At 73.8% G+C, this 56914-nt stretch carries 53 protein-coding genes and 1 pseudogene (1 of these 54 cut by a window edge); 28 read left to right on the top strand and 26 right to left on the bottom strand.

Going from position 1 to position 56914, the window contains the following annotated elements:
* Nucleotides 1–12: 12 nt before the first annotated feature.
* A complete protein-coding gene (locus ACZ6O2_RS19875) occupies nt 13–132 on the top strand; it encodes a zinc ribbon domain-containing protein (RefSeq protein ID WP_466023911.1) in 120 nt (39 codons plus the stop codon).
* Between the two features lie 119 nt (nt 133–251).
* On the opposite strand, the pseudogene ACZ6O2_RS19880 reads toward ACZ6O2_RS19875, so the two are convergent.
* Nucleotides 252–509 (bottom strand): annotated as a pseudogene (locus ACZ6O2_RS19880) (DUF4185 domain-containing protein); the annotation flags it as partial.
* A 427-nt stretch (nt 510–936) separates the two neighbouring features.
* Here ACZ6O2_RS19880 and ACZ6O2_RS19885 point away from each other — a divergent pair.
* Nucleotides 937–2421 (top strand): peptidoglycan DD-metalloendopeptidase family protein, encoded by a 1485-nt coding sequence (locus tag ACZ6O2_RS19885; RefSeq protein ID WP_466023912.1) that lies wholly within the window; start codon nt 937–939, stop codon nt 2419–2421.
* A gap of 42 nt (nt 2422–2463) precedes the next feature.
* On the opposite strand, the gene ACZ6O2_RS19890 is transcribed toward ACZ6O2_RS19885, so the two are convergent.
* From ACZ6O2_RS19890 to ACZ6O2_RS19900, 3 genes are all read right to left on the bottom strand, one after another.
* Nucleotides 2464–2751: a DUF1905 domain-containing protein gene (locus tag ACZ6O2_RS19890; RefSeq protein WP_466023852.1), complete on the bottom strand. Its 288-nt coding sequence runs from the start codon at nt 2749–2751 to the stop codon at nt 2464–2466.
* A gap of 107 nt (nt 2752–2858) precedes the next feature.
* Nucleotides 2859–4040, bottom strand: a complete 1182-nt coding sequence (locus ACZ6O2_RS19895) for a hypothetical protein (protein WP_350708192.1) — start codon at nt 4038–4040, stop codon at nt 2859–2861.
* Nucleotides 4037–4552 carry a SigE family RNA polymerase sigma factor gene (locus ACZ6O2_RS19900; protein ID WP_350708194.1) on the bottom strand — a complete coding sequence of 172 codons (516 nt, stop codon included), beginning with the start codon at nt 4550–4552 and terminating at the stop codon, nt 4037–4039. The genes ACZ6O2_RS19895 and ACZ6O2_RS19900 overlap by 4 nt, the downstream gene beginning before the upstream one ends.
* A 191-nt stretch (nt 4553–4743) precedes the next feature.
* Between ACZ6O2_RS19900 and ACZ6O2_RS19905 the strand changes: the two genes are divergently transcribed.
* Nucleotides 4744–5601 carry an ATP-grasp domain-containing protein gene (locus ACZ6O2_RS19905; protein WP_466023853.1) on the top strand — a complete coding sequence of 286 codons (858 nt, stop codon included), beginning with the start codon at nt 4744–4746 and terminating at the stop codon, nt 5599–5601.
* A 32-nt stretch (nt 5602–5633) separates the two neighbouring features.
* Here ACZ6O2_RS19905 and ACZ6O2_RS19910 read toward each other — a convergent pair whose 3' ends face one another.
* A complete protein-coding gene (locus tag ACZ6O2_RS19910; protein ID WP_466023854.1) occupies nt 5634–6728 on the bottom strand; it encodes a DNA glycosylase AlkZ-like family protein in 1095 nt (364 codons plus the stop codon).
* An 81-nt stretch (nt 6729–6809) separates the two neighbouring features.
* Complete coding sequence (locus ACZ6O2_RS19915) at nt 6810–8678, bottom strand: transketolase (protein WP_466023913.1); 1869 nt, start codon at nt 8676–8678, stop codon at nt 6810–6812.
* Between the two features lie 248 nt (nt 8679–8926).
* Here ACZ6O2_RS19915 and ACZ6O2_RS19920 point away from each other — a divergent pair, with 248 nt between their 5' ends.
* The 5 genes from ACZ6O2_RS19920 (at nt 8927) to ACZ6O2_RS19940 (ending at nt 15662) form a co-directional block, all read left to right on the top strand.
* Complete coding sequence (locus ACZ6O2_RS19920) at nt 8927–9802, top strand: SPFH domain-containing protein (RefSeq protein WP_350708200.1); 876 nt, start codon at nt 8927–8929, stop codon at nt 9800–9802.
* A gap of 306 nt (nt 9803–10108) precedes the next feature.
* On the top strand, nt 10109–11743 hold the full coding sequence (locus tag ACZ6O2_RS19925) for a serine/threonine-protein kinase (RefSeq protein WP_466023855.1): 1635 nt from the start codon (nt 10109–10111) through the stop codon (nt 11741–11743).
* Between the two features lie 44 nt (nt 11744–11787).
* Nucleotides 11788–12957, top strand: coding sequence for a hypothetical protein (locus ACZ6O2_RS19930; protein WP_466023856.1), 1170 nt, complete (start codon nt 11788–11790; stop codon nt 12955–12957).
* A 141-nt stretch (nt 12958–13098) separates the two neighbouring features.
* On the top strand, nt 13099–14064 hold the full coding sequence (locus ACZ6O2_RS19935) for a mechanosensitive ion channel family protein (RefSeq protein WP_466023857.1): 966 nt from the start codon (nt 13099–13101) through the stop codon (nt 14062–14064).
* 200 nt (nt 14065–14264) lie between these two features.
* Nucleotides 14265–15662: an MFS transporter gene (locus ACZ6O2_RS19940; protein ID WP_466023858.1), complete on the top strand. Its 1398-nt coding sequence runs from the start codon at nt 14265–14267 to the stop codon at nt 15660–15662.
* 120 nt (nt 15663–15782) lie between these two features.
* Here ACZ6O2_RS19940 and ACZ6O2_RS19945 read toward each other — a convergent pair whose 3' ends face one another.
* Together ACZ6O2_RS19945 and ACZ6O2_RS19950 are read right to left on the bottom strand one after the other, a co-directional pair.
* Nucleotides 15783–16511, bottom strand: coding sequence for a hypothetical protein (locus ACZ6O2_RS19945; RefSeq protein WP_466023859.1), 729 nt, complete (start codon nt 16509–16511; stop codon nt 15783–15785).
* A gap of 223 nt (nt 16512–16734) precedes the next feature.
* Nucleotides 16735–17496 (bottom strand): FadR/GntR family transcriptional regulator, encoded by a 762-nt coding sequence (locus ACZ6O2_RS19950; RefSeq protein WP_350708211.1) that lies wholly within the window; start codon nt 17494–17496, stop codon nt 16735–16737.
* A gap of 142 nt (nt 17497–17638) precedes the next feature.
* Between ACZ6O2_RS19950 and ACZ6O2_RS19955 the strand changes: the two genes are divergently transcribed.
* The 8 genes from ACZ6O2_RS19955 (at nt 17639) to ACZ6O2_RS19990 (ending at nt 25327) form a co-directional block, all read left to right on the top strand.
* Nucleotides 17639–18925 carry an ABC transporter substrate-binding protein gene (locus tag ACZ6O2_RS19955; RefSeq protein ID WP_466023860.1) on the top strand — a complete coding sequence of 429 codons (1287 nt, stop codon included), beginning with the start codon at nt 17639–17641 and terminating at the stop codon, nt 18923–18925.
* A gap of 80 nt (nt 18926–19005) precedes the next feature.
* Complete coding sequence (locus ACZ6O2_RS19960) at nt 19006–19956, top strand: carbohydrate ABC transporter permease (RefSeq protein WP_350708215.1); 951 nt, start codon at nt 19006–19008, stop codon at nt 19954–19956.
* On the top strand, nt 19953–20768 hold the full coding sequence (locus tag ACZ6O2_RS19965; RefSeq protein ID WP_350708217.1) for a carbohydrate ABC transporter permease: 816 nt from the start codon (nt 19953–19955) through the stop codon (nt 20766–20768). Before ACZ6O2_RS19960 ends, ACZ6O2_RS19965 begins: the two co-directional genes overlap by 4 nt.
* A gap of 7 nt (nt 20769–20775) precedes the next feature.
* Nucleotides 20776–21924 carry a galactonate dehydratase gene (dgoD, locus tag ACZ6O2_RS19970; protein WP_357461346.1) on the top strand — a complete coding sequence of 383 codons (1149 nt, stop codon included), beginning with the start codon at nt 20776–20778 and terminating at the stop codon, nt 21922–21924.
* Between the two features lie 4 nt (nt 21925–21928).
* Nucleotides 21929–22567: a bifunctional 4-hydroxy-2-oxoglutarate aldolase/2-dehydro-3-deoxy-phosphogluconate aldolase gene (locus ACZ6O2_RS19975; protein WP_466023861.1), complete on the top strand. Its 639-nt coding sequence runs from the start codon at nt 21929–21931 to the stop codon at nt 22565–22567.
* The gene (locus ACZ6O2_RS19980) at nt 22564–23517 is read left to right on the top strand and encodes a sugar kinase (protein ID WP_466023862.1); all 954 of its coding nucleotides are present in this window, start codon (nt 22564–22566) and stop codon (nt 23515–23517) included. Before ACZ6O2_RS19975 ends, ACZ6O2_RS19980 begins: the two co-directional genes overlap by 4 nt.
* Nucleotides 23518–23550: 33 nt before the next feature.
* Nucleotides 23551–24780 carry a D-mannonate dehydratase ManD gene (gene manD / locus ACZ6O2_RS19985; RefSeq protein WP_350708225.1) on the top strand — a complete coding sequence of 410 codons (1230 nt, stop codon included), beginning with the start codon at nt 23551–23553 and terminating at the stop codon, nt 24778–24780.
* Nucleotides 24770–25327, top strand: coding sequence for a gluconokinase (locus tag ACZ6O2_RS19990; RefSeq protein WP_466023863.1), 558 nt, complete (start codon nt 24770–24772; stop codon nt 25325–25327). The genes manD and ACZ6O2_RS19990 overlap by 11 nt, the downstream gene beginning before the upstream one ends.
* Before the next feature lie 36 nt (nt 25328–25363).
* Here the strand turns inward: ACZ6O2_RS19990 and ACZ6O2_RS19995 are convergent, their stop codons facing one another.
* From ACZ6O2_RS19995 to ACZ6O2_RS20030, 8 genes are all read right to left on the bottom strand, one after another.
* Nucleotides 25364–25780, bottom strand: coding sequence for a YchJ family protein (locus ACZ6O2_RS19995; RefSeq protein ID WP_466023864.1), 417 nt, complete (start codon nt 25778–25780; stop codon nt 25364–25366).
* A 121-nt stretch (nt 25781–25901) separates the two neighbouring features.
* Nucleotides 25902–26273, bottom strand: a complete 372-nt coding sequence (locus tag ACZ6O2_RS20000) for a hypothetical protein (protein ID WP_350708231.1) — start codon at nt 26271–26273, stop codon at nt 25902–25904.
* 134 nt (nt 26274–26407) lie between these two features.
* Complete coding sequence (locus ACZ6O2_RS20005) at nt 26408–27337, bottom strand: STM4015 family protein (protein ID WP_466023865.1); 930 nt, start codon at nt 27335–27337, stop codon at nt 26408–26410.
* 39 nt (nt 27338–27376) lie between these two features.
* Nucleotides 27377–28144: an SGNH/GDSL hydrolase family protein gene (locus tag ACZ6O2_RS20010; protein WP_466023914.1), complete on the bottom strand. Its 768-nt coding sequence runs from the start codon at nt 28142–28144 to the stop codon at nt 27377–27379.
* Nucleotides 28145–28231: 87 nt separating this feature from the next.
* The gene (locus ACZ6O2_RS20015; protein ID WP_466023866.1) at nt 28232–29335 is read right to left on the bottom strand and encodes a magnesium and cobalt transport protein CorA; all 1104 of its coding nucleotides are present in this window, start codon (nt 29333–29335) and stop codon (nt 28232–28234) included.
* 63 nt (nt 29336–29398) lie between these two features.
* A complete protein-coding gene (locus tag ACZ6O2_RS20020) occupies nt 29399–30019 on the bottom strand; it encodes a class F sortase (protein ID WP_466023867.1) in 621 nt (206 codons plus the stop codon).
* A 92-nt stretch (nt 30020–30111) separates the two neighbouring features.
* Nucleotides 30112–30600 carry a hypothetical protein gene (locus ACZ6O2_RS20025; protein WP_466023868.1) on the bottom strand — a complete coding sequence of 163 codons (489 nt, stop codon included), beginning with the start codon at nt 30598–30600 and terminating at the stop codon, nt 30112–30114.
* Nucleotides 30601–31073: 473 nt separating this feature from the next.
* The gene (locus ACZ6O2_RS20030) at nt 31074–31331 is read right to left on the bottom strand and encodes a hypothetical protein (protein ID WP_350708241.1); all 258 of its coding nucleotides are present in this window, start codon (nt 31329–31331) and stop codon (nt 31074–31076) included.
* Between the two features lie 259 nt (nt 31332–31590).
* Between ACZ6O2_RS20030 and ACZ6O2_RS20035 the strand changes: the two genes are divergently transcribed.
* Nucleotides 31591–32127, top strand: a complete 537-nt coding sequence (locus ACZ6O2_RS20035; RefSeq protein WP_350708243.1) for a GNAT family N-acetyltransferase — start codon at nt 31591–31593, stop codon at nt 32125–32127.
* Between the two features lie 36 nt (nt 32128–32163).
* Here the strand turns inward: ACZ6O2_RS20035 and ACZ6O2_RS20040 are convergent, their stop codons facing one another.
* Nucleotides 32164–32988, bottom strand: a complete 825-nt coding sequence (locus ACZ6O2_RS20040; protein WP_466023869.1) for an inositol monophosphatase family protein — start codon at nt 32986–32988, stop codon at nt 32164–32166.
* Nucleotides 32989–33257: 269 nt separating this feature from the next.
* Nucleotides 33258–34367, bottom strand: coding sequence for a serpin family protein (locus tag ACZ6O2_RS20045; protein WP_466023870.1), 1110 nt, complete (start codon nt 34365–34367; stop codon nt 33258–33260).
* Nucleotides 34368–34523: 156 nt separating this feature from the next.
* Here ACZ6O2_RS20045 and ACZ6O2_RS20050 point away from each other — a divergent pair, with 156 nt between their 5' ends.
* Both ACZ6O2_RS20050 and rnhA read left to right on the top strand, forming a co-directional pair.
* Nucleotides 34524–35774, top strand: a complete 1251-nt coding sequence (locus ACZ6O2_RS20050; RefSeq protein WP_466023871.1) for a lycopene cyclase family protein — start codon at nt 34524–34526, stop codon at nt 35772–35774.
* A gap of 131 nt (nt 35775–35905) precedes the next feature.
* Nucleotides 35906–36385 carry a ribonuclease HI gene (rnhA, locus tag ACZ6O2_RS20055; RefSeq protein ID WP_350708250.1) on the top strand — a complete coding sequence of 160 codons (480 nt, stop codon included), beginning with the start codon at nt 35906–35908 and terminating at the stop codon, nt 36383–36385.
* Between the two features lie 34 nt (nt 36386–36419).
* Here rnhA and ACZ6O2_RS20060 read toward each other — a convergent pair whose 3' ends face one another.
* The 5 genes from ACZ6O2_RS20060 to ACZ6O2_RS20080 all read right to left on the bottom strand — a co-directional run bounded on the left by ACZ6O2_RS20060 (nt 36420) and on the right by ACZ6O2_RS20080 (nt 39984).
* Nucleotides 36420–36647 (bottom strand): hypothetical protein, encoded by a 228-nt coding sequence (locus ACZ6O2_RS20060; RefSeq protein WP_350684980.1) that lies wholly within the window; start codon nt 36645–36647, stop codon nt 36420–36422.
* Between the two features lie 49 nt (nt 36648–36696).
* Nucleotides 36697–36933: a preprotein translocase YidC gene (locus tag ACZ6O2_RS20065; RefSeq protein ID WP_350708252.1), complete on the bottom strand. Its 237-nt coding sequence runs from the start codon at nt 36931–36933 to the stop codon at nt 36697–36699.
* A gap of 102 nt (nt 36934–37035) precedes the next feature.
* Nucleotides 37036–37938, bottom strand: coding sequence for a pentapeptide repeat-containing protein (locus tag ACZ6O2_RS20070; protein ID WP_466023872.1), 903 nt, complete (start codon nt 37936–37938; stop codon nt 37036–37038).
* A gap of 151 nt (nt 37939–38089) precedes the next feature.
* Complete coding sequence (locus ACZ6O2_RS20075) at nt 38090–39769, bottom strand: serine hydrolase (protein ID WP_350708256.1); 1680 nt, start codon at nt 39767–39769, stop codon at nt 38090–38092.
* A gap of 83 nt (nt 39770–39852) precedes the next feature.
* Nucleotides 39853–39984 (bottom strand): hypothetical protein, encoded by a 132-nt coding sequence (locus ACZ6O2_RS20080; RefSeq protein ID WP_466023873.1) that lies wholly within the window; start codon nt 39982–39984, stop codon nt 39853–39855.
* Nucleotides 39985–40128: 144 nt separating this feature from the next.
* Here ACZ6O2_RS20080 and ACZ6O2_RS20085 point away from each other — a divergent pair, with 144 nt between their 5' ends.
* The 7 genes from ACZ6O2_RS20085 to ACZ6O2_RS20115 all read left to right on the top strand — a co-directional run bounded on the left by ACZ6O2_RS20085 (nt 40129) and on the right by ACZ6O2_RS20115 (nt 49266).
* Nucleotides 40129–42921, top strand: a complete 2793-nt coding sequence (locus tag ACZ6O2_RS20085) for a beta propeller repeat protein (RefSeq protein ID WP_350708259.1) — start codon at nt 40129–40131, stop codon at nt 42919–42921.
* Nucleotides 42922–42947: 26 nt separating this feature from the next.
* Nucleotides 42948–43802, top strand: a complete 855-nt coding sequence (locus ACZ6O2_RS20090; RefSeq protein ID WP_466023874.1) for a carbohydrate ABC transporter permease — start codon at nt 42948–42950, stop codon at nt 43800–43802.
* 26 nt (nt 43803–43828) lie between these two features.
* The gene (locus ACZ6O2_RS20095) at nt 43829–45151 is read left to right on the top strand and encodes an ABC transporter substrate-binding protein (RefSeq protein ID WP_466023875.1); all 1323 of its coding nucleotides are present in this window, start codon (nt 43829–43831) and stop codon (nt 45149–45151) included.
* On the top strand, nt 45148–46185 hold the full coding sequence (locus ACZ6O2_RS20100; protein ID WP_350708264.1) for an ABC transporter ATP-binding protein: 1038 nt from the start codon (nt 45148–45150) through the stop codon (nt 46183–46185). The genes ACZ6O2_RS20095 and ACZ6O2_RS20100 overlap by 4 nt, the downstream gene beginning before the upstream one ends.
* 38 nt (nt 46186–46223) lie before the next feature.
* Nucleotides 46224–47093, top strand: a complete 870-nt coding sequence (locus tag ACZ6O2_RS20105; protein ID WP_466023915.1) for a carbohydrate ABC transporter permease — start codon at nt 46224–46226, stop codon at nt 47091–47093.
* A gap of 99 nt (nt 47094–47192) precedes the next feature.
* Nucleotides 47193–47819 carry a GNAT family N-acetyltransferase gene (locus ACZ6O2_RS20110; RefSeq protein ID WP_466023916.1) on the top strand — a complete coding sequence of 209 codons (627 nt, stop codon included), beginning with the start codon at nt 47193–47195 and terminating at the stop codon, nt 47817–47819.
* 28 nt (nt 47820–47847) lie between these two features.
* Entirely contained in the window at nt 47848–49266 is a 1419-nt protein-coding gene (locus tag ACZ6O2_RS20115) for an RtcB family protein (protein ID WP_466023876.1), read from the top strand.
* A gap of 9 nt (nt 49267–49275) precedes the next feature.
* On the opposite strand, the gene ACZ6O2_RS20120 is transcribed toward ACZ6O2_RS20115, so the two are convergent.
* Both ACZ6O2_RS20120 and ACZ6O2_RS20125 read right to left on the bottom strand, forming a co-directional pair.
* Complete coding sequence (locus ACZ6O2_RS20120; RefSeq protein WP_350708267.1) at nt 49276–49704, bottom strand: archease; 429 nt, start codon at nt 49702–49704, stop codon at nt 49276–49278.
* 82 nt (nt 49705–49786) lie between these two features.
* Nucleotides 49787–51358 carry an LLM class flavin-dependent oxidoreductase gene (locus ACZ6O2_RS20125; protein WP_466023877.1) on the bottom strand — a complete coding sequence of 524 codons (1572 nt, stop codon included), beginning with the start codon at nt 51356–51358 and terminating at the stop codon, nt 49787–49789.
* Nucleotides 51359–51727: 369 nt separating this feature from the next.
* On the opposite strand from ACZ6O2_RS20125, the gene ACZ6O2_RS20130 reads away from it, so the two are divergent.
* A complete protein-coding gene (locus tag ACZ6O2_RS20130; protein ID WP_466023878.1) occupies nt 51728–53764 on the top strand; it encodes a hypothetical protein in 2037 nt (678 codons plus the stop codon).
* A gap of 69 nt (nt 53765–53833) precedes the next feature.
* Here ACZ6O2_RS20130 and ACZ6O2_RS20135 read toward each other — a convergent pair whose 3' ends face one another.
* Nucleotides 53834–55756 carry an NHL repeat-containing protein gene (locus ACZ6O2_RS20135; protein WP_466023879.1) on the bottom strand — a complete coding sequence of 641 codons (1923 nt, stop codon included), beginning with the start codon at nt 55754–55756 and terminating at the stop codon, nt 53834–53836.
* A 208-nt stretch (nt 55757–55964) separates the two neighbouring features.
* Between ACZ6O2_RS20135 and ACZ6O2_RS20140 the strand changes: the two genes are divergently transcribed.
* On the top strand, nt 55965–56914 hold the beginning of the coding sequence (locus tag ACZ6O2_RS20140) for a hypothetical protein (RefSeq protein WP_466023880.1). The gene runs 1291 nt beyond the window's last position; the window shows 950 of its 2241 coding nt (coding positions 1–950); it begins with the start codon at nt 55965–55967; the stop codon falls past the right edge of the window.

The following is a 56914-nucleotide window of genomic DNA, read 5'->3' on the forward strand; positions in this document are numbered from 1 at the left end:
ACGTGCGGGCGGATCAACACCACCCTCGCCCTCAACGTGCGCACCTGGACCTGCCCCGGCTGTGGGGTGGAGCACGACCGGGACATCAACGCCGCTAGAAACATCCTCGCCGCCGGGCAGGCGGAGAGGTAAAACGCCTGCGGAGCTGATGTAAGACCTCAAGGGAAAATCCTCCTGGCAAGGCAATCGGCGATGAAACAGGAAACCTCACGGGCGACCGTGAGAATCCCTGCCCTTCAGGGCCGGGAGGATGTCAAGTACGAGATGAGCTGGCGGCCCGTCTCGGGGAAAGTGATGCCGTCGTTGGGGATGACGGTCACCTCCCAGAGGCCGTCGATACCGACACCGTTGTGGCCGTTGTGCATCAGCTCGGGAGCCCGCCCGTTGCCGGCGACCCGGGCGGCGCTGTCGAAGACGATCCCACCGCTCGCCCCGGGGTGGACGTAGGAGCGCAGCATCACCGGTGAACGCCAGTCGTTGGGCAGCGGCGGGCCCTCCGGCCACGGCGACCTTTCCGAGCAGTGAGCGGCGGTTGATCGTCATGACCGTCCTTGTCGCGAGCGTGCGGCGGGCAGGGCGGAGAACTGCGGCGCCGGAGCGGACGCCAGTCCGATCAAGCGACTCTTATCGATGCAAGGCTGGAAGTTACGGCCACCGTCCGGCGGAGTCAAGCGCGCTCCACCGCCGAAGGATGTTTGCGGGGCGCTAGTGACACCCTGCCGGAAACTTTCGTCAACCCATTGACAGGCGTCACCGCACTTCTCCAGACTCGCGGCCATCGGAGCCCCGATCGCCCGCTCTCCGAGCACCGTCCCGACCGACCGGCGGGCCGGCGCGACCGCAGATCGCGCAGCCCGTCCCCGCAGCCACCACCACCGCAGCGAGGAGCCGTCCGTGCGTACCGTAGGCATCGTCCGCCGACTGGGCGTGGCGCTCGTGGCCGCCGTGGTGACGTGGGCGGCGCTGGCCGTGGCGGCCGGCGCGCCCGCCGGCGCCGCCGCGCCCACCTTCAAGGCCCCGTTCCCGTGCGGGCAACGGTGGACCTACAGCCACCACAGCAGCGAGGTCCGCCAGGCGCTGGACTTCGTCCGGGCCGACGGCGGGGTCACCAGCGGCACCCCCGTGCTCGCCTCGGCAGCCGGCACCGCCTACCGCTACTCGCAGCCCGGCGGCGCGGGCAACTACATCGCCATCGAGCACGGCGGCGGATGGAAGACCTACTACTTCCACCTCGCCGCCTACGCGGTGGCCAACGGCGCGACAGTCGCCCAGGGCCAGCAGATCGGGCTGACCGGCAACACCGGCAACTCCTCCGGCGCGCACATCCACTACGAGCAGCTGTACAACGGCGTCGGGCAGATCATCGTCATCAACGGCATCTCCCTCGCGCCGTATCCGGGCTCCTACCACCAGCGGTACCTCACCAGCGACAACTGCGGTCGCCCTGCCGAGCCCGTCGCCGGTCGGGCGTTCGGTTTCGGCGACGGGCAGCACGTCGTGGCGGTGGGTGCGGCGGGGACGTTGGCGAACCTGTCCTGGTCGCCGGGTGCGGGGTTGGTGCGGGCGGACTGGGGCGGGGGCCCGCTGACGGGTAAGGCGGTCGGGTATTCGCACGCCAGTCAGCAGCACGTGTTCGCGCGGGGGAGCGACAACACGTTGCGACACTGGTGGTTCGGGCCGGGCATGGCCTCTCCTGGCCTGGACGACTGGAACACGGTCGGGCGGGTGATGTCGAATCCGACCGGCTTCGCGTACGGCAGTCAGCAGCACGTGTTCTACCGCAATCCGGAGGGGAACCTGGAGCACCGTTTCTACGACCTGAACACGGGTCAGATCGCCGTCGGTGTCTGGCCCGGCGGTGAGTTCGTCGGCAATCCGTACGCCTTCGTGCACCGGGACCAGCAGCACATCTTCGCCCGCACCGCCTCGGGTGGCCTCATCCACTGGTACTGGTGGCCGGGCATCAACCCCGCTACGGACAACTGGGGTGTCACCTCGGGTGTGGCGTCAGATCCGACGGGGTTCTCCTACGGCGGCAACCAGCACCACGTGTTCTTCCGTAACGGCGACGGCAGGTTGCAGCACCGGTTCTTCGACGATCCGTCCGGCACGCTCAACGGTGGTGTGTGGCCGGGTGGTGGGTTCGTCGGGAATCCGCACGCGTTCGTGCACCGGGATCAGCAGCACATCTTCGCCCGTACGGCTTCGGGGGACCTGGTCCACTGGTACTGGTGGCCGGGCATCAACCCGGGCGTCGACGACTGGGGTGCTCGTGGCGTGGTGACCGACGACCCGGCGGGCCTGTCGACTCCGAACCAGCATCACGTGTTCTACCGGACAACGAACGGCACCCTCGAACACCGCTTCATCGACGACACCACCGGCCGACTCACCACCGACAACTGGGGCGGAGCGCTGTAGGAAACCGACCCGGATGCCTCCGGCCCGACCCGGTCACCCTGGTCAGACGTCGACGACCAGGCGCACCGTGACGATGTCTCCGACCGTGATCCCCTCGGCCTCGCGCACCCCGGCCTTGACCGGCACGAGGTAACGCCCGTCCTTGGGAAACAGCGACGTCCGCCACCCGGTGCCCCCGATCCGGGCCGTCACCGGGATCATGCCCCAGCCGTAGCTCACGGACGCGCAGGTCCCGTCCAGCTCGCGGGAGTCGTCTTCCGGCACGGTGACGAAGTGCCAGGGCGCGGGGCCCCTCCAGAAGAACAGCTCGCCGCTGAACTCCACGTCCATCGACTCAGCATAGGACCGCGAACTCTCGCGGCGGCCGGGCCGAGGCTGCCGTCGACGGTCGTCGCGACGGCAGCCTCGGCCCGGCCGCGCCTACCGGGGTCGGAGTGTCACCGGCAGCGCCACACCACCGGGACAGCCCGGGGACCGCCGACCGACCCGCCACCCGCGATGAGGCGACCGTCCCGGCTGATCGCCACGGCGTTGTTGGACGAGCTCGTGTCGTGGTCGTGCAGGTCCGGCAGCGTCACCATGCCCTGGTGGCTGGCGAGCAGTCCCTGCCCCTCCCGGTTGCCGACGAGCCAACCGTCGGCGCTGACGCTGCGACCGCCGATCCTCATCTCGGGGAAGGTCTGGACCTCGCCGGTGCGCAGGTTCCACCGCGTCGGGACGTCACCGCGCGGCCCTTCCGCGGTGCCGGCCACCCAGTCCTCGGAGATCGCCATCGCGCGCGTGGCGACGGCCCTCTCGCCGTCAACGACCGGTGGCGGCAGTTCCCGCAGCGTGCCGTCGGGCAACCAGGCGTACGCCTGGAACAGAGTCGTGCGCTGGCGGTTGAGCGTGCCGACGATCGTGCCGTCGGTGGAGATGTCTCTGGCCTCGCCCTCCCAGTCGCCGTCCGGCATCGGCAGCACCGTCGGTTGGTCCGTCGGGGTTCGCCAGACCAGGGGCTGTCCGAGTATGTTCGCGCCGACCACGACCCCGCTGTCGTTGATCGCGTTCGCCCGGATGGACGGCTGCCCGGGCAGGTGCGTCACGGTGCCGTCGCGGTAGATCCACGCTTGTTCATTGAGGACGCCGCTGACGCCGACCGCTACGCCGCGGGAGTTGATGTCGGTGGGCAGTTGCTGGTCGCCCGGCACGGGGATCACCTGAAGGCGGCCGTTGTCCCAGATCAACATGTCGAGGCCGGTGCCGCCGCGTCCGGGGTTCGTCCGGCCCACGATGTAGCGCCCGGTCGGATCCATGCCGATCACCATGTTCATGATGCTGCGGTCCGGCACCGGTAGCCGCTCGACCGGGCAGGTCGTGGGCAGGCTGCGTGGCGGCTCCGACGCGGCCGGCGCCGGCGGGGTCGGACGCCGTACGGCGGCGGTCACGGCGGGTGCGGCCACGACCGCCAGCGCGGTGACCGTTGCCGCCGCGGACACCCGGATCCGCGTGGTCCGTCGTCGGGCCGCTCGGCGTCCCGCCTGCACGATCTCCTCGGCGGAGAACCGAGGCCCCGGCGCGATCGAGTTGGCCCGCCGCTCGAGTGCGTCGGCGAGTCCCCGGTCCGGTCGGTCGTTCATGGCGTCACCGCCCCCTTCTCCGCATCCTGTTCCTCTAGTTGCCGCCGTAGCGCGGCGAGGCCCCGTGACGCGTGGCTCTTCACCGTGCCCCGCGAGATGTCCAGCACCTCGGCGATCTCCGCCTCGGCCATGCCCTCGTAGTAGCGCAGCACCAGCACGGCCCGCTGCTTCGGCGGCAGCGTCAGCAGGCGCTGCCACATCGCGTCGTGCTCCAGTCGCGCGTCCGTCTCGTCCACACCGCCGCGGTCCGGCACCGTGTCGACCGGTCGCTCCCGGTACGCCCGGCTCCGCCACCACGACGTCGCGGTGGTGACCAGCGCCCGCCGCACGTACCCCTCGACGGCGGCGGGGTCCCGGATGCGCGACCACCTGACGTACGTCTTGACGAGCACCGTCTGCAGCAGGTCCTCGGCCCTGTCGCGGTCGCCGACCAGCAGGTACGCGCTGCGCAGCAACGCCGCCGAACGCGCGGCGACAAACCCCCGGAACGCGTCCTCGGCAACCTCGTCCATCGAACCTCCACACCGCCCTATCCGACTGCTCGGACTAAGGACGCAGTCGCTCGCCGATCGGTTGTCCTCGGGTGCGGCCCCGCGGAGCCCGACGACCGTCGGTGCCGGTCCGCCGGTGCGAGTCGCGCCGGCCACCACCGCCGGCAGGAACGCGGTCGCGTCGTACCGGCCGATCGGGCAGCATCCACCGGGTGCTGTTGATCGTTCCCGGGGACCCGCTGCGACCGCGTCGGCCGGATGACCACTTCGCGCCGGAAGCACACGCTGCCCGGGACCTCGGCGTCTCGGTCGCCGTCGTCGACCATGACGCGTTGGCCCGTGGCGACGACGTGCCGCGGGCGGTGTCCCGGGTGACGGCGGAGGGCGACGCGGTCTACCGCGGCTGGATGCTGCGCAGCGAGCGGTACGCGGCCTTCGCCGCGGCGCTGGCCGGCCGTGGCGTCACGCTGCGGACGAACGGCGAGCAGTACCGGCGCGCCCACGAACTGCCCGGTTGGTATCCCGACCTGGCCGACCTCACGCCGCGTACGACGTGGACGGTCGGGACGCGGCGCGCCGACTTCGACCGGGCGCGCCGCGACCTCGGCGGCGGGCCGGCGGTGCTGCGCGACTTCGCCAAGTCCATGAAGCACCACTGGCACGAGGCGGCGCTCATCCCGGACCTCGGGGACGGTGACGCCGCCTGGGCGGTCGCGAGCCGGTTCCTCGACCTGCGCGGGGACGACGTCGTCGGTGGCTTCGTGCTGCGCCGGTTCGAGCGGTTCGTCACCGCCGAGGTCCGCACGTGGTGGGTCGATGGCGGCTGCGTCCTGGTCGGCGCGCACCCGGACAGTCCGCACGACACCCCGCCGGAGAACGTCGACCCACGTCTGTTGGGCCCGTCGATCGCGGCGCTGCGGCTGCCCTTCGTGACCGTCGACCTGGCCCTGCGCGCCGACGGGGTGTGGCGGATCGTCGAACTCGGCGACGGGCAGGTCAGCGACCGGCCGGTGACCATCGCACCGGAGGCACTCGTCGGCGCCCTGTTCGCCGGGCCGGCCGTGGCCTGACCGCGGAGGCACGCCGCGGGGCGGTGCCCTGATCAGCCGGTCCGGTCGGCGCCTGCCGCCATCGTCGCGGTCAGGCGCAGCCAGGACGCGAGGTCCCGCACCTCGGCCCGTACCGCCTCCGTCATCGCCCCGGTGAAGGGGACATCCCTGTGGACGGCGTGCACCAGGAAGGTCCCGCTCCTGCGGTCCGCCGTGGCGTCCACCTTCCCGACGAGCCGGTCGTCGTGCAGGATCGGCAACGCGAAGTAGCCCCACCGGCGCCTGGCCTTCGGCTTGTACATCTCCAGCACGTACTCGAAGTCGAAGAGTTCCGCGAGCCGCACCCGGTCGTGCACGAGGCGGTCGAACGGCGACAGCAACGCCGTACGCCCGGTGAAGGGCCGCCCGACGGCGGCGGGGTCCACCCGCCAGGTTCCCGGCAGGCCCTCGACGGTCGCGGGCTCGCCGACGCCGCTCGCGTCGCCGCCCGACAGGGCCGTCGCGCGCACGATGCCGAGCGACCGCAGGAGCCGTTCGTCGCGGATCCGGCGCGCCTCGTCGAGCGGGACGACGGGGGTGCCGGCGGGGTAGACCCGCTCGGCCAGGTCCCACAGGCGCTGCCGCCCGCGGCGGCCGGCGATCGCGACCTCGCCGCGCATCACCAGGAACTCCAGCATCTGGGTCACGTTGCGGTTGTTGGTCCACCCGGTCGACGGCCACGCCACCACGCTGGTGTCCGGGATGTCGCGGGACAGCAACGGCCCGGCGGCGCCGAGCAGGTCCAGGACGTCGCGACGGAACCGGTCGTTGCGCCGCAGCCATTCCCGCTGCCGCTCGCCGGCGGGCAGGGTCGCCATGACCGCGAGGTAGAGGCGGAGGTCGTCCATCGGCCGCACCATCGCCTGGTGCTCGAAGAGCGTCCGGTCCCGTTCCAGGGCCTGCTGAAGGTGGGCCGGTTCGTACGACGACCCGAGGCGACTCCAGGCGACCAGGTCCGCGTTCGGCGCGACGGCGGCCGTCGGGTCGATCTGCAGGAGCGTCAGGTGGCGCACCACCGTCATCAGGTCGGCGGGCCGCGGAGTGTCCAGGAGCTGGGCGCGGACGGCGATCCGCCGCGCCTCCGTGCGATCGAGTCGGTGCACGCTCATGTCGCGACAGCGTAGGTGACGGCGAGGGCCCTCGTCGCCGCCCGTGCGACCGGTGCGTCGGTCTACCCGCTGCTCGCCCGCTCAGTCTCCGGACAGCGTGGCGCGCGACGCCGCGACGATCGCCTCCACCCCGATCCCCGCCTGGTCCATGAGCTGGCTCGACGTCCCGGAGGTAGGCAGGCCCCGGACGGCCAGGTGCGTCACCCGCACCGGCTCGGCGAGGTCGGCCAGCGACTCCAGCACGGCCGAGCCGAGGCCACCCTCCGGGTAGTGGTCCTCCACCACCACCAGCCGGCCGCCGGTGACCCGGACGGCGTCCAGCAACCGCTGCCGGTCCAGCGGCTTCACCGAGTACAGGTCGATCACCCGGGCCGCGACGCCCTCGCCCGCCAGCCGGTCTGCGGCGGCGAGGCAGTTGTGCACCGTCACCCCGGCCCCGACCAGCGCGACCCGGTCGTCGTCGCCGCCGCGCAGCAGCTTGCTGCCGCCCACCGGGAAGGCCTCGTCGTTGCCGTACAGGACGGGGTACGCGCCCCGGGTCGTCCGCAGGTAGGTGATACCCCCGCAGTCGACCATCTCCCGCACCAGGGCCGCGCAGGACACGGCGTCGCTGGGGTAGAGAACGGTCGACCCGTGGACGGCGCGCATCGCCGCCAGGTCCTCCAGCCCCATCTGCGAGGGGCCGTCCGCCCCCACCTCCACCCCCGCGTGCGAGCCGGACAGGCCGATGTCGGCCCCGGAGATGCCGGCCATCCGGATGAAGTCGTAGGCGCGGGAGAAGAAGGCCGCGAAGGTCGAGGCGAAGGGACGGTACCCGCGTACCTGCAACCCGACCGCCGCGGCGACCAGCTGCTGTTCGGCGATGAACATCTCGAAGAACCGGTCGGGATACTCCCCGGCGAACCGGTCGGCGCGCGTCGAGTCGCTGACCTCGCCGTCCAGCGCGACCACGTCCGGCCGGGCCCCCAACGCGCGCAGCGCGTCGCCGTACGCGTTGCGGGTGGCGACCTTCGCCCCCCGGTCGTACCGGGGCATCTCCGGTGGCGCGCCGGCGGGAGCGGCGGGCGGCGGAGCGGCCTCGGGGCGTGGGCCGGCGACGCGGATCTGGCGTACGCCGCCGAGCGCGTCGACGGCGCGGTCGGCCAGGTCGGGCTTGAACGGCTTGCCGTGCCAGCCCGGCTTGTTCTCGACCTCGGGCACGCCCTTGCCCTTCACGGTCCGGGCGAGCACCACGGTCGGGCCCGTCGCCTGCCGGGCACCGCCCAGCGCCTCGTCGATGGCGGCGAGGTCGTGGCCGTCGACGACGACCGCACGGCAGCCGAACGCCTCGACCCGCCGCCGGTAGGTGTCCAGGTCCCATTCCAACTCGGTCGGCCCCCGCTGCCCGAACCGGTTCACGTCCACGATCGCCGTCAGGTTGCCGAGCCCGTAGTGGCTCGCCTTGTCCAGCGCCTCCCAGATGGAGCCCTCGGCCGTCTCGCTGTCCCCGCACAACACCCAGACGTGGTAGGGCAGCCGGTCGAGGTACCGGCCGGCCAGCGCGATCCCGACACCGACGGGCAGCCCCTGGCCGAGCGCGCCCGTGGCCACGTCGACCCAGGGCAGCGCCGGCGTCGGGTGCCCCTGCAGGCGCGAGCCGAACTGGCGGTAGGTCTGCACCAACTCCTCGTCGCTGATCACCCCGACCGCCTTGAAGACCGCGTACAGCAGCGGCGAGGCGTGGCCCTTGGAGAAGATCAGGTGGTCGTTGGCGCGACCGCCCGGATCCGACCAGTCGTAGCTCAGGTGCCGGGTGATCAGCACGGCGAGCAGGTCCGCGGCGGACAGGCTGGAGGTCGGGTGACCGGACCCGGCCCGGGTGCTGCACCGGATCGCGTCCACCCGCAACTGCGCGGCGAGCTCGCCCAGCTCGGTGATCTCGTCGGCGCGGAGAGTGCGCTCTGCTTCCATCGTCACCGGCATCGCCTCCAGCGATCGGCCTTCCTCGGCCCGGTGCTGCCGGACCGCCCGGCCCACGGCCGGGCAGCCCCCGCCGGCCTGCTCCCCGTACCGTAGCCAGGAAATCGGCCCGGCGTCCGGCAACCACCGATCTGCCCCGAGGGGCGTCGGCGGCCGACCGGACGGCTGCCGGGGAGGCAGGACTATCCGGCGACGCAGCGGGAAAGGGGCCCCGGGGAGCCGAACGGATCGGGGGTGCCGTGGAAGCCGTCTTGATCGGCGCGGTGATCGTGATCGTGGTCCTCGCGCTCGTCGGCGCCCTGAGCGTCCGGCTTGTGCAGCAGTACCAGCGCGGCATCGTCTTCCGCTTCGGCCGCGTGCTGCAACCGGTCCGCGAGCCCGGCCTGCGCCTCATCGTCCCGATCGCCGACCGGATGGTCCGCGTCAGCATGCAGACGACCGTGATCGGCGTGCCCCCGCAGGGCGCCATCACCCGGGACAACGTCACCCTCACCGTCGACGCGGTCGTCTACTACCGGGTCGTCGACCCGGTGAAGGCGCTGGTCAACGTCCGCGACTACCCCGCGGCCGTGCTTCAGGTGGCGCAGACCGCACTGCGGTCGGTGATCGGCAAGGCCGACCTGGACACCCTGCTCGGCGACCGGGAGCGAATCAACACCGAGCTGAAGGCCGTCATCGACGCGCCGACCGAGAAGCCGTGGGGGCTGCTCATCGAGCGGGTCGAGGTCAAGGACGTCGCGCTGCCCGAGGGGATGAAGCGGTCGATGTCCCGCCAGGCCGAGGCGGAACGCGAGCGCCGCGCCCGGGTGATCGCCGCCGACGGCGAGTACCAGGCGTCCCGCCGGCTCGCCGACGCGTCCCGGGCGATGGCGGCCACCCCCGGGGCGTACCAGCTCCGGCTGCTGCAGACCGTCGTGGACGTTGCGGCGGAGAAGAACAGCACCCTGGTGATGCCGTTCCCGGTCGAGCTGCTGCGCTTCTTCGACAAGTTCACCCACGCCGCCGCGCCCACGCGCGAAGCCGAGCCGCCGGCGGCGCAGCCCCCCGCGGCGGAGCGTGCCGCACCGGCACCCACCGCCGCGCCCGGCGACGGCCGCCGCCGACCCTCGGCCTGACCCCTCGTCGGCGCGCGTGCCGACCTTGGCGCGCCGCCGCCTCCGTCGCCGGTTCGTCCGGGTACGACCACCGCCCGCACGCCGGCCGAGCCGACGGCTGGCGGCCCGCCCGGCGAGGACGCTTGCCAGAGGGTGCTACGAGTAGCGGGTGTCCGTTACCGACCATGCCGCCACCCCGCCGCGCCGCGCGGGACGTCCGGAGCCCGGAAGCAGCCGTTGCGCCGATGGATCCACCGCCCGGCGCGACCACAATGGCCACCGAGGCAGCCACGGCGGCTGTCCGTTCCAGGGCGGGGAGGTGAGCGCGTGACCGGCTGGCAGGTCTCGGGCTACCGCCCGGTTCGGCAGCTCGGCGCCGGCGCGTCCGGCCGGGTGGATCTCGCCGTGCACGACGCGACCGGGACCCCCGTCGCCATCAAGTACCTCACCGGCGGCATCGGTGACGACCCCTCGTTCCGCACCGCGTTCCGGGACGAGGCCCGGCTGCTGGCCGAGATCGACGACCCGCACGTCTCCCGGCTCTACGAGTACGTCGAGTCGCCCGCCGGCGCGGCGATCGTCATGGAACTGGTCAACGGCGTATCGCTGCGGCAGATGCTGCGCGCGCACGGCCCCACCACCCCGGAGTCGGCGCTGTGCGTCCTCAAGGGATCGCTCGCCGGGCTCGGCGCCGCGCACGCCAGGGGCGTGGTACACCGCGACTACAAGCCGGAGAACGTGCTGGTCACCGCCGAGGGCACCAGCAAGCTGGCCGACTTCGGCATCGCGATGCCGGCCGGGGAGACCTCCGGGGTCAGCGTCACCGGCACCCCCCGCTACATGGCCCCCGAGCAGTGGACGGGCGCCCCGGCCAGCCCGGCCTGCGACATCTACGCGGCCACCGCCACCTTCTACGAGTGCCTCACCGGTCGGCCGCCCTACGACGGGCGGGACCTGTACACCCTGCACCAGCAGCACGCCCGGGCGCCGATCCCCACCGACCCGGCTCCCGAGCCGGTGCACGACCTGCTGCGGCACGGCATGGCCAAGCAGCCGGCCGAGCGACCGCAACCCGCGCAGGTCTTCCTCGCCGTGCTGGAACAGGTGGCGGCCGGCGCGTACGGAGCGGAGTGGGAGGAGCGCGGCCTGCGCGAGCTGGCCCGCCGGGCGGCCCTGCTCGCCGCCCTCTTCCCGTTCCCCGACGGCACCGGCGGGGCCACCAGCCTGGCCAGCACCGCGCTGGGCGAAGGCACCGGCCGGTGGACCTGGCTGCGCGCGGGCCGGGCCCGCGCGGCGCTGGTCGGCGGCGGGTTGGTCGCCGCGCTGCTGGTCGGCGGGGCCGGGCTGAGCTACGCCAGCCGCGACGAGACGGTGCCGGCGGCGGCTGCCCCGCAGGCGACCGCGGGCCCGACCGCCGAGGCCCCCGCCCCGGCCGCCGCGCCGCCCACGCCGGCGGCGGCGGCGACCCCCGTCCCCGCGACCACCGCCACGCCCACCGCGCCGACCGCGACGACGGCCGCCCCGGCGCCAACCGACACGAGCGCGTCGTCCCCGTCCGCCTCCGCCTCGCCGACCGCGTCGGCCAGCACCAGCCCGCCACCGCCGGCGGACACCGTCGCGCCCACCGTCGGGCAGGTCGCGGCAAGCCCGACCGAGCTCGACCCCAAGGGCTGTCCGTACGGGCCCACGTCCAGCACCGTCTCGGCCGTCGTCTCCGACGACCGTACGACGGCCGGGAGACTGCGGGTCAGCTTCCGGTACACCCTGGACGGCCGCACCACGGAGGTGCCCATGACGGCCGACCGTCGTGGAGTGTTCCGTGGCGTCCTGCGCGACCTGCCCCGACCGGGCGACAGGACCCAGATCCCGGTCCGGGTCGTCGCGGTCGACGAGGCCGGCAACGCCTCGCCCGAGAGCTCGCCGGTCCACGTGACGCTCCACCCGTTCTGCACCCCGGGCTGATCGGTGACCCGGATGTCGACCACGATGACGGAGGGCGGGCCGCCGTGACCCAGCCGAACGACCAGACCGAGGCGCTGCCCACCCACCGGCTACCCGTAGACGACGCGGCGACCGCCCGGCTCGACGGCCTGCCGCACCCGACCGGCCCCACCGCACACCCCGCCCCCGACGAACCCACCGCGCACGTGAGTGCCGGCGGGCCGACGGCGTACCTGGCCTCTGGTGAGCCGACGGCGTACCTGGGCTCCGGCGAGCCGACGACGTATCTGGGCTCCGGCGAGCCGACGACGTATCTGGGCTCCGGCGAGCCGACCGGGCCCCTGCCCGGCGGCGCGCCGACGATACGGCACCCGGCCGCCGGAGACGGCACGGCGCACCTGGCCCAGGGGGAAGCGACGGCGCACCTGAACCCTGGGGGCGCCACCGGGCACCTCGGCGGGGGAGAACCGACGGCGCACCTCGCGCCGGGGTGGCGGGTCGCCCCGCCCGCCGGCCCTGTGCCTGCCCCGCCCGGCGGTCCCGTGCCGTCCCCGCGCGTGGACCCCGGCCGGCTGCCGGTCGATCCGGGTGGGCGGTCCGGGCCGTGGACGACGGCGCAGCCGAGCGGGCAGGAGCCGACGGGCCCGGTGACCGCGGTCGGGACGGGGCGTACCACCGGGGCCGGGCCGGGGACGGTCTTCGGCGGCCGTACGGCAGCGTCGCCCGCGCCCGCGGGCGGGGAGGTGCGGTTCGGGCCGGGCGTGCCGGCCACCCCGCCGGCCGCGCCTGCCTGGCCCGTGCCGACGCCCCCGCGCCGGCGGCGGTCGGCGTGGCGGACCGTCACCTCGGTGCTCTCCACCGTGCTCACCGTCGCGCTGCTCGTCGTCGTCGGCCTCTATCTCTGGCAGCGGATCAGCCCGCTGGAGGTCACCGGGGTCACGGTGGCGGTGCCGCGGCCGGCCGGCGACCGGTGCGACGTCACCGTCGACGTGGTGGCCACCGTGTCGACCAACGGCCGGGCAGGGGAGATCCGCTACCAGTGGCTGCGCAGTGGCAGCGCCCCCGGCAGCATGCTGACCGAGCGGGTCGGCCGCGGCCAGCGCACCGTCGAGTTGACGCTGCGCTGGACCTTCAGCGGCGTGGGCACCACGACCGAGACCGCCACGGTCAACATCACCTCGCCGTCCCCGGTACAGGCCCAGGCCCCGGTCGCCTACGACTGCCGACGCCGCTGATCCTCCCGGCCGAGCGGGCGCGCGCCGCCCGCCGGCACCGTCACGTCGACGCGCCGCCGCCCGGCGCCGACCGGTGTTTCCCCGGCCGGCGCCGAGGGTAGGTCGGGCGCGACGAGACGGACACCCGTGTGGAGGATTCCCATGAGAGACGACTTCGGCGACGCGGTGGGGGACGCCCTCCGCTCAGTGCTGCTGTTCCTGCCCAAGGCCGTGGCCTTCGTGGCGATCCTGCTGGTCGGCTGGCTGATCGCCAAGGCCGTACTCAAGATAGTCGACAAGGTGCTGGAGCGGGTGGGCTTCGACCGCGCGGTGGAGCGCGGCGGGATCCGCCGGGCCCTGGCCCGGTCCCGGTACGACGCCAGCGACATCGTCGCCAAGCTCGCCTACTACGGCGTGCTGCTGGTGACCCTCCAGCTCGCGTTCGGCATCTGGGGCCCGAACCCCGTCTCGGACCTGATCGCCGGCGTGATCGCCTGGCTGCCCCGTGCCTTCGTCGCGATCGTCATCGTCGTGGTCGCCGCCGCGATCGGCAACGCCGTCAAGGACATCATCAGCGGCGCCCTGGGCGGGCTGTCGTACGGCCGCATCCTGGCCACCATCGCCTCGGTGTTCATCCTCGGCCTCGGCGTCATCGCCGCCCTCAACCAGATCGGCGTGGCCACCGCCGTGACCACCCCGGTGCTGGTCGCCGTGCTCGCCACCGTCGGTGGCATCCTCGTCGTCGGGGTCGGCGGCGGTCTGGTCCGTCCGATGCAGAGCCGCTGGGAGTCCTGGCTGACCCGCGCCGAGCAGGAGTCGCACCTGATCGCCACGCACGCCCGCGCCTACCAGGCCGGCCGCCGCGACACCGAGACCCACCTGACCGGCCCGGCCGCCGACGCCGAGGCCACCCAGGTCGTCCGCGCCGGTGAACCCGCCGGCCCGGCCGTGGACGCCGCCGCCACCCAGGTCGTGCCGCGCCCCGCCGGCCCGGCCACGCCCCACGCCGACCCGGACGCCACCCAGGTCACCTCGACCGGCGCCACGGCCCCGGCACGGCCGACCGGCCAGGACGCCGAGGCCACCATGGTCATCCCGCCGATGAGTCAGGAGAAGTTCCGCCGCTGAACGCGCCGCCGCGTTCCGGGGTGGGATCCGCGCGGGTCCCACCCCGACGCGTGTCGCGGTAAGTCATGGCCGTCACGGTCGCCGCCGTCTACCATCGCCGGCATGACGTGGCGATGTTGATGCACCGCTGACGGTCGCCCCCGTGGGCCGCCGCGGACGCCGTACGTCCGGTGTCCGCTTCGTCTCCACGGGAAGGCCTCATGACTGTCCACACTGTGCGCGTGCCCGATCCGCGTGTCCGCCGGCTGGCGGCCATCCTCTACGGGTACGCGTTCCTCGGTGAACTCGTTCTGCTCTATCCGCTGTACGCGCTGCTGTTCAGCGACACCGGCCTGTCGGTCTGGCAGATCTCCTCGCTGTTCGTGATCTGGTCGGCCAGCGGCATCCTGCTGGAGGTGCCCTCCGGCGCCTTCGCCGACGCGGTCTCCCGGCGGCTGCTGCTCGCCCTCGCCCCGCTCGTCACCGCCGCCGGCTTCGCGCTCTGGGTGCTCGTCCCCTCGTACCCGGCCTTCGCCGTCGGGTTCGTGCTGTGGGGTGCCGGCGGTGCGCTCGCCTCGGGTGCGCTGGAGGCGCTGGTCTTCAGCGAACTCGACCGGCTCGACGCCGCCGGCCGGTACGCCCGCGTCATCGGCCGGGCCCGGACGGCCGAGACGCTCGGCGTGCTCGCCTCGATCGTCCTGGCCGGCCCGGTGTTCGCCGTCGGCGGCTACCCGGCGGTGGGCGTGGCCAGCGTGCTCGCCTGCCTGCTCGCTGCCACCGTCGCCACCCGCTTCCCCGAACACCGGCGACGCGCCGCCCCGGTGGCCGCCGCCGTCCCCGCCGCCGGCGCCTCCGGGCCGGTAGCGGCCCCCGACACCGCCGGACCGGTATCGGCAGCCACCGCCGCCCGGCCGGTATCGGCAGCCGCCGCCCAGGAGCGGACCGGCCGGGCCGCCGAGGCGGGACGGGACGCGGACGACGAGGACGGCGACGACGACCTCGGCTGGTGGGCGAGCCTGCGCGCCGGGCTCGCCGAGGCGCACGCCGACCGGGCCGTCCGCGCGGCGGTGCTGCTGGTCGCGGCGGTCGCGGCGGTCTGGGGGGCCCTCGAGGAGTACACGCCGCTGCTGGCGCGGGACACCGGCGTCGCCGAGGCGACCGTGCCGCTGCTGCTCCTGCTCATCTGGGCCGGGGTGAGCGTCGGCGGCCTGCTCGCCCCGGCGGGGGAGCGGCTGACCACCCGCGGGTACGCCGGGCTGCTGGCGGTGTCGGGCGTGGCCCTGGCCGCCGGGGCGCTGCTCGCCCGGCCCGTCGGGTTCGTGCTGGTCGCGGCCGCGTTCTGCGGCTTCCAACTCGCCACCGTGCTCGCCGACGCCCGCTTGCAGGCCCGGATCATCGGCAGCAGCCGGGCGACGGTCACCTCGCTCGCCGGGATGGCCACCGACGTGACGATCATCGCCGTCTACGGCGGGTACGGGCTGCTCGCCACCGGGGCCGGAAACGGGGTCGCCTTCGCGGTGGCCGCCGTGCCGTACCTGGTCGTCGCGCTGCTCCTGGTGACGCGCGGCCGGCGGGCCCGAGGCGGGCCGGGTCGGGTGGCCGCCGGTCGCGCCGGCTGACGGAGGGCCCGGCGGCGGTCGGCGTGACCGCCGCCGGGCCGGCCCGCCGTCAGCCGTCGAAGTGCCGGTCCGACCGCTGCTGGCCGGATCGGAGGGGTCGTGCCGGCGACGGGCGCGTGCTCATCGGCCCGCGCCTTCCAGGAGGTGCTTGAGCGCGGCCAGCCGGTCCCGCCAGTACGCCTTCAGCTCGGCCGCCTGTTGCGCCCCGGTCAGTTTCTCGTGCTGGACGGACACCCGGGACTTCGTCTCGCCCACGGCGGCGAAGCCCACCACGAGCCGGGTCGACCCGTCGCCCCAGTCGGCGCGGAACGTCCGGGGCGCGGTGGCGGTGCGGACCCGGACCTCCGCGTCGGGCAGCCACCGGCGGCGCAGCGCGTCGTCGGCGAAGGCGTCGAAGAGCCGCCGCACCGGGACGGCCACCGTGCGGCTGCCGGTGGCAAGGAAGCCGCCCCCGCGCCGCTGCCCGGGGGCGCGCAGGCCGCGCGTCTGTTCGTACCCGACGGTGAGGGTCTGCGCCCACCAGCCCGGCACCTCGTGCGTGGTGACCAGCCAACGGGCGATCTCGGTGTGCGTACGCCCGGTGGCGTCCCAGGCGTCGAGCAGGGCGAACCACTCGTCCCAGCCGCGGCCGGTGCGCTCCCGCAGGAGCGCGTCGGAGATCCGCTCCGTCTGCACCGCAGTGCCCGACGACGTCGCGCCCGGCGCGGGCTCCGTCGGCTCGGGCGGCGCGGCTGCGGGCTCGGCGGCGGTCGACCGGGCGACGAGTTGCCGGCGGGCGGTCGTGTAGCTCTCGCCGGTCTTGTCCATCCGGGCCCGGACCCGGGTCTTGAACGACCTGTCACGCGTCATCACATGCTCCCTCGTCGACGGCGCGGGTCGCAGGGACTCACGCTCCCGTCGACCGCGCCGGATCAGGGCATGTGGCACGGCATCCCGAGAACGCGAGGCTCCCTTTGCCTCCGCGACGCCGGTGGCGTGAGCACCGGTAAGGAGGTGAGGCGCGGGACGGCGCCGCCACCAGCATACGCCGGGCGAAGGGGCGGCGGGAGTGGGGCGGGGTCGGGGGCAGTGGTCAGGGGCCGGCGGTCTCGCCGGTCTGCTCCCAGATCGAACTCATCTCGTCGAAGGCCTGCTCCATGAGCTGCACCATGGCCTGCCGGGCGCGCTCGCCGTCGCGCCGCTGGATCGCCTGGGCCACCTCCGCGTGCAGTTGAAGGGCCTGCTCGTGCGGGTGGTGAGGCATGAGGTGGTGCTGGTGCCGGCCGGTGAGCACCTCGGCGACCAGCTCCTGCAGCCGGACGAACATCTCGTTTCCGGAGGCGACCAGCACCCGCCGGTGGAACTCGATGTCGAGCCGCAGGAAGCGCTCCTCGTCGCCGGCCTTGCCGGCGGCCCACATCTTCGCCGCGAGCCCGACGAGGTCGCTCGCCTCGTCGTGACCGACCCGGCTGGCCGCGAGCAGGGCGGCGTGCGGCTCGACGGCGGTGCGCAGCTCGGTGATCGAGCGGAGCTGGGTGATGCGGCCGGACGAGGCGAGCCGCCAGCGGATCACCTGCGGGTCGAAGACGTTCCAGGCGTCCGTCGGGCGGATCATGACGCCGACCCGTCGGCGCGTCTCGATGAACCCGATCGAGGCGAGCACCCGCAGGACCTCGCGGACGACCGAGCGGGACACGGCGTACCGCTCGACCAGCTCGTCGATGTTGAGGACGGCCCCGGCGGCCAGCTCGCCACCGCAGATGGCCGTGCCGAGGTGGTCGAGGACGCGTGCGTGCAGCCCGGCCTCGACAGGGGCGATCGGGGCGACTGCGACCCCTGGGGAGGACGGTTTCACACGGCGGATCATATCAGTTGGGTCTACCTCTTGAATAAATCTGCTTTTTCGGCCTAGCATCCCGACGTTAAGCGGATGTAAACAGGGAGGTGGCGGCCCCACCTCGGGCCAGGCCACGGCCACGGCATAAGGAGTGATGGACGTGAGACGTCGATCAGTTATCGGGACTTCCCTGGCGATGGTCGTCGCCCTCGGCCTGTCCGCCTGCGGTGGCGGGGACGACGCCGGCGGCTCGGACACCGTGCGCGTGACGCTGGTGAACCACGTCTGGACGGACAACATCAAGAAGGCGCTGCCGGAGTTCGAGAAGCAGTCGGGCCTCAAGGTCGAGGTGACCCAGCTCGGCGAGGACCAGCTCTCCGACCAGTACAACGTCAAGCTGAACGCCGGATCCAGCGACATCGACGTGATGATGTACCGGCCCCTCCAGGAGGGGAAGCTGTTCGCCAAGAACAAGTACCTGGCCGACCTGACCGACAAGGCAAAGTCGGACAGCGCGTTCGAGCTCGGCGACTTCCAGACCGGGCCGGTGCAGGCCACCAGCTACGAGGACAAGCTGGTCGGGGTGCCGATCATCACCGAGCAGGAGGTCCTCTACTACCGCAAGGACCTGCTGGAGAAGTCCGGCTTCACCGCCCCGCCGAAGACCCTCGACGAGCTCAAGGCGCAGGCGGCCAAGGTCGAGGCGGACAACCCGGGTGTGGCGGGCTTCGTGTCCCGCACCGGCAAGGCGGCCGCCGTCACGCAGTTCTCCAGCTTCCTCTACAGCTTCGGCGGCGACTTCGTCGACGCCAACGGCAAGGCGTCGGTCAACACCGACCAGGCCAAGCAGGCGTACGCCTACTACGGCGGGCTCCTGCGCGAGCACGGCCCGGAGAACATCAGCACCGACATGAGCTGGTCCGAGGCGATGGCGATCTTCACCCAGGGCAAGGCGGCCTTCTACACCGAGGCCAACTCGCTCTACAAGAACGCCACCGACCCGGCCAAGTCGAAGGTCTCCGAGACCGTCGGGTTCGCCGCCTTCCCGGCCGGCCCGGCCGGCTCGAAGCCGTACAACATCCCCTCGTGGGCGCTCGGCGTCAACGAGACGTCCAAGAACCAGGACAACGCCTGGAAGTTCATCCAGTGGGCGGCCGGCAAGGAGCAGGCGCTGGCGCAGCAGAAGGCCGGCGTCCCCAGCGCCCGCACGTCCGTCTGGGAGAACCCGGAGGGCTCGGCCAGCTACCCGAAGGATCTCGCCGAGGCCACCACGGTCAGCACCGCCAACGGCGTGGGCCACGACCGCCCGCTGGTCGTGAAGGTCGCCCAGGCGCGGGAGATCGTCGGCCAGCCGATCGTCGACGCGATCACCGGCAAGGACGCGGCCGCCTCGGCGGACGCGGCCAACGAGGCGTTCCAGAAGTTCCTCGACGACGAGGCGAAGTAGCCCGAAGCGCAGGTGGCGGAGCCGACCGGCTCCGCCACCCCGCGTCGGGACGCTGGCCCTGACCCCCACCCGGAGACCTCATGTCAGCCGTCACCACACCAGTCAAAAGATCGACCGAGGCGCGTCCGGCGTCCCCGGAGACCTCAGCCTGGTCGCGCTGGGCCAACGAGCACCGCAAGTGGCTCTTCGCGGCACCCGCCATGGCGTTCGTCGCCCTGCTGATCGTCTTCCCGGTGGCCTGGACCGGGTACCTCAGCCTGACCGACGCCGAGGGCTCGGTACGCGCCGAGAGCGAGTTCATCGGCTTCCAGAACTACCTCGACGTGCTCACCGACACCGACCGCTTCTGGCCGGCCGTGTGGCGCACCGCTCTCTTCACCGGCGTCGTGCTCCTCTTCGAGGTCGTGCTCGGCATGGCGATCGCCCTGCTGCTGTGGCGGCCGTTCCGCGGTGAGAAGTGGGTCCGCGTCGCGATCCTGCTGCCGCTGGTCGCCACCCCGGTCGCGGTCGGCATGATGTGGCGGCTGATCTTCGACCCCAACATCGGCATGGCGAACCAGGTGCTCGGCTGGGTCGGGATCGGCCCCCAGCCCTGGCTGTCCGGGCAGAGCTCGGCCCTGCCCACGACGATGTTCATCGACATCTGGCAGTGGACGCCGATGGTCGTGCTGATCCTGCTCGCCGGCCTGACGTCGCTGTCCGACGAGCCGCAGGAGGCGGCGCTGATCGACGGCGCCAGCACCTGGCAGCGCTTCCGGCACGTCACCCTGCCGCTGCTGATGCCCACCGTGATCGTCGCGGTCCTGCTGCGCGGCATCGACGCCCTGAAGACCTTCGACATCCTCTACGCCACCAAGGGGCGCGGCGGCGGGTCGTTCCACGAGGTGGAGACCCTCAACGTCTACGCCTACGGTCTCAGCTTCGACTACAACGACTACGGCGTCTCGTCGACGGTCCTCATCATCTTCTTCCTGATCATCATCGGGGTGATGTGGGCCCTGACCTACCGCAAGAAGGGGCTGGACCGATGAAGCCGAGCAGGCCGTTCAAGGTCTTCCGGGCGGTGGCCCTGGTCGTCGTGGTGTTCTCGCTGATGGCGCCGCTGCTCTGGATGATCCTCGCGTCGCTGAAGACCAACGTCGACATCTACGACACCGACAAGGCGTTCTCCTTCTCGCCCACGCTGGACAACTACGGCACCGTGCTGGAGCAGGCGAACTACGTCCAGTTCATCGGCAACAGCCTCTGGGTGGCGTTCGCGGCGACCGTGCTGTCGCTCCTGCTCGGCGTGCCCGCCGCGTACTCGATGAGCCGCTTCAACATGAAGAAGTCCGCGCTCGTCGTGCTCATGGCCCGGGTCATCCCCGGCGTCTCGCTGCTGGTGCCCTGGTACTACGTCTTCTCGAACCTGCAGATGGTCGGCGGGTTCACCGTGCTGATCCTCAGCCACATGTTCGTGTCGCTGCCGCTGATCGTCTACATCATGATGGGCTACTTCGACGGCCTGCCCGCCGAACTCGAGGAGGCGGCGCTCGTCGACGGGCTGACCCACATCGGCGCGTTCCGGCGGATCACCCTGCCGCTGTCGGTGCCCGGCATCGCCACCGCGGGGATCCTGTCCTTCATCTTCTCCTGGAACAACTTCATGTTCGCCCTCGTGCTCTCCGGCGCCGACACCAAGACGCTTCCCGTGGCGATCTTCGACTTCGTCGGCTACGCCAGCATCGACTGGGGCGGCCTGATGGCGGCGGCCACCGTGGTCACCGTGCCGATCATGGTGATCGCCCTGTTCGTGCAGAAGTACATCGTCTCCGGCCTCACCGCCGGCGCCACGAAGGGCTGAGGACGCCATGACGACAATCGAAAAGGTCGAGACCTTCCTCGTCGCCCCGCGCTGGCTGTTCGTCCGGGTGCAGACCTCCTCCGGCATCGTCGGCTGGGGCGAGGCGACCTGCGAGGGCCGCTCCGAGACCGTCCGCACCGCCGTCGAGCAGCTCAGCGAACTGCTCATCGGCCAGGACGCGCTGCGCATCGAGGACCACTGGCAGGTCATGACCAAGGGCTCGTTCTACCGGGGCGGGCCGATCCTGGCCAGCGCCGTGTCCGGGCTCGACCAGGCGCTGTGGGACATCGCCGGCAAGCACTTCGGCGCTCCGGTGCACCAGCTGCTCGGCGGCCCGGTCCGGGACCGGATCCGGGTCTACGGCTGGGTCGGCGGCGACGAGCCCGCCGAGGTCCGCGACCAGATCGCCGCCGCCGTCGAGACCGGCCTGACCGCGGTGAAGATGAACGCCTCCGGAAAGATGAGCCCGGTCGCCTCGGTCGCCGAACTCGACGGCGTGGTCCAGCGGGTGGCCGCCGCCCGCGAGGTGCTCGGCGACGAGCGGGACGTGGCGGTCGACTTCCACGGCCGGTTCACCCTCGCCACCGCCCGCCGGGTCGCCCCGCTGCTCGAGCCGTACCGGCCGTTCTTCCTGGAGGAACCGGTGGTCCCGGAGAACTCGCACCTCATCGGCGAGTTCGTCCGCTCCACCACCACGCCGGTGTCGACGGGGGAGCGGCTCTACAGCCGGCAGGAGTTCCTGCCGGTGCTGCAGGCCGGCATCGCGGTCGCCCAGCCGGACCTGTCGCACGCCGGCGGCATCACCGAGGTCCGCAAGATCGCCGCGCTGGCCGAGGTGTACGACGTGCAGCTCGCCCCGCACTGCCCGCTCGGGCCGATCGCCCTCGCGGCCTGCCTGCAGGTCGGCTTCGCCACGCCGAACTACCTGATCCAGGAACAGAGCATCGGCATCCACTACAACCTCGGCGCCGAGGTGCTCGACTACTGCCTCGACAAGACCCCGCTGACGTTCGTCGACGGGTACGTCGAGCGGCTCACGGCACCCGGACTCGGCATCGAGATCGACGAACACGCCGTGCGAACGGCGGACAAGCGCGGCCACGCGTGGCGCAGCCCCACGTGGCGGCACCGCGACGGCTCCTACGCGGAATGGTGATCACATGACCGTCAACCTCACCGCCGAACTCACCGCCGCCCGCATCCTCGCGGTCATCCGAGGCACCGACACCGCCGGCGCGATCGCCGCCGGCACCGCCCTGCTGGAGGAGGGCGTACGCCTCGTCGAGGTGGCCCTCACCACGCCGGACGCCGCGCGGGCCGTCGAGGCGCTGCGCGGGGTCGCCCCCGCCGGCTCCCTGGTCGGGGCCGGCACCGTGCTCACCGCCGCCGACGTGGCCGACGTGGCCGCCGCGGGCGCCCAGTTCGTGGTGACGCCGGCCGTGGTCGAGTCGATCCCCGAGGCGGCCCGCCGGGGCATTCCGGTCGCCGCCGGCGCGTTCACCCCGACCGAGGCGTACACCGCCATGCGGATGGGGGCGTCGGCGATCAAGCTGTTCCCGGTGTCGGTCGGGGGCCCGGCGTACCTCAGGGCGGTGCGCGACCCCTTCCCGGACATCCCGTTCGTCGCGGTCGGCGGCGTGGGCCTGGCCGACGTGCCCGGCTACCTGAAGGCCGGCGCGATCGCGGTCGGCGTCGGCGGGCCGCTGGTCGGCGACGCCGCCTCCGGCGGTGACCTGGACGCGCTGCGGACCCGGGCCCGCACCTACCTCGCCGCCGTGCGGGAGCCGGCCGCGTCATGACCGCACCCGACCTGCTCACCTTCGGCGAGACCATGGTGTCGCTGCGCTCCGCCGGCCCGCTCGCCGCCGGCGGACCGCTGACCATGCACCTGGCCGGCGCCGAGTCCAACGTGGCGGTGGGGGTGGCCCGGCTGGGCCACCAGACCGCCTGGGCCGGCCGGGTGAGCACCGACGAGTTCGGCGAGTACACGCTGCGGCAGTTGCGCGCCGAGGGCGTCGGTGTCGACGGCGTGACCCGCGACCCGGACCGGCCGACCGGCCTGATGTTCCTGGAGCAGCGCACCGCCGACCTGACCCGGGTGCAGTACCACCGGGCCGGATCGGCCGGGTCGGCGCTGCGTGTCGACGACCTGCGGGCGCCGCTGGCCGCCGGCGCCGGAATGCTGCACCTGACCGGGATCACCCCGGCGCTGTCCGACACCGCCCGCGCGGCCACCCGCTGGGCCGCCGAGGCCGCGGCCGAGGCGGGCGTCCCCGTCTGCCTCGACGTCAACTACCGCGCCCGCCTCTGGTCCCGGGACGCCGCCCGAGAGGTGCTCACCCCGCTGGCGGCGTACGCCTCGATCGTCATCGCCTCCGCCGACGAACTCGACCTCGTCGGCGACCCGGGGGCCGACGAGTCCACGGTCGTGGCGGACCTGTTCGGGCGGGGCGTGGACACCGTCCTGGTCAAGCTGGGCGCCGACGGGGCCCGGGCGCACACCCCGGACGGCGTCCAGCACGTCGGGGCGCTGACCGTGACCGCCGTCGACCCCGTCGGCGCCGGGGACGCGTTCACCGCGGGCTACCTGTCCGGCTGGTTCGACGGGCTCGACCTGGCCGGTCGCCTGCGCCGCGCGGCCACCCTCGGCGCCTTCGCGGTCTCCAGTCGAGGCGACTGCGAAGGGCTGCCCCGCCGCGCCGAACTGTCCCTTCTCGACGGCCACGAGACGGGCAGCGTTCTCCGTTAGCCGCCCCGCGCACCTGTAGAAGAAAGGCATCCCGTGAAGATCGTCGCCGCTGACGTCATCGTCTCCAGCCCCGACCGCAACTTCGTCACCCTGAAGATCACCACCGACGACGGGATCACCGGCCTGGGCGACGGCACCCTCAACGGCCGCGAACTGTCGGTCGCCTCGTACCTGCGCGACCACGTCGTCCCGCTGCTGATCGGCCGCGACCCGCACCGCATCGAGGACACCTGGCAGTTCCTGTACCGCTCGGCGTACTGGCGGCGCGGGCCGGTCACCATGGCGGCCATCGCGGCGGTCGACGTGGCGCTGTGGGACATCAAGGCCAAGGCCGCCGGCATGCCGCTGTACCAGCTGCTGGGCGGGGCCTCCCGCACCGGCATCATGGCCTACGGCCACGCCTCCGGCCGCGACATCCCGGAGCTGTTCGACTCGATCCGCCGGCACCTGGAGCTCGGCTTCCGGTCGATCCGCGTGCAGACCTCCGTGCCGGGCATCAACGCCGTGTACGGCGTCGCCGCCCAGCCCAGCGCCGACGGCAAGCGGTACGACTACGAGCCGGCGCAGCGCACCCCGCTGCCGGCAGAGGAGGACTGGGACACCCGCGCCTACCTGCGCCACCTGCCCGGCGTCTTCGAGGCGGTCCGCAACGAGTTCGGCCCGGAGTTGCCGCTGCTGCACGACGGCCACCACCGGATGACCCCGATCCAGGCCGCGAAGCTGGGCAAGGCCCTGGAGCCGTACGACCTGTTCTGGCTGGAGGACTGCACCCCGGCGGAGAACCAGGAGGCGCTGCGGCTGGTCCGCCACCACACCACCACCCCGCTGGCCATCGGCGAGATCTTCAACACGGTGTGGGACTACCAGACCCTCATCCGCGAGCAGCTGATCGACTACGTCCGGTCCGCCGTCACCCACACCGGCGGCATCACGGCCATGCGCAAGCTGCTCGACTTCGCCGCCCAGTACCAGATCAAGTCCGGCATCCACGGCCCGACCGACATCTCGCCGGTCGGCATGGCCGCCGCGCTGCACCTGGACCTCGCCATCCACAACTTCGGCATCCAGGAGTACATGCAGCACGGGCCGCTCACCAACGAGGTCTTCCGGCAGTCGTTCACCTTCACCGACGGCTACCTGCACCCGGGGGAGCAGCCGGGGCTCGGCGTGGAACTCGACGAGGAAGCCGCCGCGAAGTTCCCGTACGTGCCGGCCTACCTGCCGTTCAACCGGCTCAAGGACGGGACCGTCCATGACTGGTGAGAGCCGCCCGGGCACTCCCGCCGCGACCCGGCACGTGGTCGTGATGGGGGTGTCCGGGGCCGGCAAGACGACCGTGGCCCGCGGCATCAGCGCCCGTACCGGCCTGACCTTCGCCGAGGCGGACGAGTTCCACCCGCCGGCCAACGTGGCGCAGATGCGGGCCGGCGTGCCGCTGGACGACGCCGCGCGCCTGCCCTGGCTGCGCGACCTGGCCGCGTGGATGGCCGCCCGCTCCGCCGAGGGCGTGTCGACGGTGCTGGCCTGCTCGGCGCTGAAGCGTTCCTACCGCGACGTGCTGCGCCAGGGGCCGCCGAGCGTCGAGTTCGTCCACCTCGACGGGCCCGCCGAGGTGATCCGCGACCGGATGGCCCAGCGCGCCGGGCACTACATGCCGGCGAGCCTGCTGGAGTCACAACTGGCGACCCTGGAGCAGCCCCACCCGGACGAGTCGGTGCTGGTGCTCGACGTCTCGCTGGCGCCGGACGAACTCGTCTCGGCGGCCGTCGACGGTCTCGGCCTGCGCACCGGCGTCGCCACCGGCGGGTAGCCGCGGCGCACCGGCCCGGCGGCTGCCGGGCCGGTGTCAGCCGGGCAACTCGTCGACGTAGACCCAGCGGCCGTCCTCGCGGACGAACCGGCTGCGCTCGGTCTGCGTCCCAGGTCGACCTCCCGCGCGGTAGTGGGCGCGGAACTCGACGACGCCCGCAGTGTCGAACAGCCCGCCCCGGTCGGCGTCGACGATCTCCAACCCCGTCCAGCGCTGGCCCGGATCCAGGTCGAGCCGGCGCGGCCGGGTCGACGAGTGCCAACTGCGCAGCAGGTACGCCGTGTCGCCGACGGCGAAGGCGCTGTACCGCGAGCGCATCAGTGCCTCGGCGGTCGCCGCGGCGGCCTCGCCCCGGTGCAGTCGCCCGCAGCACTGCGCGTACGGCTGGGCGGACCCGCACGGGCAGGTCCGGTCGGGGTCGTCGGCCGCTCTCCGGCGGGGTCTGGTCGCCACGGGCCCATTCTGGCCGACGGTCCGCCGCGACCGGCGTCCGGACCCGGCACGCGGGCGTCCGACCCGGCGCCGCCCGCCGACGGTGCGGTCCGCCGCCGGAGCACCCGTCGCGCGGGCCGGGTCAGCGGCCGCTCGTCCGGGCTGTCCGCCGGTTGCCGAAGGACTCCATGGTCGTCGCCTTGCGGGCCGGTGCCTTCGTGGTCGCGGCGGCACGGGTCGCGGCGGCCTTCGCCGTCTTCTTCGCGGGCGCCTTCTTCGCCGGCGCGCTCGTGGCCGGCGCCTTCCGGGCGCGGGCGGGGGCCGCCGTGGCGGAGGTGGCCTTCTTCCGGGCCACCCGGGGCGTCGTCGACGTCGGCTTCCCACCCGGGGTCTTGGCCGCGGTCGTTCCGGTGGCCCGTTTCGTGGCCGTCGCCACCTTCTTCGCCGCCGCCGTCCGCTTCATCGGGGCCTTGCGCGCCCCGGTGGCCTTCCTGGCCCGTCCTGCGTCCGCCATCGTCGCTCCTCGGGAATCGGCCCTGGGCGCACCGTCTTCCCCCCGGCCCCGGCGGTCAAACGCCGGCAGGTGCTGGGCGTCCGGCCGGCCGGTACACGCGGGCGCGTGGCGCGGGCCGGATAGCCGCCGACATGTCATCTGGAGAGCGCGACGTAGCGCCACTTGCTGTCGCCCGGGTCCTCCCTACCGTCGCGGAGGTCGATTTCGACCCCGGAAGGCTCCAGGGCATCCCGCAGCCGACGCATCATGGCCGCGCTGAGGTAGTGGTGCTGGAGGTCGAGCCACCTCAGGTGAGTGAGCGACCGGCCGTTGAGAAGCGCCGCGGCGCCGGTGTCCGACAGCGCGCCCATGGACAGGGCCAGGGACCGCAACTGTGCCACGACGGGAGCCTCGGCGACCGCCGCGGCAATCTCGTCCTGCAGCGGGCTGTTGAGCAGTCCCAGGTGACGCAGCGCAGGGAAGCGTTCGCCGGAGAGCAGCGCCGCCAGGTCGGCAACAGTGGTGTCGCCCCCCCAATCCCGGACGCCGAGCCACAGCTCCAGTTCCTTCAACGCGGGCAACTCGGAGGCGCAGAGTCCGCGCGCCACCCGGGCCGGAAGGCCAGCGCTCTCGAACTCCAGGTACTGCAGCGAAGTGTGGCGCAGCGGTGAGACGGCCATGCCTGGCCCGCCGCGCGCCTCGAACCGCTCCAGCAGAGGGTAGGCGCTCAGCAGGGGGGTGACATCGGTCTGCCGGATCCACGAGATGTCGCAATCCTCGTAGGGGATGTCCCCGAAGTAGAAGGCTCGCAGGCCGGTCAGTCGGTCCGCTGCGGCGACGGCCAGGTCGAGAATGGGCGCGGGGTCGAACTCATATGCGTCCGCCCAGCCGCCGAATACCAGGGCTCGTACCCCGGCGAGGTCGACCGCCTGGAGGAACCGCTGCCACGTCTCCGCGAAGCTCGGGTCGCTGTCGCACCCGCCACCACTCACGCGCCAGGCCACCGACGCTGCTTCCTGCAGGTCACCGTCACTGGTGAAGTCGACGACCGGTAGGCCGTGAAACGTGTCTAGGTCACCCGGCATGGTGCGACTCCTCAGTTGCTGTGTTCTCGGTCATCGCTATCAGGGCAGCTCGACCGGCAGCGGCACGGGTCGCTTGGCGACCCGGTCGTCGCCGGAGGACCGCCCGCGCGCGTGCCGGACCAGCCAGGGCAGCAGGTGCCGGCGGGCCCAGGCCAGCTCGGCGCGGAGCACCTCGTGGCGCCGACGGCGCTGTGCGGTCTCCAGCGGGCGCGTCCAACCGTCGTCGGTTTCCGGCAGCCCGACGGTGTGCGCGAGCGCGGCGGCGATCCGCTCGTGGCCGGCGCTGTTGGCGTGTAGCCGGTCGTCGCTCCACAGCCGAGGGTCCGAGGCGACCGGGTGGGCGCCGAGGTCCAGCAGGGTGGCCCCGGTCTCGGCGGTCACGGCGCGCAGCGCGGCGTTCAGCGCGAGCATCCGGCCGCGCAGCGGGCGCGCCAGCGGCATCACCGGCACCGGGTCGGGCAGGGTGAAGGTCAGCACCGTGGCGCCCTGCCCGACCAGCGCCCGCTGCATGGCCCCGACGTCCTCGGCGACCCGGTCGGCGTCGAAGGAGGGGCGCAGCACGTCGTTCATACCGGCCACCACGGTGGCGAGGTCCGGCGCGAGGTCGAGGGCGGGTTGCAGCTGCTCGGCGCGGATGCGGGCAGTGGTGCGTCCCCGGATTGCCGGGTTGGCGTACTCCAGGCCGCCCTGCGCGTGGGCCACCGCGAGGGCGAACCGGTCGGCCCAGCCCCGGTAGCCGCCGGCGCCGTCGGGGTCGTCGAGCCCCTCGGTGGTGCTGTCGCCCACCGCCACGTACCGCTGCCACATCACGTGGGCGAGGGTAGCGGCCGACGGTCAGGCCAACTCGCGGGGCCGCTGCCGGGAAACCTCCGGCTCGGCCTGACCGACCTCCGGTCAGAGCCAGCCGGAGCGGCGGAAGAGGCGGTGCAGGACGATCGCGACCAGCGCCATCAGGCCGAGCGTGGCGGCGAAGCCGTAGCGCCAGCCCAGCCCCGGCATGTTGGCGAAGTTCATGCCGTAGATCCCGGCGATCCCGGTCTGGGTGGCGGCGATGGCGGCCCAGGCGGCGATCTTGCGCATGTCGTTGTTCTGGTCCACCGCGAGCTGCGCCAACCGGGACTGCAGGATCGAGTTGAGCAGGTCGTCGTAGGCGGCGACCCGGTCCACCGCCCGGGTCAGCCGGGCGTCCACGTCGACGAACCGGCGGCGCAGGCCGCGCGGCGGGTTGTCGGGGCGCTCGTCGAGCAGCGACCGCAGCGGCGCCTGCAACGGCTGCACCGCCCGCTTGAACTCCACGATCTCCCGCTTGAGCTGGTAGATGTGCTGGATGTCGGCGGACCTGTCGCGCGCGAAGACCGTCTCCTCGACCCGTTCCAGGTCCCGCTCCACGTGCCCGGCGACCTCCAGGTAGAGGTCGACCATCCGGCCGCAGACCGCGTACGCCACCGCCCACGGGCCCTCCGCGAGCAGTGCCGGGCGGCGCTCGATGTCGGCGCGGACCGGGGTGAGCGCGCCGGCGGCGCCGTGCCGCACGGTGATGACGAAACGGTCGCCGAGCAGCACCATCACGTCCCCGGTGTCGATCACCTCCGAGGTGTCGGTCAGCTCGGCGTGCTCCACGTACCCGGCGGTGCGCAGCACCAGCAGGGTCACGCCGCCGTCGCGCCGCACCGTGGGGCGGTGGCCGTCGGCGAGCGCCTGCTCGACCGTCAGGTCGTCCAGCCCGAACGTGCGGCCGACCGCCGCCATCACCGCCGGGTCCGGCTCGTGCAGACCCAGCCAGACGAAGGCGCCGCGGCTGCGGCGACTGCGGGCGTACGCGTCGGCGTAGTGCGGGCGGCCCGGCTCGCGCCGTCCGTCGACGTAGACGGCGCAGTCCACCACGGCGTCCGGGTTGGACCGTCGCGGCTCCCGCTCGCGCTGCCCGGGCACCGGCCGGCCGAGCAGCCGGTCGAACACGGCCGACAACCGCAGCCGCTCCCTCACCCGCTGCGCCACCCGTCCACCTCCGCGTCGCCGGCATCCGCGCGGACACCGTACTCGGGCCCGGCGAATCCTGGGTCACGGCACCCGGGTGGCGAAGACGACGACGTTGTCGACGTAACCGCCGACGCGCCGGTCGAACCGGCCGCCGCAGGTGATCAGGCGCAGGCCGGCCGCCCCGCTGGGGCCGTAGACCAGGTCGGTGGGGAAGCGGTCCTTCGGGTACGACGCGACACCGTCGACGGCGAAGGTCGCGACGCTGGCGTCGGCGCGGGTGATCCGCACCGTGTCGCCGGCCCGGAGCCGGCCGAGGTCGAAGAAGACGGCCGGCCCGGCGGCGGAGTCCACGTGCCCGACGATCACCGCGTTGCCGGTCTCGCCGGGGCTGACTCCGTGCCGGTACCAGCCGGCGAGGGTGGGCCGGTCCAGCGGTGGCACCTCCAGGCGCCCGTCGGCGTCGGCGCCCACCGGGACGATCGGGGCCCGCACGTCGATGGCCGGGATCCGCACGTCCACCGGTTCGGCCCGGCCCAGTGGCGGCACCGGCGGCGCGGGACGGGCCAGGGGCGGCGCGTCGGCGGCCCCGGGCTGGGGCGGGCGCGGCGGGGTCGTCGCCACTCCGGCGGTGACCAGGCCGAGCCCGGTGGTGCCGAGCAGGGCGACGACCGCTACCGCCCATCCGGGCCTGCGCCAGGACACGTTCCCACCTCCGTACGCGTTCGCCCGGGTGCCCGCTCCGGCGTTTCACCGGTGCGGGCACCCGTCGCAGGGATGGACGGCTCGGCCGTCGGTCAGAGCGTGGCGCCGGCCATGTGGCGTCGGCGGCGGGCCAGGATCAGGGCTCCTCCGGCGGCGGAGCCGAGCAGGACGCCACCGGCGGCGAGCGCGCCGGCCCCGTCGGTGTCGTCGCGGCCGCCGGCCGGGGCGCCGCCGATCGGGGTGACGGTGAACGTCGCGCTGCCGGCCGCGCTGCCGTCGCCGCAGGTTGCGGTCACCGTGTAGGTGCCCAGGGTGAACCCGGCGGTGAAGAGTTCCGCGCTCAGACCGCCGCCGGCCGCCGCCGTGGTGGACCGGACGTTCTGGTCTCGGTCGGGACCGGTGACGTGGAAGATCGCGTCGCCGGACTTGGGGTTGCACGTCGTCGCGGTGAGCACGACCGTCCCGCCGACCGGAGTGGTGGCCGGTGACACGACGGTGTCGGCCAGCGCGGCGCCCGGGAGCAGGAGCGTGCTGAGGCCCACGCCGACCGCCGCCGATACGAGAACTGTTGTGACCTTCATACGCGTCTTCCCTCACTTTTCGTCCGCTGACTGCGTGGGACGTCGTTCGGGTGGCCAACTCCGTGACTAGCACCGGTGTGACCAACCCTAGGAGGGTTGGGCCCCCGATCCGGTGAAAATGAGAAATCCTCGTTGCCGTCACGTGTCCGCCCCGGAGGCGGAGGGAGCAGCGGAAATGCCGGCACGGCCCGCCCGCGAGGGTTGGCCGGGGTCGATGCCGTCAGTGCCGGGCTGTTTGGGCCTGGGTCGGTCCCGGCCCGTTGCGGGGACGATGCCGCGGGGCGGGCCGGTCTCGTCCGCGTCGCCGCCGTCGCCGTGTGCGCACCGAACCGGTGGCGAGGTGTTCCACCTGCACGGAAAAGTGCCCTCCGGAACAGGCGGACGAGACCTTGGGAAGTCTCGTCGTGCCAGCCCGGAAGGCACTTCCGCGTTCCCGGCCCACCGGCCGGGCGGCCCTCAGAAAAACGTCGAGGCTAACAGGTTGACGAACTGGAAATCCGGATCTTGTCAACGGTGCCGTACTGGGACAGGTAGAGCGGGCTGTCCGGGCGGAGGCAGATCTGCCTGCCGTTGGTGAAGTGGAAGTAGGCGACGTCGTCGTTGCGGGAGTTGAAGGCGTAGGCGGAGCCACGGCTTGACGAGCCGAGAGTCTGCCAGGTGCTGGTAACGTCCTGGTACGCCGCAGTCGGCCGCTGCGCCGTCCAGTCGCTGGGGGTGAGGTAGAAGCACACGCGCGGATAGGTGCACCCGTAACGAGTGCTGGCCTGCGCGGCCATTGGAGCCACCAGTGCGCCGGCGACCAACGATGAGGCGACAACCGCGGCTGAGGCGACGACTCTCTTCAACATGTAATAGACCTCCCCGTGCGTACCGCCCCGTGGCCGTACGCATTTAAGGTGACATATGTAACTAATTGTTGTCAATGGCTGCGCGCCAGTGTCGGGGCGAATCCCGCGTGCCGGATGTCGGCGGGGCCGATAGGGTCGCCCGGTGACGGAGATCAGGACCGAACGGCTGCTGCTGCGGAGCTGGCGGGATTCCGACCTCGCCCCGTGGGCGGCGATGAACGCCGACCCCGAGGTGCGCGAGCACCTCGGCCCGCTGCTCAGCGCCGAGCAGGCCGCCGCCTCGGCGCGGTCGTTCCAGGCCGACATCGACACGCTCGGCTACGGCTTCTGGGCCGTCGAGGTCCGCGACGGTGGCCGGTTCATCGGCTTTGCCGGCCTGGACCGCGTCGACGACGGGCTCCCGGTCAGCGGGGTGGAGGCCGGGTGGCGGCTCGCCCGCTCCGCCTGGGGCCACGGCTACGCCACCGAGGCGGCCCGGGCCGTCGTGCGGTACGGCTTCGACACCGTCGGGCTGCCGGAGATCCTGGCGATCACCACCGCGACGAACGTACGCTCCCAGGCGGTCATGCGCCGCCTCGGCATGACCACCGACCCGGCCGACGACTTCGACGACCCGGACGTCGAGTCCGGCCCGCTGCGCCGGCTGGTCGTCTACCGCACCCGGGCGGGGGACCGCTGAGCACCTGACGCGCTGCCCGGTCGGCCGGCGTGCCGGTCAGGGCAGGACAGCCGTCCGCTCCTGTGCCGCGCGGAACTGCCGGTCGACCAGGGCCAGCAGGGCGGCGTGCGTCTCCGCGTCCGCCGCGACGAGCAGCCCGCCGACGCCGGTGTGCAGGGGCTGCCCCCTCAGGCCGGTCACCACGCACCCCGCGGCCTGGCACAGGGCGATGCCGCTGGCGAAGTGCACGCTGTCCCGGACGTCCCGGTCGGTGACGTACGCGGCCCGCCGCCCGGCGGCCACCCACGCCAGGGCCAGCGTCGTGGAGAGCACCCGGGGGCGGAACCGCGCGGCGAACTCCGGATCGGCGAGCAGCCGCAGCACGTCGAACACGGGCGCGTTCGGGAACGGCGGGTCGAGGTCGACGTCCACCAGCCGCGACCGGGCCGACGGCACCAGGGCCTCGTCGACGCCGTCGCGGCGCACGTGGGCGCGGCCGTCCCCGACCCAGAACAGCTCCCCGGCGAGCGGGTCGGCGGTCGCTGCGGCGGTGATCTCCGCGTCGACCCGCAACGCCACGTTCACTGCGGCGAGCGGGGTCCGTGCCGCGTAGTTCAGCGTGCCGCAGAGCGGATCGACCAGCCAGGTCCGGGCCGCCGAGCGGGAGCCGCTGTGCCCGCTCTCTTCCCCCAGCACGGCGTCGTCCGGCCGCGCACCGCGCAGGACGTCGAGGATGGCCTGCTCCGACTCCAGGTCGGCCACGGTGGCGAAGTCGCCGGGGCCCTTGTCGAACCGGTCCAGCGTGCCGCCGTAGCGGGCCCGTACGACGGCCGCGCCGGCCTCCGCCGCGGCGATGGCCAGATCGGGGTCGGTGTGCGCCATGGCTGCACCGTAGACCAGCGCCCGCTGGCGTCGACGGCGACGGGTGAGGCGGTCGGGCGGTGACCGCTTCGACAGCTCTGCCCGATGGGTTGGTGGCGTGCCACGGGCGCTGTCGAGCTGCCCCGCCTGTAGGACCACACCCCGTCGCAGCACGCTCCGGTCGGGCTGCGCGGCACGGTGTGCCCCATCTGTGCGGGCAGCTCGACAGCGGCCATGCAGCGGCCCCCGTGGTCCCGATCCTGGCGTCGGTGTCCCAGGCCCTCCCGGCGTCAGGCCCGCACGGTGGGATCGGTCACCCAGCCGGCGAGCAGCACCAACCCGGTGAACCGGTGCACGGCGAGGAACCCGAAGGGGCGGTCGACGTCGAGGCGCACCCGCCGCCTGCGCGCGGTGAGTCGCGGCGGGGCGGAACCCGCCCGCGTGGAGAGGGCGGTGACCACGGCGGCGCGGAAGCCCGTCGCGCTGAAGGTGGCCGTCGCGCTCTGCCGCGCCTGCGAGACGGACAGGAGCCGGGCGATGCCGGGGAAGTGGTCGCCGTCTCCGGTCGCGGTCGCCAGGCCGAACGTCGCCGGCCGCTTCAGCAGGTCGTGGTCGGCGGTGACCGTGAAGCCGACCGTGGAGACGTACAGCTCCGGCCGGTCGTCGTACGCGTCCACGACCTGTTCGGTGACCCCGGGGCCGGCGGCGGCGGGCAGCGCGGACGGCGCGCCGAGGCCGCCGATCGCGGCGGGCAGCACCTCCGCCGCCGGGCGCCCGGGCGCGCCCAGGGCGAGCACCACGTCGACGTCCTCGGTGCCGCGCACGGTCAGCAGGCTCAGCGGGCCGGCGGCGGTGTCGGCGACCCGGAGCGCGTCGAGGTCGTGGCTCAGCCGGCCCAGCCCGGCGAGTCGGCGGCCCCGCCACGGCCCGTCGGCCGGCTCGCATCGGGCGTCCCGGAACGGCTCGGCCCACTCGGTCAGCAGCGACAGCGCGCTGGCCAGGACCATCGCGGTGTCCGGGGTGACCGGCACCGGCATCCGGGGGACCAGACCGTCGGTGTGGGTGGCGGCCCACTCGTCGAGGGCCCGCTGGTCCTGCGCCTCGTCGCCGGTCAACTCCCCGCGCATGGCCGCCGGCACCTCCCGCAGCCACCGGTCGGTCAGCCGGAGATCCCGCCGCGCCCAGGTGGCGAGCGCGAGCCGGGTGGTGGGGGAGCGGTCCAGGTCGAACCGGGCCGGATCGGGGGCGACCGCGAGCAGCTCGTCGCGGGCCGGCCCGGCGGCGTAGGGGGCGAGCAGCGCCAGCAGCGGGTACACGCCCGCGCCGGACAGGACGGTCTGCTCCCCGTCCAGCGTGGACGCCCAGCGGGCGGTGAGCGCGTTGGCGGCCGTGGTGCTCATGCGGTCCGGACCCTCCGGGTGGTGGCGACGGTGCCCGTCGCCCGGCGGGGCGACCGCCGGCACCCTACCGCCGTCCGGCGCCCGGCGGGTGCCCGCGACCGCCGGCCCGGCCGGCCGGTGGCCGGTCGTCGGGAAAGGTGTGGCAGCGTGGTCGGCGTGACCACCTCCGCACCGCTGGACGTCGACCTGGCCCTGGTCGGCGGCGGCGGTGCCGCGTCGCTGGTGCTCGCCGCCCTGGACCGGCACGGTGTGCGTGACCTGCGGGTCGCCGTCGTCGACCCGGTCCACCGGCGCGGCCAGGACCGCACCTGGGCGTTCTGGGACCACCCCGGCAACGACCTGGACCCGCTGTTGGCCGCGAGCTGGCAACAGGTCGAGGTCGCGACGCCCGCCGGCCGCCGCGTCCTGGACCTCGCCCCGCTGCGGTACGCCATGGTGCGCTCGGGCCCGGTCTACGACCGGGCTGCCGAGGCCGAGCGGCGGCTCGGCGTACGGCGGATCGTCGCGCCCGTCGACGCCCTGTACGACGACGGCGGGCACGTCACGGTGCACGTCGGCGGGGGCCGGCCGGCGCTCCGCGCGTCGTGGGTGCTGGACTCCCGGCCCCGGCCGCCCCGCCGGCCCGGCCGCACCAACTGGCTCCAGCACTTCCGGGGCTGGTGGCTGGAGTCCGACGCGCCGGTCTTCGACCCGGCCCGGGCCGTCCTGATGGACTTCCGCACCCCGCAGCCCGCCCGGGGCGTGTCGTTCGGTTACGTCCTGCCGGTCAGCGACCGGTACGCCCTGGTCGAGTACACGGAGTTCTCACCCGACCTGCTCAGCGACGCCGGGTACGACGCCGCGCTGGCCGGCTACCGCGACCTGCTCGGCCTCGACCCGGCGCGGCTGCGGGTGCGGGAGGTGGAGAACGGCGTGATTCCCATGACCGACGGCCCGTTCGACGCCCGGCCCTCGCCCCGGGTGGTCCGCCTCGGCACGGCGGGCGGCGCCACCCGGCCCTCCACCGGCTTCACCTTCTCCGCCATGCGCCGCCAGGCCGAGCAGGTCGCCGCTGCCCTCGCGGCCGGCCGGCCGCCGGTGCCCGGTCCCGCGTACCCCCGTCGCCACCGCTGGATGGACGCGGTCGCGCTCCGGGCGCTGGACGCCGGCGGCGTCGGCGGGCCGGACTTCTTCGACCGGCTCTTCGACCGCAACCCGGCCGAGCGCGTGCTGCGGTTCCTCGACGGCGCCACCACCCCGGCGGAGGAACTGGCGGTGATGAGCTCCACCCGGCTGCTGCCGATGGTCGCCGCCGCTGCCGGCGACGTCGTCGCCCGGCTCCGGGACCGCCTCGACCCGGCTCGCCGGTCGGCGACGTGGACGGTCCCGCCGCCGGTGCGCGGCGGCCGGACCGACGCCGACGGCTGACGGCGGGCGTGCGGTTGTCATCGTAGGCGTGGCGGCCGGGCCGGCCCTCCCGTCCGAGGATCGACGGCCGCGGCGCCGGGTCGGCTGCCCCGACGGCGGGAGAGCCGGTCGGGATTCGGTAGGTTGCCGACATGGCGGACGAGACGACCGGCAGGGTCGTGCAGATCTGGACCGACGGGGCGTGCAGCGGCAACCCTGGCCCCGGCGGGTGGGGCGTGGTGCTGCGCTACGGCGCGCACGAGCGGGAGCTCTGCGGCGGCGAGGCGACCCCGACCACCAACAACCGGATGGAGCTGATGGCCGCCATCCAGGCCCTGGAGAGCCTGACCCGGCCGGTCACCGTCGAGCTGCACACCGACAGCACGTACGTGCGCAACGGCATCACCAGCTGGCTCGCCTCGTGGAAGCGCAACGGCTGGCGGACCGCCGCGAAGCAACCGGTCAAGAACGCCGACCTGTGGCAGCGGCTGGAGGCCGCGTGCGCCCGGCACCGGGTCACCTGGCTGTGGGTGAAGGGGCACAACGGCCACCCGGAGAACGAGCGCGCCGACGCGCTGGCCAACCGCGGCATGACCGAGGCCCGCGCCACCGCGGTCCCGGTCGGCCGCTGACCCGGTCACCCCGGCGGCCGGCCGGCGTTGGCGACTACTCGCGGTTCGGGTCGACGGTGCCGGAGACGTCCGCCACGTCGTAGCCTGCGCGGCTGACCTCCCGGGCCGAGCGCCGGTCCTCGGCCGGCAGGTCCGCGAAGTCGTCGCCGGTGTCGTCGGTGCTGCTCAGGGACTCACCCGGCGGCCGCAGCGACGCCTGCATGGCGGTCGCGCCGTCCGGCTCGTCGGTGGCGGCCCGGTCGGTACGGTTCTGTTCGGTCATGCCCGCACTCCTGCCCCCGTGAGGTGATCGCAAACGCCCGGCCCCGGGCTCAACGCGCCGCGTCCGGGTGACCCGGCATGCCGGATCCGCCGCTGGAGCTGCCCGACGCGCCGCCCGCCACGCCGGACCCGTCGTCCTCGGTGACCAGGTCGGGCTTCGCCGTCGTGTCGTCCGGCGCCGGGACGTCGGTGTCCGCCTCCACCTGGACCAGCCGGCGCTGGCCGGCCTCGTCCTCGGCGTGCGCCGGGTCGACCGGCAGCTCGCCGTCGCGTGCCCGATACCCCACCGCTGCCTCCCCGTCGCCGGTGCCGTTCCGGCCCCGGCTACCCGGCGGCGACGGGGTGAAACGTCGTCCCGCAGCGGCACCGGGCGGTGGGCGGGAGCGGGGTCAGCGCCGCCGGGTGGGACGGCCGGGCCGCCCGGGGGAGCGCGGTGCGCGGCGTACCGGGGTGAGCGCCAGCGGCGACCAGTGCCCGGGGCGCGTCCGGCCGGGTGGCAGCGCGGTGTGCTGGTCGCCCCGGGCGGCGTCGAGCTGCGACTGGTGCAGGAACAGGCTGCCGGACAGGTCCGCGCCGCGCAGGTCCGCCCCGCGCAGGTCGGCGCCCGTCAGGTCGGCCAGGCCGAGGTCGACGCCGCGCAGGTCCGCCCCGATCAGCAGCGCCCCGCGCAGGTTCGCCCGCCGCAGGTCGGCCCGGCGCAGGTCGACGCCGAACAGCTGGGCGCCCCGCCGGTCCGCGCCGGCCCGGCCGCCCCGCGCCCGGGCCGCGTCCCCGGCGCGGGACAGCAGCGGGTTGACCCGCCCCCGGTATGCGTCCACGTCGAGCGCCCGCAGCGTCTCCGGGGGCTCCCGGGTCAGCCGCTCGGTCTCGGCGAGCGCCCCGGCCAGCTCGTCGCGCAGCGGCTGCGGCGGGCGCAGCGCGAGCGCCTCGGTCAGGTACCAGAGCAGCTCGTGCAGGGGCCGCATCACCGCGAACGTGTCGAACATGCTCGCCGCGGTCTCCGGCGCGTCGCGCCAGTCCCGCCCGCCGAAGGTGTGCTGGGCCACCCGCTGCCCCGCACCGAAGCAGTCGAAGACCGTGCAGCCGGGGAAGCCCCGCTCGCGCAGGTCGGCGTGGATGCCGCAGCGCGAGTCGGACCCCAGGTTCGGGCAGGGGCGCCCGGCCGGCTTGTCGACGGCGAAGTCGGCCGACGCGGAGAAGGCCGGCGCGACGCAGCAGAGCCCGAAGCACCGGGCGCAGTCCGCGCGCAGGTCGTCCGCCGCCGACGATGACGACCGGGGTGTTTCCGACACGCTGACCGTTCTCCTGCCGATCGTGACCCTTCCGCTCGCCGGGACGCGGGCGGACCTCCCATTGTCCCGCGCGGCGCTGGTGGCCCGCCCGGCGGGCCGGGCCACCAGCGCAGAGCGCGCGTCGGGCCCCGCCCGCCCCGCCACGAAACGCTCAGACCCGGGTGACGCGTACGGCGTCCGCGACCACGTAGCCGGTGCCCGAGGTCCACCGGCTCACACCCACCTTGTTGCCGTCGCCCCGGGCGAGGGTGAAGGTGCCCAGCGAGGACCACTTCCCGCCGTTGCTCCGCTGGTCGACGTGCACCGTCTTGTTGCCCGTCGAGGTGGCCACGATGTAGGGGGTGGCGGCGCTGTTGCCGGTGGACGCCGGGTACCAGACGTCGACCCGGTAGGTGCCGGTCTCGGGGACGTCGACCTTGTACCAGGCGACGTCGCTGGCGGCGACCGGGACGGCCCGACGGTAGCTGGTGCCGTACCGGCCGGTGAGGCTGGACGAGACGGCCCAGTTGCTGCTGGCGGTGAAGCGCCCGGCCGTGGTGTTGTCCACCACCGTGCTCCACGGGCTGAAGTACGTCGACCAGAGGTTGTGCGTCGGCCAGCTGGTCACCTGGCGGGAGGCGGCCCACAGCGCGCCGTCGATGTCGCCGTAGTTGAGGCCGGAGGGATCGTCGCGCTGGTTGAACAGCGCCGCCCAGCTCATGCCCTGGTAGCTCTTGACCAGCAGGGTGTAGGTGCCGGCCAGGCTGCCGGTGTGCCAGATGTTGTACTTCGTCCCGCCGCTGGTGGCGAAGGGGCGCACGGCCCAGCCGAGGCCGTAGTACCAGCCGTTGCCGTTCACGCCGGTCGAAGGCACCGCGGTGACCTTGGCCAGCGAGGCGCCGTCGAGCACGCCACCGGCCCCGTCGAGCATGGTGGCCCAGCGGACCATGTCCACCGCCGAGGCGACCCACCCGCCGTTGGCGTCGCGCAGGCTCATGCTGAAGGTGCCGTACGGGGCCGGCACGATGGTGCCCGAGTCGTCCAGCACGGTGCGCCCGGTGTACTGCGACCGGTAGCTGACCTCGCCGGCGAACCGCGTCAGGGCCTTCCCGTGCGCCATCCGAGTGATGCCCAACGGCGCGAGGAGCTTCTGCTTGACGTACGCCTCGTAGGACAGGCCGGTGACCTTCTCGACGACGCGGCCGGCGAGGAAGTAGCCGTAGTTGCTGTACGCCACGGTGCTGCCCGGGTTGTGTTGCAGCGGCTGGCCGGCCATGTAGCGCAGGACGTCCTCCTTGCGCAGCTCCAGCGGCACGCCCAGCGCCTGCGCGATGACGTGGTCCCGGCCGTGCAGGGGATCGAAGGTGAGGTCCCGGTCCCAGCCGCCGAGGTGCTGCAGCAGCCGCCGCAGGGTCACCTGCGGCAGCCTCGGGTCGACGGACTGCCCGGTCGGCGGGATGAAGTCCAGCACCGAGGTCACCGGGTCGTCGAGGCCGACCAGGCCGTCCTGCGCCAGTCGGAGCACCGCCGCCGCGGTGAGCGACTTGCTGAGGCTCGCGATGCGGAACAGTGACGTCGGCTGGATCGTCTCCGCCGAGTTGTTGCCGTAGCCCCGGGCCAGCACGAGCCGGCCGTTGTACGCCACCGCGAGCTGCCCGGCGCTGACACCGCGCGCCTGCATGAACGACTTCATGGCGTCGTCGAAGCTGCTCAGCCCGGCAACCGCGGTGCCGGTGGCGACCCACCCGTCCGCCGCCCGCGCCGGCCCGTGGAGCAGCGTGCCGGCACCGGCGGCACCGGCGCCGGCCGCGCCGACGAGCTTTCCGAACGTCCTCCTGCTGACTGCCCGCACGACATCTCCCCGCGTAGTTGATCTAGCTCGGGAGACCCTACAAGAGGATTCGGGATTGGACAGTCCGGTCGACGGCCGTCACGTCACTTTCGCACCGACCGCCAGTCGTGGGAGGTGAGCGCGTTGGCCTGCGGTCCCATCAGCAACATGCCGCCGTCGACGGGCCAGGACGCGCCGGTGACGTACGCGGCGGCGGGCGAGGCGAGCAGCGCCACCACGGACAACCATACGTTGATCCCGGTCCATGCGGGGGATTGCCCACGTCGATGCGCTCTGCCATTCTCCACCGTGGACGCTGCCAGCGACGGTCGCCAACCCGGAGGACCGTGCGGCGGCCCCTATCCGCCGGAGGGACCCTCGTGAAGCGCAGACGTCGCCACCTGCTCGTGGGACTGGCGGTCGGTGCCCTGGTGGCATCGACCGGTCTCGTCGGAATCCACTTCGCCGGCGCCCAGGTGCCGGCTCCCGCCGCCGCGTCCGGCGACGGGGAGATGCCCGGCGCCCTCGGCGCCCACATGGAACGGCTGCGCCAGGCCGTGCCGGGCAACGACGGCATGTCGCCGGACGGCCCGGGCAACGCCGCGCAGCAGGAGTTCCTGGAGCGCGCGTACCCGGCCAACACGATCAGCATCGCCCAGATGGACCGGTCGAAGGCGGCGTACTCGGCCGCGGAGGGGCGCGCCGGCGGCAGCCGGGGCTGGGTCAACGTCGGCCCGAACGAGGCCCTCTACCCGTTCACCGAGTTCCGCAACGCCGGCAACTACGTGCCGAACGCGTACGTCGCGGGCGGCCGGGTCACCTCGATCGACATCGCGCCGGACTGCAGCGCCCTGCTCTGCCGGGCGTACGTCACGCCGGCCGGCGGCGGCGTCTGGGGCACCCTGAACGTCCTCGCGCCCGAGCCGAAGTGGTTCTACCTGGGCGGGCCGCTCGGCATCAACGCCGCCGGCTCGGTCAAGATCGACCGTAACGACAGGACCGGCCTGACCATCTACGTCGGCACGGGCGAGGCGAACACCTGCGCCTCCGGCTGCGTCGCCGGCGTCGGCCTCTACAAGTCCACCAACGGCGGGGTCACCTGGAAGGGCCCGCTGGGCAAGGACGCCCTGGCCGGCAAGGGGATCGGCGAGATCACGATCAAGCCCGGCGACCCGAGGACCCTCTACGTCGCCACCACCACGGCGCTGCGGGGCATGTCCGGCTCCTGCTGCACCGGCGTCACGCGGCCGGTGCCCGACGCCGAGAAGTGGGGCCTCTACAAGTCCACCGACGGCGGCGCGAGCTGGAGGTTCATCCACAACGGCTCGGCCGACGCCACCCAGTGCACCGGCAACGCCGCGGAGTACAACAACACCGCCGCCTGCTCGCCGCGCGGGGTGCGCTACGTCAAGCTCGACCCGCGCGACGCGAACGTCGTCTACGCCTCCTCGTACGCCCGGGGCGTGTGGCGCTCGGCGGACGCCGGCGCCACCTGGACGCAGATCAAGCCGTCGCTGAACCCGGCCGTCTTCCAGACCCGGGCCGCGATCGACGTGACCGCCCTGCCGAACGGCAAGACCCGGATGTACGTCTACGAGGGCAACATCGGCAACCCGTACTCGCGGCTGTTCCGCAGCGACGACGTGGCCGGCGGCGCCCCCGCGTTCACCGACCTGACCAGCGCCAACCCGGCCGACCCGGGCTTCGCGACCTACAACCAGTGCACCGGCCAGTGCTGGTACGACGTCTTCGTGCACACCCCGGCCGGGCATCCGGACATCGTCTACACCGGCGGCGCCTACGTCTACGGCGAGACCGTCGCCCACAAGCGGGCGGTGGTGCTGTCCACCGACGCGGGGGTCAGCGGCACCGACATGACCTACGACGGCACCGACGAACTGCACCCCAACGGCCTGCACCCCGACCAGCACGCGCTGGTCACCAACCCGCGCAACCCGTACCAGTTCTTCGAGGCCAACGACGGCGGCGTGATGCGCTCCAGCGGCCAGTTCGTGGACCGGTCGGCCTGGTGCGACAACCCGGACCGCAACCTGGCCACGCAGGCGCAGAAGGACCGCTGCAAGCAGATGCTGTCGCGGATCCCGTCGAAGCTGGACGGCATCAACAAGGGCATGAACACGCTGCAGTTCATCAGCCTGTCGGCCAGCCCGCACGACCACACGCTGCTGCAGGGCGGCACCCAGGACAACGGCACCTGGGAGAACAAGGGCCAGCGCAACCGCTGGGTCAACACGATGATCGGTGACGGCGGCGCGTCGGGCTTCGACGTCGGCAAGCCGGAGTTCCGCTTCCACACCTTCTACGACGCCTCGCCCGAGGTGAACTTCGACAACGGGGACGTGGGCGGCTGGATCTCGATCTCCGACCCGATCTTCGGGCACCCGGGCACCCTGTTCTACGCCCCGGTGATCAGCGACCCGAAGGTCAGCGGCACGATGTTCGCCGGCACCTCCCGCACCGTCTACCGGACCAAGACGTTCGGCCTGGGCGACCGGAGCCTGGCGGAGGCCGACCGGATCTGCAACACCTGGACCGGCACCTTCGAGGCGCAGTGCGGCGACTTCGCGCCGCTGGGCACGGTCAACCTGACCGACGCCGCGTGGGGCGACCGGGCCGGCGGCGCCGTCTCGGTGGTCGAGCGGGTCGCCACCGACTCGTCCACCGCGTACGCGGCCACCAGCACCGGGCGGGTGTTCGTGTCCCGCAACGTCGACGCCGAGCCGGCCTCCGCGGTCACCTGGACGCGGATCGACACCGCCGCCACGCCCAACCGCTTCGTCACCAGCATCCACGTCGACCCGGCCGACCCGGCCCGGGCATGGATCTCCTACAGCGGCTTCAACTCGAACACCCCGGCCACCCTCGGCCACGCGTTCGAGGTGAAACTGGCCGGCGCCGGCGCGACCTGGGCCGACCGGTCGTACGACTTCGGCGACCAGCCGATCACCGACCTGGTCCGCGACGACGTCACCGGCGACCTCTACGCGGCCACCGACTTCGGTGTCCTGCGGCTGGCCAGGGGCAGCACGACCTGGGTGAAGGCGGCCCGCGGCATGCCGAACGTCGAGGTCGCCGGGCTGACCGTCGTGCCCGGCAAGCGGGTGCTCTACGCCGCCTCGCACGGCCTGGGCGCCTGGCAGCTCGCGCTCTGAGGAAGTCGACCATCGGCAACGACCGGGTGAGGGGCCGCTCGCGCGGCCCCTCACCGCTGCCCGAGGCGGCCGGCCGGGCCTGGCGCACCCTCGGCGCGGCGTTCGTCCTGCTCGTCTTCGTCCCGCTGCTGCTGCTGCTGGTCTCCGGCTCGCTCACCGAGCCCGGCCTGCCCCCACCGCCCACGCCGCGGCTGGTGCCGGAGCCGGTCTCCACCGTCGGCTACCAGCAGGCCGTCGAGTGGGGCGGGCTGCTGCGGGCCTCGCTCAACTCGGTCCTGGTCGCGGTCGTCGCGGTGCCGCTGAGCGTGCTCGTCGCCGCGCTGGCCGGCTTCGCGCTGGCCCGGCTCGCCCCGCGCACCACCGGCGTCGTCGTGGCGGCCTCCCTGGTCGCGCTGATGGTGCCGGCCACGGCGCTGCTGGTGCCCCGCTTCGCGATCTTCCGGATGCTCGGCCTGACCGATACCCTGGTGCCGTTGATCGCCCCGGCGTTGCTGGGCACCTCGCCGCTCTACGTCCTGGTCTACTACCTGGCCTTCCGGGCGCTGCCGGCGGACCTCTACGACGCCTGCCTGGTGGAGGACCTCTCGCCGATGCGCACCTGGTGGCGGGTCGCCCTCCCGCTGGTCCGCCCGGTCACCGCCGGCCTCACCGCGCTCACCTTCGTGCTCACCTGGTCGAACTTCCTCGACCCGCTGGTCTACGTCTACGACCGCGACCTGTTCACCCTGCCGCTGGCACTGCGCTCCCTGTCGGTGCTGGACCCGACGAACTTCCCGGTGTTCCTGGCCGGCGCGGTGCTGGCCACGGTGCCGGCCCTGGCCGTCTTCGTGCTCGCCCAGCGGCGCTTCCTCCACCACGACGACCCGACGGGACGAGACTGACGATGCGACCGGAGAGAGACCCGACGATGAGACCGAAGGCGCTGCTCGCCCTGCTGCTCGCCGCCGTGCTGGCCGCCTCCGGCTGCGGCTCCGGCTCCGGGTCGTCCGACGACGGCCCGGTGCGGCTGCTGGTCTTCGGCGCGCCGGAGGAACTCGCCGCCTACCGCACCCTCGTCGAGGCGTACGAGAAGGCGCGTCCCGGGGCCGACGTGCAGCTCGTCGAGGCCAGCGACCGCAAGGACCTGCTGGCCCGGCTGGCCACCTCGGTGGCCGGCGGCGCCCCGCCGGACCTGTTCCTGATGAACTACCGCTTCTACGGCCAGTTCGCCGCCAAGGACGTCATCGAGCCGCTGGACGGCCGGCTCGCCGCCTCCGACGCCGTCGACCCGGCCGACTACTACCCCGTGGCGTGGAACGCGTTCCGGTGGAAGGACCGGCAGCTCTGCCTGCCGCAGAACGTCTCCAGCCTCGCCGTCTACTACAACCGCACCCTCTTCGCGAAGTACGGCGTGCCCGAGCCGAAGGCCGGCTGGACCTGGAACGACCTGCTCACCACCGCGTCCGCGATGACCCGCGACTCCCGCGGCGTGGTCGTCAAGGCCACCGAGAGCGAGGGCGCGGCGCTGCGGCCCGCCGTGCACGGCCTCGGCGTCGAGCCGTCGATCATCCGGCTCGCCCCGTTCGTCTGGTCCAACGGCGGCCAGCTCGTCGACGACCCGGCGAGGCCGACGCGCCTGACCCTGGACACCCCGCCCGCCCGGGAGGCGCTGAAGAACCTGGTCGACCTGCGGCTGGCGTACGGGGTGGTGCCCACCGACGAGGAGGTGGAGGCCGAGGACGACGAGTCGCGGTTCGCCAACGGCCGGCTCGCCATGCTGATGAGCTCCCGCCGCTCCACCACCACGTTCCGCTCCATCACCGGCTTCGAGTGGGACGTCGCCCCGCTGCCCGTCTACAAGGAGCAGGTCGGGGTGCTGCACTCGGACGCGTACTGCATGACCCGGGGCGCGAAGCGCAAGGACGCCGCGTGGCGGTTCCTGGAGTTCGCCATCGCCGAGGAGGGCCAGCGCATCATCGCCGCCACCGGCCGCACCGTACCGTCCCACATCGGGGTGTCGCAGTCGCCGGCGTTCCTCGGCCCGGCCCAGCCGCCGCGCAGCGCGAAGGTCTTCCTCGACGCCATCCCCACCGTCCGGGCGCTGCCCACCGTCTCCACCTGGCCCGAGATCGAGGACGTGACGTACGGCATCCTGGAGAACGCCATGCACCGGGGCGACCGGCTCGACGACGTGATCCGCGACCTCGACCAGCAGACCCGCCCCCTGTTCGCCCGCGGCGAGCACGGGTGAGCGACCCCGGCCTCGCCCTGGCAGGCGTCTCCGCCGCCTACCGCGGCTCGACGGTGCTGCACGAGGTGGACCTGACCGTCGCCCGGGGGGAACTGCTGGTGGTGCTCGGCCCGTCGGGGGCCGGCAAGTCGACCGTGCTGCGGGTGGTCGCCGGCCTGGAACCGGTCACCGCCGGCCGGGTCCGCATCGCCGGCCGGGACGTCACCGCCGACCGTCCCGGCCGGCGCAACGTGTCGATGGTGTTCCAGTCGTACGCGCTCTTCCCCCACCTGACCGTCGCCGAGAACATCGCCTTCGGCCTCGAGGTGCGCGACACCCCCCGCGCGGTCGCCCGGGACCGGGCCCGCGCGGCCGCCGAGACCGTCGGCTGCGCCGCCCTGCTGGACCGGCGGCCCGGGCAGCTCTCCGGCGGGGAGCGGCAGCGGGTGGCGCTGGCCCGGGCACTGGTCCGCGAGCCCGACGTGTTCCTGCTCGACGAGCCGCTGTCCAACCTCGACCTGGCGCTGCGGGTGGAGATGCGCGCCGAGCTGCGCGCCCTGCACGACCGGCTGGGCGCCACCATGGTCCACGTCACCCACGACCAGACCGAGGCCCTGGTGCTCGCCGACCGGATCGCCGTGCTGCGCGACGGGCGGATCGAGCAGGTCGGCACGCCCGACGAGATCTGGCACACCCCGGCCAGCAGCTTCGTCGCCCGCTTCGTCGGCTCCCCGGCGATGAACCTGCTCCCGGCCGCGGGGGCGCTCGTGCCGTCGGGCAGCGCGCCCGTCCCGGCCGCCGAGGAGCTGGAGATCGGCTTCCGGCCCGAGGCGGTCACCCTCGACGCCGCCGACGGAGCGGACGCCACCGTCGACCGGGTCGAGGTGGTCGGCGAGGACGCGTACGCGTACCTGACCCTCGCCGGCGGGCACCGGGTCGTCGCCCGGGTGCCCGCGCCCCGCCGGCCCGAGCGCGGCGCGGCGGTACGCGTCGGCGTGCGCTGGGCCGACGTGCACGTCTTCCACGCCGACTCCGGCCGCCGGTACGCCCCGTGACGACCACGGACCGCCGCTCCCGCCGGCAGTTGGCGCTGATGCTGGCGCCGTACCTGGTGGGCCTGGTCGGGCTGGTGCTGCTGCCCGCGGCGGTCACCCTGGCGCTGGCCTTCACCGAGTACGACCTGCTGCGCCCGCCACGCTGGGTGGGGCTGGCCAACCTCACCGCGCTGGTCGACGATCCGGTGTTCCGGGTGGCGCTGACCAACTCGCTGGTCTTCGCGCTGGTGGCCGTACCGCTGCGGGTGCTCTTCGCGCTCGGCCTGGCGCTGCTGCTGCACCGCCGGGCGCTCGGGGTCGGTCCCGCCCGCACGGCGGCGGTGCTGCCGACGGCGGTGCCCGAGATCGCCTACGGGCTGCTCTGGCTGTGGCTGCTCAACCCGCTCTACGGCCCGATCAACCAGCTCCTGCGCACCGGCGGGGAGAACGGCCTGACCGCGCTGGGCCGCACCCCGCCGCAGTGGCTCACCGACCCGACCGACGCCCGGGCCGCGATCATCCTGATGAGCCTGTTCACCATGGGGGAGACGTTCGTGGTGCTGCTGGCCGCCCGCCGCGCGCTGCCCCGCGACGTCTACGAGATGGCCGCGATCGAGGACGCCACCGGCTGGGACGTGTTCCGCCGCGTCACCCTGCCACTGATGGCGCCGGTGCTCGGGCTGCTGGCGGTGCGCGACGCCATCCAGAGCCTGCACTTCACGTTCGTGCCGGCGTTCGTGGTCACCGACGGCGGCCCGCCCCCGTACGCCACCACCTACCTGTCGCTGTTCGTCTACCGCACCGGCTTCGAGTACCTGCGCTACGGCTACGCGGCCGCCGCGACCCTGGTGATGATCCTGCTGACCGTGGCGGCGGTGCTGGTGCAGTGGCGGCTCATCCGCCGCTACCGCGCGTTCTACCGCCTCTGAGGACCCGGCGCGGGCCCGAAAATCCCGGGCGCCGGCCCCGGACGCCGTGACATGATCGCGCACTGCGCCGACCGGTTGGCGGTGCGCGAGGAGGTCGGCATGGAGTTCGAGGTATGCCGGATCGGGCCGGAGTCGACCGCCGAGGCGGCTGCCGTGCTCGCCGACGCCTTCGACGGGTACCCCTGGATGGCCTGGACGGTGGCGGCCGACCGGCACCGGGAGCGGCTGGAGGCGATGTTCGCCGGCACCGTCGACGCGGTCGGGCTGCCGTACGGCGACGTCTGGGCGGCGGTGGACCCCGCCGGCCGGCCCGCGGCGGTGGCAGTCTGGCTGCGCCCGGACCGGCCGGTGCCGGACGAGGTCTGGGCCGGCGTCGCGGCGCGCAACGCCGAGCTGGCCGGCGATCGGCACGCGGCGCTGCGCGCCGCCGACGCGGCCTGTGCCTCGCTGCGGTCGGCCGAGCCGGCGTTCCTGCTCGCCACCGTCGGCGTGCGTCGGGTCGACCAGGGCCGGGGGCTGGGTGCCCGGGTGCTGCGGCCCGGCCTGGCCGAGGCCGACCGTGCCGGCCTGCCGGCGGTGCTGGAGACCTCGTCGGAGCCGAACGTGCGGTTCTACCAGCGGCTCGGTTTCGCCGTGACCGGGCAGGTCGAGGTGCCCGACGGCGGTCCCCGTGTGTGGGCGATGCGCCGGCCGGCCGGGCGGGCCGACACCGGGACGCGGGTGTAAGGGGCGCTCGCCCGGGTAGCCGCCGGGAATGGAGCTGGTCGAGGAGTCGCCGTACCGTTTCCGGATCGATCGGCACGACCCGATGCGGGTGCCGGGAGTGGTGTTCGCGTCCCGGTCGTTGCTGCCCGACGCCGGGGCGGACAAGTCGCTGGAGCAGGTCGCGAACGTCGCCACGCTGCCCGGCATCGTCGACGCCTCGTACGCCATGCCGGACGTGCACTGGGGCTACGGGTTCCCGATCGGCGGGGTGGCCGCCACCGACGTCGCGCACGGCGGCGTGGTCTCGCCCGGCGGGGTGGGCTTCGACATCTCCTGCGGGGTCCGGCTGCTCGCCGCCGACCTGGACCGCGACGGGCTGCGGCCCCGGCTCGACGCGCTGATGGACGGGCTGGGCGAGGCCACCCCGCGCGGGATGGGCAAGGGTGCGGTGTGGCACCTGTCCTCGCGTCAGGAACTCGACGCGGTGCTGCGCGGCGGCTCCCGGTACGCGGTCGAGCGCGGCTTCGGCGTCGAGCGGGACCTGCACCGCTGCGAGGACTACGGCGCCGTCGGCGACGCCAATCCGGCCGAGGTCAGCGAGCGGGCGATCGAGCGCGGCGCGCGCCAGGTCGGCAGCCTCGGCTCCGGCAACCACTTCCTCGAGGTGCAGGCCGTCGAGGAGGTGTACGACGACACCGCCGCCACCGCCTTCGGGCTGCGCCGCGGCCAGGTCTGCGTGATGATCCACTGCGGGTCGCGGGGGCTGGGCCACCAGATCTGCACCGACTACGTCCGCGCGATGGAGAAGGTGATGGCCCGGCACAACATCCACGTGCCGGACCGGCAGCTCGCCTGCGCCCCGGTCTCCTCCCACGAGGGCCGCGCCTACCTGGGCGCGATGGCCGCCGCCGCCAACTTCGCCCGCGCGAACCGGCAACTGCTGGCCGATGCCGCCCGGAAGGTCTTCGCCCGGGTGACCGGCAGCCGGCTGGACCTGGTCTACGACATCTCGCACAACCTCGCCAAGATCGAGGACCACGACGTCGACGGCGAGCGGCGCGCGCTCTGCGTGCACCGTAAGGGCGCCACGCGCGCGCTGCCCCCGGGCCACGCCGACCTGCCCGACGACCTGCGCGACGTCGGCCAGCCGGTGCTGATCCCCGGCTCGATGGGCACCGGCTCGTTCGTGCTCACCGGCGTGCCGGGGGCGCCGGCGTTCGCCTCCACCTGCCACGGGGCCGGGCGGGTGCAGAGCCGCAAGCAGGCCGTGAAGGCCGAGCGCGGCCAGGACCCGCGCGGCCAGTTGGAGGCGCAGGACATCGCGGTGCGCGGCGCGTCCCGGCGTGGCCTGGCCGAGGAGATGCCGTCGGCGTACAAGGACGTCTCGGCGGTGGTGGCGGCGGCCGAGGGTGCCGGGCTGTGCCGGAAGGTGGCCCGGCTGGTGCCGCTCGGCGTGGTGAAGGGCTGAGCCGGCGGCTCACACGTCGAGGGTCACCGCGCAGGACCAGCCCCCGCCGTCGCGGCCGAAGCGCAGCTCGTGCAGGGAGACGGCCTTCGGCACCGCGCCGACCAGCTCGACGGCGTCGGTGCCCGCCGTGCGCCAGCGCACCGTCAGGCCGCCGGCGCCGTCGTCGGCCACCTCGGTGTGCAGCGGCAGCTCGCCCTCCGTCTCCATCCGGAAGATCACCTCGTCGAGTACGGCCACCAGCAGGTCCTCGTCGTCGCCGGCCGGCGCACGGAACTCCCGCTCGCCGCCCGGTGCCGCCCCGGCGGGGTCGACGAACGTCCCGACCTGCGCGGCGACCGCCTCGGCCACGCACTCCTCCCGGGTCGGCGCCCACGCCTCGATGCGGACGTCGGCGGTGTGCGGCACGCAGCGGTGCCCGCGCTCGGGTCGTCGCTCCATGCTTCGATCATCCGTCACCGGGCCGCCGCGCGCGGGCCGGTCGACGCAGGCCGGGGCGGGCTCAGCGCAGGCCGGGGCGGGCTCAGTGCAGGCCGAGGCGGGCGATGGGCTCGACGAGTTCGCGTTCCTCGTAGGCGAGGTGGGACAGCAGCGTGTCGCTGAGCAGGTCGACGGCCGCGCGGAGTTCGGCCATCCCGTCGGAGACGGAGACGAACGCGACGAGGGCGCGGTCGACCCGCTCCAGGACGTCGTGGATGGCGTGGTGCTCCTGCTCCAGCCGGTCGATGACCGGTGCGAGGCGGGGGTCGCCGGCGCGCAGGTGCGGGAAGATCCCCCGGTCCTCCAGGGTGTGGTGGGTGGTGACCACCCGGCAGTACGACTCGCAGTAGGTGCCCAGCGTCCACTTGTTCTGCCGGATCGTCATGGTGTTGATGTGCGAGCGGGCCGTGCCCGCGTCGAGCAGCCCGGCGCCCACCTGCTCGACGAGGTCGTGCAGGCGGGCGAGTTCCGCCCGCAGCCCGTCGTGCACGTCGACGAGGTGCTGGGCGCTGGCCTGGTCGTGCGGGGTGTAGGTGCGGGTGGGGTCCGGCGCGGGGCCGGTCGGCCGGGTGGTCTCGTCCCAGACCCGGATCGCGCTGCGGCGGACGCCGTCGTCGGGCGTCGGGACGACCGCGAAGGCTCCCGTCCCGGCGGGCGGGCGTTCGACCGGCGGCTCCGTCGGGGCGGTCACCGGCACCGGTTCCGGCGTGTCGGGCGCGGTGGCGGCGGTGCGCTCGGCGGCCACGAGGTCGCGTACGGCGGGGGCGACCTCGGCGGCGAAGCGCCGCAGGTCCTCGGGGTCGTCGCTGCCCAGGATGAAAGTGCTGATCCCGTCGCCGAGCGCGAGGTCGGCGAGTTCCTCCGCCCACTGCTCGGGCGGGCCCTGCAACAGGCCGCGGCCGACCGGGGTGAAGCGGCCGGTCACATTGAGCAGCCGGCGGACGTCGCCGGGGGACCGACCCGCCTCCCGGGCCGCCTCGTCGATGGCGGCGTTGCCCCTGGCGAGGTCGCCGGGCTGGAGGTAGCCCAGCGACGGCAGCCACCCGTCGGCCCGGCGCCCGGTCAGGGCCAGCATGCGCGGCTTGTACGCGCCGAGCCAGATGCCCACGTCGTGGGCGGGCGCGGGGCCCCGCTTCGCGCCGACCACCCGGTGGAACTCGCCGTCGACGCGGACGCCGCCGCGCGCGTCGGCGTCCCAGACCTGGCGGATGACCTCGATCGCCTCCTCCAGGGCCCGCACGCCCTGCCCGGCGGAGAGCCGACGCCCGCCCATGGCCTCGATGGCCTCCCAGAACGCGCCGGCGCCCAGGCCCAGCTCGATCCGGCCGCCGGAGAGCAGGTCGAGGCTCGCCACGCTGCGGGCCAGGACGGCCGGCGGGCGCAACGGCAGGTTCGTCACGTTCGCGGCCAGCCGGACGGTGCGGGTCCGGGCCGCCACGAAGCTCATCAGCGTCCACGTGTCCAGGAACGCCGGCTGGTACGGGTGGTCCTGGAAGGTGACCAGGTCGAACCCGACCTGCTCGGCGAGCACGGCGAGGCCCACCACCCGGCCCGGGTCGGCGTTGCCGGGCGTCAGGAACGACCCGAAGGTCAACGGGTGCCCGTAGTCGCCCATGTCCGCCTCGTCCCCCTGTCCCGCGGCTGCGCCGAGCCGCACGGCAGATGGTATGCCGGGCGCGGACGTCGCCCGCCCCCGACCGACGATCCCGAGGGCGGGGCGGGGGCCGGGCAGGGGCCCCGGTGGCCCGGCGGAGGGCTGCCCCGCGGCGGGGCGTTGACGCCGGTGGATAGGCCTCCTAGGGTCCTTAACGGACCGGACCGTTATGTGCCCTCCCCGAGCCGTGTGCTCGTCGCGCGACGGGTCGGTCCCGGATTCCGGGGAGGCAGTCAGATCGCCCGGGTGCTTTCGCTGCAATTCCGGATCCGACCGTTACGGCTCGACCGCCGGTGCCTCCGGCGGTCGCGGGAAGAGGAGCAGGCGCTTATGACGAACCGCCGCACGTTGATCCGCTACGCCGCCGCCCTCGCGGTGGCCCCGGCCGTCCCCGCCGCCTGGCCCGCGCCGCCCGCGTCGGCCGAGCCGGCCGCCGGGGTGACCGTCGACCCGTTCGGCATCCCGCTGCGCGACGTCCTGCTCATCGGCGGGGCCGTCGCACCCGGCCCGGACGGCAGGCCGGTGCTCTGGTCCGCCGTCTCCGGCGAGCCGGCCCGGCTCGCCGCCATCGACCCGGCGACCGGCCGGACGGTCTCCGACCAGGAGCTCACCGGCGCACCCGGCTCGTACGCGGTGGCGGCCGCGCCCGACGGCACCGTCTACGTCGGCGCGTACAGCACCGGCGACCTGTACCGCCGCCGGCCCGGCCCGGACAGTCCCGTCGAGAACCTCGGCCGGCCACTGCCGTCGGAGACGTACATCTGGCGGATCGCCGTGGACGACGCGGGCGTCGTGTACGGCGGCACCTTCCCCGGCGCCCGGGTCTTCGCCCACGACCCCGCCACCGGAGCGACCCGGGACTACGGCCAGGTCCTCCCCGGCGCGCAGTACGTCCGCAGCCTCGCCGTCACCGCCGACAAGGTCTACGCCGGCACCCAGCCGGACGCCCACCTCTTCGAGATCGACAAGGTCAGCGGCGAGATCCGGGAGCTGCCCCTGCCCGACGGGCTCGGCGCGGGCACCGGCCAGACGGTGTACGACCTGAACGCCCACGACGGGCGGGTGTACGCCCGGTTCGGCTCCGCCATCAACGGCCGGCTCGGCGTGTACGACATCGCCCAGGGGCGGTGGACCGACCTGATCGACGACGTCGCCGGGCTGGACGTCTCCGCGCCCGGCCCCGGCGGCCTGGTCTACCTCACCCGCGCCGGCCGGCTCACCGGCTACCACCCGGGCACCGGGACGTTCACCGACACCCCGCTGGTCTTCCCGGGTCGGGTGGTCAACAACCGGGGCATCGGCTGGGTCACCCTCGCCGACCGGGACTGGCCGGGCCGCACGCTGGTCGGGCTGCTCTGGCGGGGCGATATGTTCCGCTGGAACCCGGTCACCGGCCGCGCCGACGTGGTGCAGACGGACGTGCCCGGCGAGCCTATCCCGATCGCCGCCCTGCACGTCGGCGCCTCCGGCGCGGTCTGGGTCGGCGGCTACCTCAACGGCGGCCTCGCCCGCGTCGACCCGGACACCGGGGTGTCGACGTTCCAGCGTTTCGCCCAGGTGGAGAGCGTGCTGGAGAGCGGCGGCCAGGTGTGGCTGGGGGCGTACCCGGACTCGCGGCTCTACCGGTACGACCCGGCGAAGCCGTGGAGCAGCCCCGAGTACTCGCCCGGCCTGCCCGGCAGCGCGGACAACCCGGTGAAGCTGCTCGACCTGAAGGCCGCCGACCAGGTGCGGGCGCGGGCGCTGACCGACGCCGGGGACAGGGTCGCCTACGGCACGATGCCCAACACCACCCTCGGCGGGGCGCTGGCCGTCGTGGAGAAGGCCACCGGAGCGGCGCGCGTGCACCGGCCGGTCGTGACCGACCAGTCGATCGTCAGCCTCACCCACGTCAACGGCCTGATCGTGGGCGGCACCTCGATCTCCGGCGGGTACAGCGTCCCTGCGCCCACCCAGACCGAGGCGCGCCTCTTCGGCTGGGACGTCGCCACCGACAGCGAGGCGTTCCAGTTCGTCCCGGTGCCGGGCGCGACGGCGATCCCCGCCCTGGCGGTGGACCGCAGCGGCCTGCTGTGGGGGCTGGCCGGCGGTCAGCTCTTCGCCGTCGACCTGGCCACCCGCTCGGTCAGCCAGCGCGTCCAGCTCGCCCCGGGGGTCGCCGACAGCCGCGCCAAGCTCGGCTACGACGCACCCCGCCACCTGCTGTACGCGCTGGTCCGCGGGCGGCTGCTGGTCCAGGTGGACCTCGCCACCGGCGCGACGCGGCAACTGCTGGACCAGCCGGCGGAGTTCCTCGCCGTGCACCCGGACGGGCGGCTCTTCGTCGGCGCCGGCGAGCACCTGCACCGGATCACCGTGACGGGCTGACCGCCGGAACGCGGCCGGCGGGCCGGCGATCTCCTCCGATCGCCGGCCCGCCTGCCGTCGTGCCGGTGCCTAGAGCTGGATGCGGACCAGGTTGCGGCCGCGCAGCGCGTAGAGCGCCGAGCCGTCCGGGGCGGCGGTGAGCAGCGCCCCGCCGCCGTACCACTGCGCGTTCAGGCCGGTGACGAACGGGGTGACCGTCATCGTCGCCGGGTCGAGCTGCCACACGTCCCTGCCGTTGGTGCCGTAGACCGTCGCGCCGACCTGCACCAGGGTGCTCTGACCCGGGGCGACGGCGGCGGTCGACACGACCTGGCGGGTGCGCCGGTCGACGGCGAAGAGCACGCCGGTCTCGGTGAGGCCGATGACGCGGTCGCCGGTGGCCACGAGGTCGACGATCTGCTTCGCGCCGGGAACCGGGGTGATCTCCCAGGTCTTCGTCCGGCTGGCGAGGTCGAAGCCGGCGAGCCGGGCCTCGGTGGCGCGCGGGGTGGTGCCGAAGCCGCCGTTGACGCTGCTGCCGAGGAAGGCGGTGCCGTGCTTCACCGCCACCGACCGGATCGACTGGTCGGCGACGACGTCGCGGTGCACGTCCAGGGTCCCGGTGCGGGGGTCGTAGAGGCTGACCGCGCCGCCGTACCGGCCGTAGTCCGGTTCGGTGCCGACGACGAGCAGCCTGTCGGCGGGGGACCAGGTGGCGTCGAGCGGCCGGGTCTGTTCCGCGCCGATCGCGGCGACCCGGCGCGGGTCGCCGTCGGGCGCCATCCGGAACAGGTACGCCAGCGTGTAGACCGACATCCAGATCTCGCCCGCGACGGGCGTCATGGCCTTGGCCTCGCCGGGCAGGAACCGCCGGGTGGAGGTGCCCGCCGCCAGGTCGTGCACCTGCACGCCGGCCTTGCCGGAGACGTACACCCGGGGGCCGTCGGTGGCGATCGCCATGGCCAGTTCCGGCGCCGGCGGCATGCCGGCCTGGGTGAGGTCGACGCCGGTCAGCTCCCCGGTGTTCAGGTCGTAGGTGACCACGGTGTTGGTGACGACGCCGCGCAACTGGTCGCCGGTGACGAAGATCCGGCCGAAGGAGGCGCCGTCGTAGGGCACGGCGAGGGTGCTGAGCTGCCCGGTGTCCCGGTCGTACCTGCGCAGCGTGCCCGAGGGGCGGGTGCCGAGGTAGACGTCGTTGCGTGCCGGGTCGACGGCGATGGCGGTGATGAAGCTGTCCGGCGTCTGCACCACCTCGTACCGCGACGGGTTCGCGGTGTCGATCAGCAGCATGGTGCCGGTGGGGGAGAGGGCCGCGGCGAGGAGGCCGTTCTCCAGGGCGAGGGTGCCGACGAAGGTGCGGTCGGCGAACTCGGGCGGCAGGAGTTCCCGCTTCGCGCCGGTGGCCCGGTCGATCGCGATCAGGTGGGCGTGCGCCCCGACGCCGGCGTAGATGGTCGTCGCGTCGACGGCGATGCTGCGCACGTACTGCTCGCCGGGCACCGCGACGCCGTAGTCGCGGGTGGCGCCGGTGGCGGGGTCGTAGGAGAAGACCCGCCCGCCGGGGTAGGTGCCGCCGTAGACGACGCCGTCGGGCGCGGTGTCCAGGGCCCAGATGTACCGGTCAGGGGAGACGTCGGCGACCTTGGTGACCCCGGTGCCGGTGGTGTCCACCCGGTACAGGTCGCCCGGCTCGTAGGTGCCCACGTACAGGTCGGTGCCGACCGAGGTGGTGGCCCAGGCGCCGCCGCCGGTCGGCAGCTCGTAGCGCTGGTCGACCGTCTGCGCGGCCAGGTCGTAGCCGCCCACCACGACCGGGTTCACGCCGCCGGTCGCGGTGTAGATCGTCCCGTCGATCAGCTCGGAGCCGTTGACCGAGGTGACCTCGGAGGCGGACCCGAGGTCGGTGACGGTGCCGGGCGGGGACGCCTCGGCGTGGGCGGGCCCCGCCGGGACCGCCAGGGTGGCGGCGGCCAGCAGCAGGGCCGCGGTGAGCGCGGTACGTCGCAACACGACCTCCAGAGTCTCAGGTTTCGGTCCGGGCTCTAACCGTCACAGCCCACCACGCGGATCGTGTCGTGTCGAGCCCTCGGCGCGGACTCCGCGCCGGATGGGCGCAGGCATTCATCGGTGCCTCTAGAGTTCCGGACGCCACCGTAATAGGGTGCCGGGCATCGTCGAACGTGGAGGTCGCGTCGTGTCGCCGTTACGTCGTCCCCTTGTGCCCGCCGTCGTCCTGGCGCTCGCCGCCGCCCTGCTGCCCACCGCCCCCGCCACGGCCGTGCCGGCCGCCCCCGCCCCCGGCGCGGTCACCGACTTCGGGGTCCAGCAGACCGCCCTCACCGTCTTCGAGGGCCACTACGGCACCGGCGCCGCCGGCCGGCCCGTCGTCTACGGGGTCCAGATGGGCTCGCCCGGGGTGCTCAGCGTGGCCGACCCGGTGACCCGGGAACTGCTCGACACCGCCTACCTGCCCGACTCCTCCGGCGCCTGGGGCATCACGCAGGCCGGCGACGGCACCGTCTACGCGGGCAGCTACCCCAACGCCCACCTCTACTCGTACGACCCGGACACCCGGGCCACCGTCGACCTCGGCGCACCCGTGCCGGGGCAGACCGTTCTCTACGGCCTGCGCCCCGGTGCCGACGGCCGGGTCTACGGCGGCACCTACCCCGGGGCGCACGTCTTCTCGTACGCGCCCGGGGAGGGGTTCCGTGACCACGGCCGGATGCACCCCGGCGAGCAGTACGTGATCGACGTGGCGGTCGACGCCGCGCGGAACGTGCTGTGGGCGGCGGTCGGCACGGGCGGCCACCTGATCCGCCTCGACCTGACCACGGGGGAGAAGCGGGACATCTGGCCGGAGGCGCTGCGCGGCGACCCGAACCACCCGTACGACATCAACCTGGTCGGCGGGAAGCTCTTCGTCAAGCGCAGCAAGCTCCAGGCGCTCGTGCTCGACCCGGACACCGGCGCCGTCCTGGCCGACGGCTTCACCATGGGCTCCCGGGGCACCTCGCCGCTCGCCCCCGACGGCCGGTCGGTCTACTTCACCTCCGGCACCGACCTCTGGCGCTACGACCTGCCGACCGACGCCGCCGGGCCGGTGCGCGACGCCGCGGGCGCGCCGGTGCGCAGCGACGGGGCGGGCATCGGCTTCGGCTTCCTCGA

The organism is Micromonospora sp. NPDC048040, from assembly GCF_055587185.1.

Coding starts and splice junctions, on each gene's coding strand:
- ACZ6O2_RS19945 (WP_466023859.1), bottom strand. CDS start 16,511: ATGACGCGTGACAGGTCGTTCAAGACCCGGGTCCGGGCCCGGATGGAC.
- ACZ6O2_RS19990 (WP_466023863.1), top strand. CDS start 24,770: ATGACTGGTGAGAGCCGCCCGGGCACTCCCGCCGCGACCCGGCACGTG.
- ACZ6O2_RS20110 (WP_466023916.1), top strand. CDS start 47,193: ATGGAGTTCGAGGTATGCCGGATCGGGCCGGAGTCGACCGCCGAGGCG.
- ACZ6O2_RS20025 (WP_466023868.1), bottom strand. CDS start 30,600: ATGAAGGTCACAACAGTTCTCGTATCGGCGGCGGTCGGCGTGGGCCTC.
- ACZ6O2_RS20000 (WP_350708231.1), bottom strand. CDS start 26,273: ATGGCGGACGCAGGACGGGCCAGGAAGGCCACCGGGGCGCGCAAGGCC.
- ACZ6O2_RS20095 (WP_466023875.1), top strand. CDS start 43,829: ATGAGACCGAAGGCGCTGCTCGCCCTGCTGCTCGCCGCCGTGCTGGCC.
- ACZ6O2_RS19940 (WP_466023858.1), top strand. CDS start 14,265: ATGACTGTCCACACTGTGCGCGTGCCCGATCCGCGTGTCCGCCGGCTG.
- ACZ6O2_RS20010 (WP_466023914.1), bottom strand. CDS start 28,144: ATGTGGCAGCGGTACGTGGCGGTGGGCGACAGCACCACCGAGGGGCTC.
- ACZ6O2_RS19975 (WP_466023861.1), top strand. CDS start 21,929: ATGACCGTCAACCTCACCGCCGAACTCACCGCCGCCCGCATCCTCGCG.
- dgoD (WP_357461346.1), top strand. CDS start 20,776: ATGACGACAATCGAAAAGGTCGAGACCTTCCTCGTCGCCCCGCGCTGG.
- ACZ6O2_RS20060 (WP_350684980.1), bottom strand. CDS start 36,647: ATGACCGAACAGAACCGTACCGACCGGGCCGCCACCGACGAGCCGGAC.
- ACZ6O2_RS20125 (WP_466023877.1), bottom strand. CDS start 51,358: ATGGGCGACTACGGGCACCCGTTGACCTTCGGGTCGTTCCTGACGCCC.
- rnhA (WP_350708250.1), top strand. CDS start 35,906: ATGGCGGACGAGACGACCGGCAGGGTCGTGCAGATCTGGACCGACGGG.
- ACZ6O2_RS19895 (WP_350708192.1), bottom strand. CDS start 4,040: ATGAACGACCGACCGGACCGGGGACTCGCCGACGCACTCGAGCGGCGG.
- ACZ6O2_RS20005 (WP_466023865.1), bottom strand. CDS start 27,337: ATGCCGGGTGACCTAGACACGTTTCACGGCCTACCGGTCGTCGACTTC.
- ACZ6O2_RS20120 (WP_350708267.1), bottom strand. CDS start 49,704: ATGGAGCGACGACCCGAGCGCGGGCACCGCTGCGTGCCGCACACCGCC.
- ACZ6O2_RS19965 (WP_350708217.1), top strand. CDS start 19,953: ATGAAGCCGAGCAGGCCGTTCAAGGTCTTCCGGGCGGTGGCCCTGGTC.
- ACZ6O2_RS19900 (WP_350708194.1), bottom strand. CDS start 4,552: ATGGACGAGGTTGCCGAGGACGCGTTCCGGGGGTTTGTCGCCGCGCGT.
- ACZ6O2_RS19910 (WP_466023854.1), bottom strand. CDS start 6,728: ATGAGCGTGCACCGACTCGATCGCACGGAGGCGCGGCGGATCGCCGTC.
- ACZ6O2_RS20115 (WP_466023876.1), top strand. CDS start 47,848: ATGGAGCTGGTCGAGGAGTCGCCGTACCGTTTCCGGATCGATCGGCAC.
- ACZ6O2_RS20045 (WP_466023870.1), bottom strand. CDS start 34,367: ATGAGCACCACGGCCGCCAACGCGCTCACCGCCCGCTGGGCGTCCACG.
- ACZ6O2_RS19890 (WP_466023852.1), bottom strand. CDS start 2,751: ATGGACGTGGAGTTCAGCGGCGAGCTGTTCTTCTGGAGGGGCCCCGCG.
- ACZ6O2_RS20105 (WP_466023915.1), top strand. CDS start 46,224: ATGCTGGCGCCGTACCTGGTGGGCCTGGTCGGGCTGGTGCTGCTGCCC.
- ACZ6O2_RS19960 (WP_350708215.1), top strand. CDS start 19,006: ATGTCAGCCGTCACCACACCAGTCAAAAGATCGACCGAGGCGCGTCCG.
- ACZ6O2_RS19915 (WP_466023913.1), bottom strand. CDS start 8,678: ATGGAAGCAGAGCGCACTCTCCGCGCCGACGAGATCACCGAGCTGGGC.
- ACZ6O2_RS20130 (WP_466023878.1), top strand. CDS start 51,728: ATGACGAACCGCCGCACGTTGATCCGCTACGCCGCCGCCCTCGCGGTG.
- ACZ6O2_RS20040 (WP_466023869.1), bottom strand. CDS start 32,988: ATGGCGCACACCGACCCCGATCTGGCCATCGCCGCGGCGGAGGCCGGC.
- ACZ6O2_RS19935 (WP_466023857.1), top strand. CDS start 13,099: ATGAGAGACGACTTCGGCGACGCGGTGGGGGACGCCCTCCGCTCAGTG.
- ACZ6O2_RS19980 (WP_466023862.1), top strand. CDS start 22,564: ATGACCGCACCCGACCTGCTCACCTTCGGCGAGACCATGGTGTCGCTG.